This is a genomic window from Streptomyces sp. D2-8, from assembly GCF_023184515.1.
Lineage (GTDB): Bacteria > Actinomycetota > Actinomycetes > Streptomycetales > Streptomycetaceae > Streptomyces.
This window is the reverse complement of record NZ_JAAHBP010000010.1, coordinates 55,966-112,074: the sequence shown is the minus strand read 5'-3', so window position 1 is coordinate 112,074 and position 56,109 is coordinate 55,966. Positions and strand designations below refer to the sequence as shown.

The 56,109-nt window shown below is 72.3% G+C and carries 43 protein-coding genes, 2 pseudogenes and 1 riboswitch (1 of these 46 only partly in view); of the genes and pseudogenes, 17 read left to right on the top strand and 28 right to left on the bottom strand.

Annotation, left to right across the window (positions count from 1 at the left end; genetic code table 11):
• Positions 1-168, top strand: a pseudogene (locus G3I77_RS20395) (hypothetical protein); the annotation flags it as partial.
• Positions 169-214: 46 nt separating this feature from the next.
• On the opposite strand, the gene purH reads toward G3I77_RS20395, so the two are convergent.
• A complete protein-coding gene (gene purH, locus G3I77_RS20390; RefSeq protein WP_248505776.1) occupies positions 215-1,777 on the bottom strand; it encodes a bifunctional phosphoribosylaminoimidazolecarboxamide formyltransferase/IMP cyclohydrolase in 1,563 nt (520 codons plus the stop codon).
• Complete coding sequence (purN, locus tag G3I77_RS20385) at positions 1,774-2,412, bottom strand: phosphoribosylglycinamide formyltransferase (protein WP_248505774.1); 639 nt, start codon at positions 2,410-2,412, stop codon at positions 1,774-1,776. The genes purH and purN overlap by 4 nt, the downstream gene beginning before the upstream one ends.
• A 305-nt stretch (positions 2,413-2,717) precedes the next feature.
• Between purN and G3I77_RS20380 the strand changes: the two genes are divergently transcribed.
• Positions 2,718-3,527, top strand: coding sequence for a hypothetical protein (locus tag G3I77_RS20380; RefSeq protein WP_248505772.1), 810 nt, complete (start codon positions 2,718-2,720; stop codon positions 3,525-3,527).
• A gap of 4 nt (positions 3,528-3,531) precedes the next feature.
• On the opposite strand, the gene G3I77_RS20375 is transcribed toward G3I77_RS20380, so the two are convergent.
• Positions 3,532-5,364: a DUF6350 family protein gene (locus G3I77_RS20375; RefSeq protein WP_248505770.1), complete on the bottom strand. Its 1,833-nt coding sequence runs from the start codon at positions 5,362-5,364 to the stop codon at positions 3,532-3,534.
• Between the two features lie 96 nt (positions 5,365-5,460).
• Here G3I77_RS20375 and G3I77_RS20370 point away from each other — a divergent pair, with 96 nt between their 5' ends.
• Positions 5,461-6,726 carry a helix-turn-helix domain-containing protein gene (locus tag G3I77_RS20370; RefSeq protein WP_248505768.1) on the top strand — a complete coding sequence of 422 codons (1,266 nt, stop codon included), beginning with the start codon at positions 5,461-5,463 and terminating at the stop codon, positions 6,724-6,726.
• Positions 6,727-6,822: 96 nt separating this feature from the next.
• Here G3I77_RS20370 and sucD read toward each other — a convergent pair whose 3' ends face one another.
• From sucD to G3I77_RS20340, 6 genes are all read right to left on the bottom strand, one after another.
• On the bottom strand, positions 6,823-7,707 hold the full coding sequence (gene sucD / locus G3I77_RS20365; protein WP_248505766.1) for a succinate--CoA ligase subunit alpha: 885 nt from the start codon (positions 7,705-7,707) through the stop codon (positions 6,823-6,825).
• Between the two features lie 21 nt (positions 7,708-7,728).
• On the bottom strand, positions 7,729-8,907 hold the full coding sequence (gene sucC, locus G3I77_RS20360; protein ID WP_248505765.1) for an ADP-forming succinate--CoA ligase subunit beta: 1,179 nt from the start codon (positions 8,905-8,907) through the stop codon (positions 7,729-7,731).
• A gap of 542 nt (positions 8,908-9,449) precedes the next feature.
• Entirely contained in the window at positions 9,450-10,628 is a 1,179-nt protein-coding gene (locus G3I77_RS20355; RefSeq protein ID WP_248505763.1) for a hypothetical protein, read from the bottom strand.
• A gap of 202 nt (positions 10,629-10,830) precedes the next feature.
• Positions 10,831-11,997 carry a VWA domain-containing protein gene (locus G3I77_RS20350; protein ID WP_248505761.1) on the bottom strand — a complete coding sequence of 389 codons (1,167 nt, stop codon included), beginning with the start codon at positions 11,995-11,997 and terminating at the stop codon, positions 10,831-10,833.
• Between the two features lie 139 nt (positions 11,998-12,136).
• Entirely contained in the window at positions 12,137-14,533 is a 2,397-nt protein-coding gene (locus G3I77_RS20345) for a DUF5682 family protein (RefSeq protein WP_248505759.1), read from the bottom strand.
• An 85-nt stretch (positions 14,534-14,618) separates the two neighbouring features.
• A complete protein-coding gene (locus tag G3I77_RS20340; protein ID WP_248505758.1) occupies positions 14,619-15,749 on the bottom strand; it encodes an AAA family ATPase in 1,131 nt (376 codons plus the stop codon).
• Between the two features lie 145 nt (positions 15,750-15,894).
• On the opposite strand from G3I77_RS20340, the gene G3I77_RS20335 reads away from it, so the two are divergent.
• Both G3I77_RS20335 and G3I77_RS20330 read left to right on the top strand, forming a co-directional pair.
• A complete protein-coding gene (locus G3I77_RS20335) occupies positions 15,895-17,250 on the top strand; it encodes an SWIM zinc finger family protein (RefSeq protein WP_248505756.1) in 1,356 nt (451 codons plus the stop codon).
• A gap of 130 nt (positions 17,251-17,380) precedes the next feature.
• Positions 17,381-19,060, top strand: a complete 1,680-nt coding sequence (locus tag G3I77_RS20330) for a DUF5691 domain-containing protein (RefSeq protein ID WP_248505754.1) — start codon at positions 17,381-17,383, stop codon at positions 19,058-19,060.
• Between the two features lie 227 nt (positions 19,061-19,287).
• Here G3I77_RS20330 and G3I77_RS20325 read toward each other — a convergent pair whose 3' ends face one another.
• The gene (locus G3I77_RS20325) at positions 19,288-19,704 is read right to left on the bottom strand and encodes a cobalamin B12-binding domain-containing protein (RefSeq protein ID WP_234848750.1); all 417 of its coding nucleotides are present in this window, start codon (positions 19,702-19,704) and stop codon (positions 19,288-19,290) included.
• Positions 19,705-20,228: 524 nt separating this feature from the next.
• Between G3I77_RS20325 and G3I77_RS20320 the strand changes: the two genes are divergently transcribed.
• Entirely contained in the window at positions 20,229-21,092 is an 864-nt protein-coding gene (locus G3I77_RS20320; protein WP_248505752.1) for a triacylglycerol lipase, read from the top strand.
• Between the two features lie 219 nt (positions 21,093-21,311).
• Entirely contained in the window at positions 21,312-22,850 is a 1,539-nt protein-coding gene (locus tag G3I77_RS20315) for a M23 family metallopeptidase (protein WP_248505750.1), read from the top strand.
• A 58-nt stretch (positions 22,851-22,908) separates the two neighbouring features.
• Here the strand turns inward: G3I77_RS20315 and pcrA are convergent, their stop codons facing one another.
• Entirely contained in the window at positions 22,909-25,389 is a 2,481-nt protein-coding gene (gene pcrA, locus G3I77_RS20310; protein WP_248505748.1) for a DNA helicase PcrA, read from the bottom strand.
• Between the two features lie 290 nt (positions 25,390-25,679).
• Positions 25,680-25,853: riboswitch (cyclic di-AMP (ydaO/yuaA leader) on the top strand.
• Positions 25,854-25,860: 7 nt separating this feature from the next.
• Here pcrA and G3I77_RS20305 point away from each other — a divergent pair.
• Positions 25,861-27,039 carry a C40 family peptidase gene (locus tag G3I77_RS20305; protein WP_248505746.1) on the top strand — a complete coding sequence of 393 codons (1,179 nt, stop codon included), beginning with the start codon at positions 25,861-25,863 and terminating at the stop codon, positions 27,037-27,039.
• Between the two features lie 257 nt (positions 27,040-27,296).
• Here G3I77_RS20305 and G3I77_RS20300 read toward each other — a convergent pair whose 3' ends face one another.
• From G3I77_RS20300 to G3I77_RS20290, 3 genes are all read right to left on the bottom strand, one after another.
• On the bottom strand, positions 27,297-28,082 hold the full coding sequence (locus G3I77_RS20300; protein ID WP_248505744.1) for a hypothetical protein: 786 nt from the start codon (positions 28,080-28,082) through the stop codon (positions 27,297-27,299).
• Entirely contained in the window at positions 28,066-28,293 is a 228-nt protein-coding gene (locus G3I77_RS20295) for a hypothetical protein (RefSeq protein ID WP_248505742.1), read from the bottom strand. Before G3I77_RS20295 ends, G3I77_RS20300 begins: the two co-directional genes overlap by 17 nt.
• A 125-nt stretch (positions 28,294-28,418) precedes the next feature.
• The gene (locus G3I77_RS20290; RefSeq protein WP_248505740.1) at positions 28,419-28,763 is read right to left on the bottom strand and encodes a hypothetical protein; all 345 of its coding nucleotides are present in this window, start codon (positions 28,761-28,763) and stop codon (positions 28,419-28,421) included.
• 338 nt (positions 28,764-29,101) lie between these two features.
• Between G3I77_RS20290 and G3I77_RS20285 the strand changes: the two are divergent.
• Positions 29,102-29,302, top strand: a pseudogene (locus G3I77_RS20285) (ATP-binding cassette domain-containing protein); the annotation flags it as partial.
• 274 nt (positions 29,303-29,576) lie between these two features.
• Positions 29,577-30,506: a hypothetical protein gene (locus G3I77_RS20280; protein ID WP_248505738.1), complete on the top strand. Its 930-nt coding sequence runs from the start codon at positions 29,577-29,579 to the stop codon at positions 30,504-30,506.
• Here G3I77_RS20280 and G3I77_RS20275 read toward each other — a convergent pair.
• The gene (locus G3I77_RS20275) at positions 30,484-30,837 is read right to left on the bottom strand and encodes a hypothetical protein (RefSeq protein ID WP_248505737.1); all 354 of its coding nucleotides are present in this window, start codon (positions 30,835-30,837) and stop codon (positions 30,484-30,486) included. The two genes, G3I77_RS20280 and G3I77_RS20275, sit on opposite strands and share 23 nt — an antisense overlap.
• A 421-nt stretch (positions 30,838-31,258) precedes the next feature.
• On the opposite strand from G3I77_RS20275, the gene G3I77_RS20270 reads away from it, so the two are divergent.
• Complete coding sequence (locus G3I77_RS20270) at positions 31,259-32,317, top strand: C40 family peptidase (protein WP_248505735.1); 1,059 nt, start codon at positions 31,259-31,261, stop codon at positions 32,315-32,317.
• A 9-nt stretch (positions 32,318-32,326) separates the two neighbouring features.
• Here G3I77_RS20270 and G3I77_RS20265 read toward each other — a convergent pair whose 3' ends face one another.
• Positions 32,327-33,067, bottom strand: a complete 741-nt coding sequence (locus G3I77_RS20265) for a response regulator transcription factor (protein WP_248505733.1) — start codon at positions 33,065-33,067, stop codon at positions 32,327-32,329.
• Positions 33,064-34,356, bottom strand: coding sequence for an ATP-binding protein (locus tag G3I77_RS20260; RefSeq protein ID WP_248505731.1), 1,293 nt, complete (start codon positions 34,354-34,356; stop codon positions 33,064-33,066). The genes G3I77_RS20265 and G3I77_RS20260 overlap by 4 nt, the downstream gene beginning before the upstream one ends.
• A gap of 177 nt (positions 34,357-34,533) precedes the next feature.
• On the opposite strand from G3I77_RS20260, the gene G3I77_RS20255 reads away from it, so the two are divergent.
• Positions 34,534-35,919 carry a PspC domain-containing protein gene (locus G3I77_RS20255; protein ID WP_248505729.1) on the top strand — a complete coding sequence of 462 codons (1,386 nt, stop codon included), beginning with the start codon at positions 34,534-34,536 and terminating at the stop codon, positions 35,917-35,919.
• Positions 35,906-36,130, top strand: coding sequence for a hypothetical protein (locus G3I77_RS20250; protein ID WP_248505727.1), 225 nt, complete (start codon positions 35,906-35,908; stop codon positions 36,128-36,130). The genes G3I77_RS20255 and G3I77_RS20250 overlap by 14 nt, the downstream gene beginning before the upstream one ends.
• A 14-nt stretch (positions 36,131-36,144) precedes the next feature.
• Here the strand turns inward: G3I77_RS20250 and G3I77_RS20245 are convergent, their stop codons facing one another.
• A complete protein-coding gene (locus tag G3I77_RS20245; protein ID WP_248505725.1) occupies positions 36,145-36,675 on the bottom strand; it encodes a DoxX family membrane protein in 531 nt (176 codons plus the stop codon).
• A gap of 133 nt (positions 36,676-36,808) precedes the next feature.
• Complete coding sequence (locus tag G3I77_RS20240; protein ID WP_248505723.1) at positions 36,809-38,185, bottom strand: hypothetical protein; 1,377 nt, start codon at positions 38,183-38,185, stop codon at positions 36,809-36,811.
• A 184-nt stretch (positions 38,186-38,369) separates the two neighbouring features.
• Between G3I77_RS20240 and G3I77_RS20235 the strand changes: the two genes are divergently transcribed.
• Positions 38,370-39,257, top strand: coding sequence for a DUF4429 domain-containing protein (locus G3I77_RS20235; RefSeq protein WP_248505721.1), 888 nt, complete (start codon positions 38,370-38,372; stop codon positions 39,255-39,257).
• 8 nt (positions 39,258-39,265) lie between these two features.
• Here the strand turns inward: G3I77_RS20235 and G3I77_RS20230 are convergent, their stop codons facing one another.
• Entirely contained in the window at positions 39,266-40,060 is a 795-nt protein-coding gene (locus G3I77_RS20230) for a class II aldolase/adducin family protein (RefSeq protein WP_031108514.1), read from the bottom strand.
• A 189-nt stretch (positions 40,061-40,249) separates the two neighbouring features.
• On the opposite strand from G3I77_RS20230, the gene G3I77_RS20225 reads away from it, so the two are divergent.
• Positions 40,250-40,723 carry a pyridoxamine 5'-phosphate oxidase family protein gene (locus G3I77_RS20225; protein ID WP_248505719.1) on the top strand — a complete coding sequence of 158 codons (474 nt, stop codon included), beginning with the start codon at positions 40,250-40,252 and terminating at the stop codon, positions 40,721-40,723.
• Between the two features lie 9 nt (positions 40,724-40,732).
• Here G3I77_RS20225 and guaA read toward each other — a convergent pair whose 3' ends face one another.
• The gene (gene guaA, locus G3I77_RS20220; protein ID WP_248505717.1) at positions 40,733-42,313 is read right to left on the bottom strand and encodes a glutamine-hydrolyzing GMP synthase; all 1,581 of its coding nucleotides are present in this window, start codon (positions 42,311-42,313) and stop codon (positions 40,733-40,735) included.
• On the opposite strand from guaA, the gene G3I77_RS20215 reads away from it, so the two are divergent.
• Positions 42,307-42,924 carry a chorismate mutase gene (locus G3I77_RS20215; RefSeq protein ID WP_308311402.1) on the top strand — a complete coding sequence of 206 codons (618 nt, stop codon included), beginning with the start codon at positions 42,307-42,309 and terminating at the stop codon, positions 42,922-42,924. The genes guaA and G3I77_RS20215 overlap by 7 nt on opposite strands.
• 518 nt (positions 42,925-43,442) lie before the next feature.
• Here G3I77_RS20215 and G3I77_RS20210 read toward each other — a convergent pair.
• Positions 43,443-44,585 (bottom strand): hypothetical protein, encoded by a 1,143-nt coding sequence (locus tag G3I77_RS20210; protein ID WP_248505715.1) that lies wholly within the window; start codon positions 44,583-44,585, stop codon positions 43,443-43,445.
• A 213-nt stretch (positions 44,586-44,798) separates the two neighbouring features.
• Here G3I77_RS20210 and G3I77_RS20205 point away from each other — a divergent pair, with 213 nt between their 5' ends.
• Entirely contained in the window at positions 44,799-45,806 is a 1,008-nt protein-coding gene (locus G3I77_RS20205) for an LAETG motif-containing sortase-dependent surface protein (RefSeq protein ID WP_248505713.1), read from the top strand.
• A 111-nt stretch (positions 45,807-45,917) separates the two neighbouring features.
• Here G3I77_RS20205 and G3I77_RS20200 read toward each other — a convergent pair whose 3' ends face one another.
• The 6 genes from G3I77_RS20200 to G3I77_RS20175 form a co-directional block, all read right to left on the bottom strand.
• Positions 45,918-47,705: a GMC family oxidoreductase gene (locus tag G3I77_RS20200; RefSeq protein WP_248505711.1), complete on the bottom strand. Its 1,788-nt coding sequence runs from the start codon at positions 47,703-47,705 to the stop codon at positions 45,918-45,920.
• Between the two features lie 81 nt (positions 47,706-47,786).
• Entirely contained in the window at positions 47,787-49,424 is a 1,638-nt protein-coding gene (locus G3I77_RS20195) for a succinic semialdehyde dehydrogenase (RefSeq protein ID WP_248505709.1), read from the bottom strand.
• 137 nt (positions 49,425-49,561) lie between these two features.
• Positions 49,562-51,625, bottom strand: a complete 2,064-nt coding sequence (locus tag G3I77_RS20190) for a serine/threonine-protein kinase (RefSeq protein ID WP_248505707.1) — start codon at positions 51,623-51,625, stop codon at positions 49,562-49,564.
• Positions 51,626-51,696: 71 nt separating this feature from the next.
• Entirely contained in the window at positions 51,697-53,352 is a 1,656-nt protein-coding gene (locus tag G3I77_RS20185) for a serine/threonine-protein kinase (protein ID WP_248505704.1), read from the bottom strand.
• A gap of 119 nt (positions 53,353-53,471) precedes the next feature.
• On the bottom strand, positions 53,472-54,644 hold the full coding sequence (locus tag G3I77_RS20180) for a serine/threonine-protein kinase (protein WP_248505702.1): 1,173 nt from the start codon (positions 54,642-54,644) through the stop codon (positions 53,472-53,474).
• A gap of 100 nt (positions 54,645-54,744) precedes the next feature.
• Positions 54,745-56,109, bottom strand: partial view of a serine/threonine-protein kinase gene (locus G3I77_RS20175; RefSeq protein WP_248505786.1) — the 3' portion only. 366 nt of this gene lie beyond the right edge of the window; 1,365 of the gene's 1,731 nt are visible here — the last part of the coding sequence; its start codon lies beyond the right edge, outside the window; the stop codon is at positions 54,745-54,747.

Sequence of the window (56,109 nt, the reverse complement as noted above, 5' to 3'; positions counted from 1 at the left end):
GGCTACCGCCTCGCCCAGGCCGAGGACGACCGCGTCGCCATCGCCCGCATCCTCGCCGACCCGACCATCAGCGCGGCACTGCGCGCGGCCGCCGAGGACGCCATCGACGGCACTCCGGAAGAGCTGCGGTACTTCCTGGAGGTCGGGCGGTACGAGGTCGACGGCTGACGCGTCCGGAGCAGGCCGGCGGTGCTGCCGGCCCGCTCCGCCGGTCTCAGTGGAAGAAGTGCCGCGTCCCCGTGAAGTACATCGTGATGCCGGCCTTCTGCGCGGCCTCCACGACCAGTTCGTCACGGACGGAACCGCCGGGCTGGACCACGGCCTTCACCCCGGCCTCGGTGAGGATCTCCAGGCCGTCCGGGAAGGGGAAGAAGGCGTCGGACGCGGCGTACGCACCCGCGGCGCGCTCGGCACCCGCCCGTTCGACGGCCAGCTTCGCGGAGTCGACACGGTTGACCTGCCCCATGCCCACGCCCACCGAGGCACCGTCCTTGGCGAGCAGGATCGCGTTGGACTTCACCGCGCGGCAGGCCTTCCAGGCGAAGGCCAGCTCGGCCAGCTCGTCGGCACTCAGCGCCTCGCCGGTCGCCAGCGTCCAGTCGGCCGGGTCGTCGCCGTCGGCCTGAAGGCGGTCGGTCACCTGCAGCAGCGCGCCGCCGTCGATCGGCTTGACCTCGACGGGGGCGGTGGGCCCGTCGGCGCAGCGCAGCACGCGGATGTTCTTCTTCTTGGTGAGGGCCTCCAGGGCCCCGTCCTCGTAGCCGGGCGCCACGATGACCTCGGTGAAGATCTCCGCGACCTGCTCCGCCATCTCCTTGCTGACCGGGCGGTTGACCGCGATCACGCCGCCGAACGCCGACAGCGGGTCGCAGGCGTGCGCCTTGCGGTGCGCCTCGGCGACGTCCGCGCCGATGGCGATGCCGCACGGGTTGGCGTGCTTGATGATCGCGACACACGGCTCGGCGTGGTCGTACGCGGCACGGCGGGCGGCGTCCGTGTCCGTGTAGTTGTTGTACGACATCTCCTTGCCGTGCAGCTGCTCGGCCTGGGCGAGGCCGCCCGTGCCGGAGACGTACAGCGCGGCCGGCTGGTGCGGGTTCTCGCCGTAGCGCAGGGTGTGCTCGCGCTCCCAGGTGGCGCCGAGGAAGTCGGGGAACCGCGACTCGTCGACGGGCGCGTAGGAGGAGGCGAACCAGGAGGCGACGGCGACGTCGTAGGCGGCCGTGTGCTGGAAGGCCTCGGCGGCGAGCCGCTTGCGGGTGGCGAGGTCGAAGCCGCCGGTCTGGACGGCCTTGAGCACATCGGCGTACCGGGCCGGGCTGGTGACGACCGCGACCGACGGGTGGTTCTTGGCGGCGGCCCGGACCATCGACGGCCCGCCGATGTCGATCTGCTCCACGCACTCGTCGGGCGAGGCACCGGAGGCGACGGTCTCGCGGAACGGGTAGAGGTTGACGACGACGAGGTCGAACGGCTCGACACCCAGCTCGGCGAGCTGCTCGCGGTGGCTGTCCAGGCGCAGGTCGGCGAGGATTCCCGCGTGCACGCGCGGGTGCAGGGTCTTGACGCGGCCGTCCAGGCACTCGGGGAAGCCGGTGAGCTCCTCGACCTTGGTGACGGGGACGCCGGCAGCGGCGATCTTCGCGGCGGTGGAGCCGGTGGAGACGAGCTCGACCCCGGCCTCGTGGAGCCCGCGCGCGAGGTCCTCGAGCCCGGTCTTGTCGTAGACGCTGACGAGCGCCCGGCGAAGGGGCCGCTTGTTGCTCTCGGCGGTCACTGGATAACTACCTTTCGTCCCTCAATGCGATAGCCGTTGCGGGCGAGGCGCCCCACGACCTCGACGAGCAGCCTTCGCTCGACTTCCTTGATGCGCTCGTGCAGAGCGCCTTCGTCGTCCTCGTCCCGGATCTCCACCACGCCCTGCGCGATGATCGGCCCGGTGTCGACGCCGTCGTCGACGAAGTGGACGGTGCAGCCGGTGACCTTGGCGCCGTACGCGAGCGCGTCCCGCACGCCGTGGGCTCCCGGGAAACTGGGCAGCAAAGCAGGGTGGGTGTTGACGAACCGACCGCCGAACCGGGCCAGGAACTCCTTGCCGACGATCTTCATGAACCCGGCGGAGACGACGAGGTCGGGCTCGTGGGCGGCGACGGCCTCGGCGAGGGCGGCGTCCCACTCCTCGCGGCTGCCGTGGTCCTTGACCTTGCAGACGAAGACCGGCAGCCCGGCGCGCTCGGCGCGCGCCAGTCCCTCGATGCCCTCGCGGTCCGCGCCGACGGCCACGACCTCGGCCCCGTACGCCTGCGCGCCGACGGCGGCGATCTCGTCGAGCAGCGCCTGCAGGTTGGTGCCGGATCCGGAGACCAGCACGACGAGGCGCTGGGCGCGCGGGGCCACGGGCTTGGCGGCCACGGTGGGGGCCTTTCTCGGGGGAGCGTCTGTCCAAGGTGACCGGCGCTTAACGTTTTGTACATTCATACGAATGCTTTGCGTCCCCGGATACGGGGAAGCCTACGAACCGGCCGACCGTCAGCAACGATACCGGCACACCGGGCGGCCCCCACGGGACGGGGGCGTGGCCGGAAGGTAGCGTCTGGGCGGAGCCGGTTCGGGAACGACGTCCGGACGTGGTGCGTTCAGAAGGTGACGGACCCGGGTCCGACGCCGTTCAGTTCAGTCCACTCATTCCTCCTCACCAACGGGAAGACGCTCACTTGATGCCGGACCGCAGCCTGCGCCTCCTCACGTTCCCCCAGCTGTCTTCGCAGGGAGGGGAGCGCGGCGCCGTGCTGCTGCGGGAGCGCCCCAGCTCACCGCCCGACGCGCCGTCGGGCGGCGACGGCGGGGAGAAGCAGGGGCGCGGATCCCAGGAGGACAACCCCTTCGCCCCGCCGCCCGAGGGCACGCCGGACCGGCCCTGGCAGCCGCGGCGCCCGTCGGGCGACGACTCCGAGGACTCCCGCAACGGCGACGGGGGTGACCGCTCTTCCTGGGGCAGCCAGTGGAGCGACCAGCAGCCCGGCCGCTCCCCCGGCGGCTTCGGCGAACGCCCCCGCGGCGGTCCCGAGGGCCAGGGCGGCCCCCAGGGCGGCGGCCCGAACGTGCGCTGGGACCCGAAGGATCCCGTGCAGCGCCGGGCACGCTACGCCCTGCTGTCGGGCATGTGGGCCTTCTTCTTCGCGCTCTTCAGCTGGCCGTACGTGGCACTGCTGCTGGGCGCGCTCGCCCTCTACTGGGCCATCAGCTCCCTGCGCGCGGGGCCCCGCAGGACCGACCCGGACTCCCCTGCCCCCGCCCCCGCCCCCGAGCAGCGGGGCGGCGGCGGCCGCCCCCAGACGACGGCGGCGGTGAGCGGCCTGGTCACGGCGTCCCTGGCGATCGCCCTGGTCGCCGCGTCCTTCACGGCACAGCTGGTCTACCGCGACTACTACACCTGCACCAACGACGCCCTCACCAACCAGGCGAAGCAATCCTGCTCCCAGCTTCTGCCCGAGGAGCTCCGGGGGTTCCTGGGGACGGACGACTGACGCTTCAGGCGTTGTCCGGCGGCGAGGACCGGTCGGGCGGGGCCGGGGCGTCGTACGGCTCGGCGGCCGGGTCGGACGGCAGGAAGTCGTAGAGCTCGAGGTCCGCGTCGTGGTCCTGGTCCCGCAGGCCGTACAGGGCGTCGTGCTCGAAGGGCGCGTAGGGGTCGTGGGGCGCGTTCGGTACGGAGTCCGAGGTGTGGGGCGACGGCGCCCCGTTCGCCGGTGAGGCGTCGCGCCCGGAGCGTTCGCCGTCCTCGGCGCCCCAGGCGACGCCGGGAGCTCCGACACCCCAGAGACCTCCGGCGTCCTCGTCTCCCCCGGCCCGTCCGGCTCCCCGGGCTCCCCCTGCGGCTCCGGTGCCCCCGGCCACCCCCGCGATCCCCGCGACTCCGGTCCGCGTGAACCAACCGCGGCCGCCCTTCCGGGCACCGTCGGCCGCTTCCTCCCGCTGCTTGCCGGCCTTCGACTCCTCGGCGCGGGGCGTCCGGCATCGCCAGGCCCGCACTCCCACCGCCGTCGGGATCGCCAGCAGCCCCAGCCAGGCCAGCGTCGCGGCGGCGACCTGCCACCACACCGGCCCGAAGCGGGACAGCGCGGCAGAACCGAGCGGGCCGCCCGACAGCGCGGCCAGCCCCGCGAGTACGGCCGCGCACAGGACCGACGCCAGTGCGGCGGCCCGGGCGGTGCGGCCGGTCGACCAGACCGCGGCCCGCGTGCCGCCCGGTCGCGTCCCGCCGCGCTCCGCGGCTGCCGCGCCCCTGGCCACCGTCCAGCCCACGACCCCTCCGGCGACCACCGGCACCACCGCGGCCGCCCAGTGCACCAGCGTCCCCTCCCCCGCCTCCGGCACCGCCGCCAGCAGCGGAAACGGCGGCAGGAACGGGGCCGGCGCCGAGACCAGCGGGCCGACCGCGTGGCCGGCGCCGAGGACGAAGCCGGGGCCGAGGGCGTAGGCGGCGCCCCACACCGCCGCGTTCGGGACCAGGGCCGCGCACAGCAGCACCACGGCGAACCGCCCCGACCACCCCTCGGTCAGCCGGAGCAGCGACGCCTGGGTTGCCGCGCCGTGCCACACCAGCGACGCCACCACCAGCAGCGCACCACCCCCGAGGAGCACCGCCACCCCGGCCGCCGTGGCCCGGGCGGCGACGCCGGGGCGCCCGTCCGGGCCGAGCACCAGCGGGCGCAGCCCCACCGGCAGCACGCCCAGCAGCCGCCGCAGCGGCCGGCCCGGACGGCCGTACGCCGACCACACACCCGCCCCCGCCGCCACGACGGCGACCAGCGGGACGCACACCCCCGTCCAGACCCACGACGGACGCAGCACACCGCCTGCGGCGTACAGGGCGGCGGGCGTGGCGACGGCGAGGTAGCCGAGGACGACACCCGCCCACGCGGTACGAGGGGAGACCAGGGGCGGGCTCGCGACCACCTCGATGCCCTCCCCGAAGTCGTCGTCCTCCTCGCCGCCCCCGCCGTCCGTGGCGTCCCGCGCCGCCCGGTGCAGCAGCCATACCGGCAGCGTGAGCAGCAGCAGGGGCGGGATGCCGAGGGGGGCGGGGACGCCGGAGAGCGTGTCGGTGCGGACCAGCTCGGCACCGTGCGCCAGCAGCCACAGCGCCGCCGCCACATGCATGGCGCCACCGGGCCCGCTGTCCGGGTACGGCGAGCTGATCCACAGCAGCATCACGAGCACGGCGAACGACGCGAGCCCCAGACCCGCCGCCAACGCACCACCGGTGAGGCCGCCGACCAGTCCTGACGAACGGTCCCGCATCCGAGTGCGCAGGGGCGACGGCGAACGACGGCGAGCGGTCATCTCGATCACGACCGCCATGCTCCCAACGACACGCGCTTTCCCGGCGTAACAGGCGAACCATCGCTGTGTCGCTCAATATATGTTTATGTACTTTTCCGGACGGAGGGGCGTCCTGTGACACAGAGCCCTGTCATCCCCCTCCCACCGCCCAAGGAACGCCGACGCCTGCGCGAGGCCGCCTCGCTGACGCGGGCTCAGCTGGCCTCCCGGGTGGGCGTCACCAGCGAGACGGTGCGCGGGTGGGAGACCGGCCGGTCCACGCCGCGCGGCCGCAAAGGGGAGAAGTACGCGAAGCTGCTCAACTCGCTGGGTGACGAGCCGGAGGTGACGCCTTCTCAGGACGGCGCCGCCGATCCCGACGACCCGGAACCGGCGTCCGGGGCGGCGCCCTCACGGCGAGGCTCCCGGGCCGGGCGCAGGGCCGCCGCCGCCGACCGGAAGCGACCCGCCGCGAAGGACCGGGGCCGCGGGCCCGTCACCGTCCCGGACCGGAGCCGCGGCCCCGTCCCGCACGGACACCGCGTCATCCTCACCGAGCGCCCGCGCACCACGCCCCCACGCCGGCCGGACGACGCCATCTCCGCCCTGACCCCCGATCAGGCCTTCGACGCGCTGTACGCCTTCTGCGCCCCCGCGCTCGTCCGGCAGACCTATCTGCTGACCGGCCGCCGTGAACGGGCCCGGGAGTCGGTGGAGCGGGCCTTCCAGATCGCCTGGCAGCGCTGGCCCGAGGTGGCCCGCGACCGCGACCCGGCGGGCTGGGTGCGCGCGATGGCGTACGAGTGCGCGCTCTCCCCGTGGCACCGGCTCCGCCCGCGCTACCGGCACCCCGAACCGCCGCCGCCCGACGCGTTCGACCGGGCGCTGATGGACACCCTGCTGAAGCTTCCGCCGTGCTACCGCCGCACGCTGGTGCTCTACGACGGGGTCGGGCTCGGCCTGCCGGAGACGGCGGCGGAGACGGAGGCGAGCACCCGCGCGGCCGTGAACCGGCTGGCGCACGCGCGCGAGGCGGTCGCCGAGCGGCTGCCGGAGCTGGCGGACCCGGAAACGCTGCACTGGCGGCTGGTCGAGCTGGCCTCCACCGAGCGGCTGCGGGCCGCCAAACCGCCCGTCGTACGGAAGGGCGGGGAACGCCGGGCCCGCTTCTGGACCCGGGCCGCCATCGCCTTCACGGTGGCCCTGATCGGCGCCACGGCCCTCACCGCCCGCACGGCCCCCACCCACTACGAGCCACCGGTACCGGCGGGAGAGACGGTTCAGGGCGTGCCGCCGCCGGTCGCCCCCGGACCGCTGTCGGAGTCGGAGCGGGAACTGCGCGCGAAGCTGCGCAAGGAGGAGCAGAAGGGGCCGGAGCGGTTGATGCCGCAGCCCCGGTGACAGCCTCCCCCAGGGCAAAGGGGTGGGCCCGCTCCCCGTACGGGGAGCGGGCCCACCCTTGCGCGCTACGGCGGTGTTCAGCCGGCGAGGCTGTACTCAGTAGCCGAGAATGGCGCGCGCCAGCTTGGCCGTCTCGGTCGGGGTCTTGCCGACCTTGACGCCGGCGGCCTCGAGGGCCTCCTTCTTCGCGGCGGCCGTGCCGGAGGAGCCGGAGACGATGGCGCCTGCGTGGCCCATGGTCTTGCCCTCGGGCGCGGTGAAGCCCGCGACGTAGCCGACGACCGGCTTGGTCACGTTCTCCTTGATGAAGGCCGCGGCCCGCTCCTCGGCGTCGCCGCCGATCTCACCGATCATGACGATCAGGTCGGTGTCGGGGTCGGCCTCGAACGCGGCGAGGGCGTCGATGTGGGTCGTCCCGATGACCGGGTCGCCACCGATGCCGACGGCGGAGGAGAAGCCGATGTCCCGCAGCTCGTACATCATCTGGTACGTCAGCGTGCCCGACTTCGAGACCAGACCGATGCGGCCCGGCTTGGTGATGTCGCCCGGGATGATGCCGGCGTTGGACTGGCCCGGCGTGATGAGACCGGGGCAGTTCGGGCCGATGATCCGGGTCTTGTTGCCCTGGGACACGGCGTACGCGTAGAACGCGGCCGAGTCGTGGACCGCGATGCCCTCGGTGATGACGACCGCGAGGGGGATCTCGGCGTCGATGGCCTCGACGACGGCGGCCTTGGCGAAGGCCGGCGGGACGAAGAGGACGGATACGTTCGCGCCCGTCTTCTCCATCGCCTCGGCGACCGTGCCGAAGACCGGGATCTCGTTGCCGTCGATGTCGACGGACGTGCCCGCCTTGCGGGGGTTCACGCCACCGACGACGTTCGTGCCGTCGGCCAGCATGAGCTTGGTGTGCTTCATGCCCGTGGCACCGGTCATGCCCTGGACGATGACCTTGCTGTCCTTGTTGAGGAAGATAGCCATGGCTGTTTAGTCCCTCGTCCCTTACTTCGCAGCCGCGAGCTCGGCGGCCTTGTCGGCCGCTCCGTCCATGGTGTCCACGCGCTGCACCAGCGGGTGGTTGGCGTCGGAGAGGATCTTGCGACCCAGCTCGGCGTTGTTGCCGTCCAGACGGACGACCAGCGGCTTGGTGACTTCCTCACCGCGGTCCGCGAGCAGCTGCAGCGCCTGGACGATGCCGTTGGCGACCTCGTCACAGGCGGTGATGCCACCGAAGACGTTGACGAAGACGGACTTGACGTCCGGGTCGCCGAGGATGATCTCCAGGCCGTTCGCCATGACGGCGGCGGAGGCGCCACCACCGATGTCGAGGAAGTTGGCCGGCTTCACGCCGCCGTGCGCCTCACCGGCGTACGCGACGACGTCCAGGGTGCTCATGACGAGACCCGCGCCGTTGCCGATGATGCCGACCTCACCGTCGAGCTTGACGTAGTTGAGGTTCTTCTCCTTGGCGGCGGCCTCGAGCGGGTTGGCCGCGGCCTTGTCCTGAAGGGCCTCGTGCTCCGGCTGACGGAACTCGGCGTTCTCGTCCAGGGAGACCTTGCCGTCCAGGGCGATGACGTCACCGGAGGCGACCTTGGCCAGCGGGTTGACCTCGACCAGGAGGGCGTCCTCCTTGATGAAGGTGTCCCACAGCTTGACGAGGACGTTCACGACCTTGTCGGCGACCTCGGCCGGGAACTTCGCGGCCGCGACGATCTCGCGGGCCTTGTCCTCGGTGACACCCTCGTTGGCGTCGATCGGCGTCTTGGCGACGGCGTCGGGGCGGGTGGCCGCCACCTCCTCGATCTCCACGCCGCCCTCGACGGAGGCGATGGAGAGGAAGGTGCGGTTGGCACGGTCGAGGAGGAAGGAGACGTAGTACTCCTCCAGGATCTCCGGAGCCGTCTCGGCGATCATCACCTTGTGGACCGTGTGGCCCTTGATGTCCATGCCGAGGATGTTGGTCGCATGCTCCACGGCCTCGTCGGCGGTGCCGGCCAGCTTCACGCCGCCGGCCTTGCCACGGCCGCCGACCTTCACCTGGGCCTTGACGACGGACTTGCCACCGAGGCGCTCGGTGGCTGCGCGGGCCGCCTCAGGCGTGTCGATGACTTCACCGGCCAGCACCGGTACATCGTGCTTGGCGAAGAGGTCCCTCGCCTGGTACTCGAACAGGTCCACGCGCTTCCGTCCCTATCAGTGATCTCGCGGTTCGTTGTCTGCGTGGGCGTGCCGCGAGGGCAACGTGACGTCCGCTGTCTGTCACAAGGGAGGCGCACACGGTGTCCGAGCGCGCGGCATGTCCGTCTCGCAGGTTATCGCTGCTTCCCGGAGGCCTCTAAATCGAGGGTCACACCTGAGCGGTGATACCTGTCACATGATGCCGTGCTCTCTGGCACGGCGTGCCGGGGGTGAGGGGCCTCACCGGGCTGGGGTTGACCCGGTGAGGCCCGCCGGACACCCCCGAAGGAGCACGAAGGCCCTGATCAGGGCCCGGCTCCCCGGGGCGCGGGGCGAGTGATCCCCACCCCAATGGGGACCACCCGTCCCATCCACGAGGGCTCGGCCTCGGACAGCCGACGGCTTTCGGCCGTCCGGACGTGACGCCTCGTGAAGCACTGGGAGGGGAGGGGTACCGCGGGCACCCCGGGCGGGGTCGGCCGGCGAGGCTCTCCGCCCCTGGGGGCGGGCCTGTGGCGGGGGGCCTCGGCGGTCCGTTCCTGCTAGCCGGGGAAGAGGTGGATGTCCCGGTGGCCGCCCCGGGTGCCGACAACGTGGGCGCGGGCCGCCGCACCGGGCACGAGCGTGAGCGGCGCCCGGAGGCTCGCGGTGACGGCGTGGACGTCGCCGTGACGCGACGAGCCGCTGTCGGCCAGGGACCGGTTGCCCAGCGCACCGCCGGGACGACCGCCGGGCGCGTGGGCGGCGGGGGTGCGTGCGGTGTGCGTGGACGGGTCGGGGTGACCGAGGTGAGCGGGGTGACCCGGGTGGCCGAAGTGGCTGAGGTGGCCGAGGTGGTCTGCGTGTCTGACGTGGTGCGTGTGGGAGTCGGGGAGTATCGGGCCCGTGTGAGCGGCGTGGGGCTTGTTGCCGTGGACCAGGAGGTCCGGCGTCCCGGCCTGCCGCGGGGAGCCGGTCCCGTCCGTCGGCGCCGTCGTCCCGTCCGGCCGCGGGTCAGCCGTGACCGGGGTGGGGAGGGGGCGGCTGGGGAGCGCCGGGGGGCTGGGGAGCCCGGGGAGAGTGGGGAGAGCGGGCGCTCCCGGGAGCGCGATGTCACTGCCGGGGGGAGCGGGCAGGTCCGGCAGGCCCGGCAGCGCGGGAGGGTCGGGGAGTCCTGGCAGGGTGGGCAGCGCGGGTGCCTCGGGCAGGCCAGGCAACGAGGGCAGTGTCGGCAAGTCGGCCGGTACGGGGAGGTCCGGCAGAGTCGGGAGGCCGGGCAGCACCGGGTGCGACGAGGGTTTGGACAGCTCTCGCAGCTCTGGCTGCTTCGGCAGATCCGGCTGCTTCGGCAGCTTCGGTAGATCCGGCTGCTTCGGCAGCTTCGGTAGATCCGGCTGCTCTGGCTGCTTCGGCTGCTCGACGTGCGACGGCCGCTCGGGCGACTGCGACCTCGAGGACGACAAGGGCGGCGCGGGCGACGACACCTTCACCCGGGACTCCGCCAGCCCCTCGCTCACCGCCTCCCCGGCACCACCGGCACCCCGAACGAGCCGGTCAACGCCCTGCCCGGCCCGGCTCTCCGGCAGCGCCCCTACGCCGTTCTCCGCATGGGCCCGCTCCCCCCACAGCAGCCCGATGACCAGCAACCCGCCCAGCAGCAGGGCCACTTGGAGCGCACGCCGCCCGGCCGCTGTGCGCAGCGTGCGCAACGCGGCATCGGGCAGGGCTGCTGACCAGGTCAAGAGGGGGAGCTTCCTCCCGTGCGACGGAAGCGGTACTGCCCGGCCGGCGCCACACACGGCCAAGCAGGCGCCGATCCTCGCACGGGAGTGCGGAGGTTGCGCAAGCCCTTGCTTACCGAAGGGCCGTCATGTCCGTTTTACTGCTCCACGCCGGACGACGATGCATCGACAAGTCGTCATCCGCCCCCTCACGCCGGGCCCTTCACGCCGCATCCGGTATCGGCAACGGCCGCTTCTCGATCGCCGCCGCCATCACCTCCGGAAACAGATCGGGCGTGCACGCGAACGCCGGTGCCCCCAGCGCCGCGAGCGCGGCCGCGTGCTCCCGGTCGTACGCCGGTGCCCCCTCGTCCGAGAGCGCCAGCAGCGTCACGAACTGCACGCCCGACGCCTTCATCGCGGAGACCCGCTTGAGCATCTCGTTGCGAATGCCGCCTTCGTAGAGGTCGCTGATCAGCACGACCACCGTCTCCGCGGGCCGGGTGATCTGCGACTGGCAGTACGCGAGCGCCCGGTTGATGTCCGTGCCACCGCCGAGCTGCGTGCCGAACAGCACGTCGACCGGGTCGTCCAGCTGGTCCGTGAGGTCGACGACCGCCGTGTCGAAGACGACGAGTCGCGTGGAGATCGTCCGCATCGAGGCGAGCACCGCCCCGAACACCGATGCGTACACAACCGATGCCGCCATGGATCCCGACTGGTCGATACAGAGGATGACCTCCTTCTTCGTGGACTGGGTCGCCCGCCCGAACCCGATGAGCCGCTCCGGCACGATCGTTCGGTACTCGGGCAGGTAGTGCTTGAGGTTGGCCGCGATGGTGCGGTTCCAGTCGATGTCGTGGTGGCGGGGCCGGCTGATCCGGGCGCTGCGGTCGAGCGCGCCGGTGAGGGTGGCCCGGGTGCGGGTGGCGAGCCGCTTCTCCAGGTCCTCGACGACCTTGCGCACCACGGCCCGGGCCGTCTCCTTCGTGGTCTCCGGCATCGCCTTGTTGAGCGACAGCAGCGTGCCGACGAGGTGCACGTCGGCCTCGACCGCCTCCAGCATCTCCGGCTCCAGCAGCAGCGTGGCGAGACCGAGCCGGTCGATGGCGTCGCGCTGCATGACCTGCACGACGGAGGAGGGGAAGTACGTCCGGATGTCACCGAGCCAGCGCGCCACGGACGGCGCCGACGCCCCGAGCCCCGCCGAACGGTCCCGGCCCCCCTGTGACCTGCCGTCCTTCCTGCCGTAGAGCGCGGTGAGCGCTCCGTCCATCGCCGCGTCCCGCCCCGACAGCGCGCAGCCGGTGCCGTCCGCCGCGTCGCCCCCGAGCACGAGCCGCCACCGCCGCAGCCGCTCCTGCGCCGGGTCCGTGTTCTCGGACGTCATCCCCGTCCTCCCTTGCGAGGCCGTTCCCACAGTGGGATCACCGGCACGGTCGTCTCCGGTCGCCTGTCCTCCCGGAGGCCGCCCGTCCCGGTGTCCCCCGCTTCCGGCGTCCTCGTCCGGCCCCTCAGTGCCTCGGTCGTCATCCCGTCACCCCCGCCAGGTCGTTGTCGGTGTTCTCGTCCACTTCGTCCAGCCCGAGCAGCAGCCGCACGACCGGCAGCACGGCGTCGGCGCGCACCGTGTCGAGGTCGGCCGCGAAGCCGGGTATCCCGGAGCCGGCGGCTGTCGCGCCACCCCCGGCTCCCGGTCCGCGTCGGACCAGCTCGCCGAGGGTCCGGCGCACTCCGGGTTCGTACGCCGAGAACGTCCGCCGCAGCAGGGGCAGTACGTCGGCGAAGGCCTCGGCCGGGACACCGGTCAGCCATGCGTCGACCAGTCCGAGCAGCCGCTCGTCGTGCACCAGGAGCATCCCGCCCCCGGAGCCCCCTCCGACGAAGCCCTCGATCCACGCGGCCGCGTCCGCCGGCGGTGTGCCCGGCGACAGGACGAGTCCCATCAGCAGGGCCGCCTCGTCCTGGGCCAGCTCCCCGTCGTCGAGCAGGAGCCGCACGGCCCGGCCCCGGATGACCCCGGGCACGGTGTCCCGCCCGGACAGCACCCGCAGCACCGACTGCCAGCGGCCTCTCAGCCGGCCGTGTCCCGCCGCGGAGGCGTCGCCCAGGAGGCCCACGGCCCCGTGCACCGCGTCCACATGGCGCCGCATCTCCTCGGCGGCGTCCGTGTCGAGCGCGGCGCAGGCCGGGGGAAGGCCCACGAAGACCCGCTCGGCCAGTCCCGCGGCGACCTCCGCCAGGGCGCCGGTGTCCGTGCCGCGCACGTCGCCGTAGCGCAGGGAGCGGGCCAGGGCCGGGAGCGCCTGGGCGAGATGGCCGACGTCCGTGTCGAGGGCCGCCCGGTCGGCGAGGATCCGCATCACCGCCGGCAGCGCGTCGGGCAGTTCGGCCAGCAGGCAGCGCTCGGCGAGCGCGGTGACGTCGGCGAGCGCCTGCGTGGTGACGGCGTCCGCCTCGGCCTTGGCGGTCACGGCGGACAGGACGGTCGTCCCCCACACCCCGGCCTCGGCGACCCGCACGGACAGCTCGGGCTCCCAGCGCAGCCGCCACGTCTCCCGGAACGTGCCGGTGCTGCCCCTCGAGGCGGCCGGTTCGCCCCACGCGATGCCGAGCAGCCGCAGCCGGTGCAGCAGCCTGCTGCGGGCGGCGTCGTTCTCCTTGCGCAGGTCGAGTTCCACCTCCCGCTCCTGCGCCTCCGGCTTCAGCCGCAGCCGGCGCTGCAACCGGGCGAGGTCCCGCTGCAACGGCACCGCCGGCGCCGACGGCGGCACCTCCCCCAGCACGTCCCCCACGACCAGCCGGTCCCGCACCAGCGCCAGCGGCACGTCCGAGCCCTCGCACATCACCGCCCGCACCGCGTCGGTCGTCTCGCTGAGGCCGGGCAGCGGACGGCCGCGCATCGCGGCGAGCGTTTCGGCCAGCCGCACCGCCTCGATGACGTGCGCGGAGGACACGATCCGGTCCTCGGCGCGCAGCAGCCCCGCCACCTTGGTCAGCCAGCGCTCCACCGGCCGGTCCGGAGCACTGAACAAGTGCCCGTACCAGCCCGGCGAGTCGATGCCGGCCCCGTACCCGCTGCTCCGGGACAGCCGGCGGTGGGTCCACGGCACCCAGGTCATATCCGTCTTGACCTTGGGCAGCCCTTTCACCATCGCCTTGTCGGCGGCGACGGTGGTCCTCTGCCGCAGCGCGGGCACGTGCCAGGCCCCGCAGACGACGGCCACGCCGTCCTCGAACTCCCGCTGCGCGGCCCGCACCTGGAGCCGCATGTACGCCTCCCGCACCAGGTCCCGGTCCTGTCCCCCGCTGCCGTAGGTCTCCCGCAGCGCGCCCATGGCCTCCTCGAGCGCGGTGAACGGGGCGAGTGCGTCGCTCTCCCCCGCGCCCCGGTGCTCCACGACGTCCTCCCACCACCGCTCCGGGTCCTCGTAACCGGCCGCTTCGGCGAGCACTCCGAGCGGATCGATCCGCAGGTCGGCGGAGCCGGGACCGGTATCGCCGTCCGCCGCCGTCTCGGCGTCCAGAGGGCGTTCGCCCTCGGCCCCCGCCTCGTCCCCCTGCCTCCCCCAGGCCAGCGTGTGCGCGGCCGGCAGGTCGATGAAGCGGGCCGGGACGTCGTGCTCCAGGGCCCAGCGGATGGCGACCCACTCCGGGGAGAACCCGGCCAGCGGCCAGAACGCCGAGCGGCCGGGCTCGTCCACGGCGTGAGCGAGCAGGGCGACCGGCGGCCGCATCTCCTCGTCGGCGGCGAGCGGGATCAGGGCGTCGGCCTCGGGCGGCCCTTCGATCAGCACGACCCGCGGCCGGACCTCCTCCAGCGCCGCCCGCACCGCCCGCGCCGACCCCGGCCCGTGATGCCGCACCCCGAGCAGCACCGGTCCCGCCCCGGCCCGCTGGCCCACGGCCCTTTCCACACCGGTCACTTCATCCCCCTCCCGTCCCGCACGTCCCGACCCCCGCCTGCGGGCGATCGCCGCCCCACCACCCGGGGCCCCCGCCCCGCGTCCCTCACACGCTCACCTCGCGGCAGGCCCGGTAGAAGTCCTTCCAGCCGTCGCGCTCGCGGACCACCGTCTCCAGGTACTCCTGCCAGATGACCCGGTCCGCCGCCGGGTCGCGGACCACCGCGCCGAGAATGCCCGCGGCGACATCGCCCGGCCGCAGCACGCCGTCGCCGAAGTGGGCCGCCAGGGCGAGCCCGTTGGTGACGACGGAGATCGCCTCGGCCGTGGACAGCGTGCCGCTGGGCGACTTCAGCTTCGTCCTGCCGTCGGCCGTCACCCCGTCGCGCAGCTCGCGGAAGACCGTGACGACCCGGCGGATCTCGACCAGCCCGTCGGGCGCGGCCGGCAGGTCGAGGGAGCGGCCGAGCTGGTCGACGCGCCGCGAGACGATGTCGACCTCGGCCTCGGGGCTCTCCGGCAGCGGCAGCACCACGGTGTTGAAGCGGCGGCGCAGGGCGCTGGACAGGTCGTTGACCCCGCGGTCGCGGTCGTTGGCCGTGGCGATCAGGTTGAAGCCGCGGACCGCCTGCACCTCCTGGCCCAGTTCCGGTATCGGCAGCGTCTTCTCCGACAGGATCGTGATCAGCGTGTCCTGTACGTCGGCCGGGATACGGGTCAGCTCCTCGACGCGGGCCGTCATGCCCTCCGCCATGGCCCGCATGACCGGGCTGGGCACGAGGGCGTCGCGGCTCGGGCCGTGGGCGAGCAGCTGCGCGTAGTTCCAGCCGTAGCGGATGGCCTCCTCCGGGGTGCCGGCGGTGCCCTGCACCAGCAGCGTGGAGTCGCCGCTGACCGCCGCGGCCAGGTGCTCGGACACCCAGGTCTTCGCCGTGCCCGGCACGCCGAGCAGGAGCAGGGCGCGGTCGGTGGCGAGCGTGGTGACGGCGACCTCGACGATGCGGCGCGGGCCGACGTACTTGGGGCTGATCACCGTGCCGTCGGGCAGGGTGCCGCCGAGCAGGTACGTCGCGACGGCCCACGGCGACAGCCTCCAGCGGGCCGGGCGCGGACGGTCGTCCTGAGCGGCCAGCGCGGCGAGTTCCTGGGCGAAGGCGTCCTCGGCGTGCGGTCGCAACGCCTGGGCCGCTTCCGTCTCCCCCGCTTCGACGGACGTCGGCTCTACGGACACAGTCATGGCAAAGTCCCCCTCCAGCTGGGCCGGTTCGGATCTGGCACCAACGTTGCACCACACCACTGACAATGCGCCCTGACCTGCGAAAACGCCCTGCCGGAGCCGCTCGCGGACCCGATTGTCAGTGGGGGGATCTACCTTCGGTGGCATGACTCAGCAGGGGGTGCGCTGGACCGCGGACCAGGTGCTGGCACTGGCGCCTGACGCCGCATCACGCAAAGCGGGAAGCAAACTCGGCGCGGCAGGGCCGTGGTCCGAGGCGGGGAGTTCCGACGAGGGGACGGTGTGGGGGCTGTGCAAGGGCAGCGGAAGCAAGCCGTATCAGACGGTCGTGGACATCGCGGACGCCGCCGGGCCCGCGTACAAGTGCAGTTGTCCGAGCCGCAAGTTCCCGTGCAAGCACGCGCTCGGACTGCTGCTGCTCTGGGCCGCCGACGACGCGGCGGTGCCGCCGGGGCAGGCGCCGGAGTGGGCCGGGCAGTGGATAGCGGGGCGGCGCAGGCGCACCGAGGAGAAGAAGGCCGGCGACGGCTCCGGTGCGCCGTCCGGGTCCGCTGATCCGGAGGCGGCGCGGCGCCGGGCGGAGCGCCGGTCCGAGCGGGTCTCTGCGGGTGCGGTGGAGCTGGAGCAGCGCCTGGTCGATCTGCTGCGCGGCGGACTGGCGTCCGCGGAGCAGTCGGGGTACGGCCTCTGGGAGGAGACGGCGGCCCGCATGGTCGACGCCCAGGCCCGGGGCCTGGCGGGCCGGGTGCGGGAGTTGGGGGCGATCCCGTCCACGGGTCCGGGCTGGCCGGTGCGGCTGCTGGAGGAGTGCGCGCTGCTGCATCTCCTCGGCCAGGGCTGGCTGCGCCGCGAGCGGCTCCCGGACGGCCTCGCCGCCACGGTCCGCTCCCGCATGGGCCTCCCGGCCTCGGCGGACGGCCCGCCGCTGCGGGACCGCTGGCTGGTGCTCGCCCAGTACGACACGACGGACCCGCGCCTGACGACCCGCCGAATCTGGCTGCACGGCGCCGACTCGCACCGCACCGTGCTGCTCCTCTCCTACGGCGCCGCCGGCCGCGCCCCGGAGCTGGCGCTCCCGGTGGGGCTGGCCCTGGACGCCGAGGTGTCCGCGTACCCGGGCGCCGGGCAGCTGCGGGTGGCCCTGGGCGAGCAGTTCGCCCCGCCCGCGCCCGCGGCGATACGCCCGCCGGGGGTGACCACGTCCCGGGCGGCGGCCCGTTACGGCGACGCCCTGCGCGACGACCCGTGGCTGGAGTCCGTGCCGGTGACGCTGGACCGGGTCGTTCCGGTCCCGGACGGCGACTCCTGGCAACTGGCGGACGCCGACGAGGACGCGGCGTTGCCGCTCACTCCCGCCGCGCGGTCCCGGCCGGGCCTGTGGCGGCTCGTCGCCCTGTCGGGCGGGGCCCCGGTCAGGGTCTTCGGCGAATGCGGCCACCAGGGCTTCACGCCGCTGACGGCCTGGCCCGAGGGACCGGGTGACGCGGTCGCGCTGTGCTGAACCGGGGGGCTGCCCACGGCGCTTCGGCACGGCCCCACCCCTCCCCCAGATCCACGAATCTTTCAGGCATCACGGGACAACCGGTAAGGGCGAGCCTTCAACTACCGGGCGCCCCGCGGAAAGGAAGCTCATGACCATGTCCTCCGCTTCTGTGGACGCGCCGGGCGCGGACGCCTGGGAGGGGCTCGTCACCACCGCGCTGCTGGGCACCGACCGGCGCACCCCGCCGGGCACCGCGCCGGGCCCGGACGCACCCGTGGCACTGCTGGACGCGGCGGCGGTGGAGACCGTACGGCGGCGGGCCGGTCTGCGCCCGGCGCGGGCGGCCGAGCGTCCGCAGCCGGCTCCGCGGGACGTGCGTCCGGCGCTGCCGGCGGCGGCCGCCCGCAGGCTCGCGATGCTGCTGGCCGACCGCCCCGGCCCGTCCGGCGGCGGCCGGCGGGGCGCCGCGCCCGACCTGACGGAGCTGCTGCCGCAGTGGCTCGCGACGGCGAACGCCCGTGGTTTCGCACCGCCTCCGCAGGTGCTTCCGGCGTTGCTGGACGCGGCCCGGGGGCGTACCGACCTGCGTCCGGCGGCGCTGGAGTTCGCGGGGCCGCGGGCCCTGTGGCTGGCCCGGCTGAACCCGGACTGGCGGTTCGCCCTGCGCGCGACCCCGGGCGGCGGAGCGGCCCTGCCGCACCTCGAGGACGACGAGAGAATCCAGCAGCTCTGGCAGGAGGGCCTGTTCGCCGAACGCGTCGCCCTGCTGTCCGCCCTGCGTTCTCGTGAACCGGCCGCCGCACGCGACCTGCTCGCGACGACCTGGGCGACGGAACGGGCCGAGGACCGGCTGATGTTCCTCGACTCCCTGCGCGCGGGCCTCGGCCCGGACGACGAGCCGTTCCTGGAACAGGCCCTGTCCGACCGCAGCCGCAACGTCCGGGCGACGGCGGCGGAACTGCTGTCGGCCCTGCCCGGTTCGGCGCTCGCCGCGCGGATGGCGGTCAGGGCGGGGGCATGTGTGGCCATCGACCACCTGCGGACCGTGCGGCCCGGAGGAACCGGTGTCGAGGGCCTGGGACCCGGGGGGACCACGGGGGCCGCCCGGGCGATCGCCGTCGAGGCGCCGCACGAGTGCGATGCGGGCATGGAACGCGACGGCGTCGTGGCGAAGGCCCCCGCAGGTCGCGGCGAACGGTCCTGGTGGCTCGGTCAGCTGGTGGAGGCGGCGCCCCTCGCGACCTGGTCGCGGCGGCTCGGCGGGCGCACGCCCCGGGAGATCGTGGCGCTGCCGGTGGCGGACGACTGGCAGGGCGAACTGCACGCGGCGTGGTGCCGGGCGGCGGTGCGCCAGCGGGACGCCGAGTGGTCACGTGCACTGCTCGGGGAGCCGTCGGCGCCGGAGGCGGGCGGACCGGGTGCGGTGTCCCTTGCCGAACGGGCCAAGCTGCTCGGCACGCTGGGCGCCGCCGAACGGGCCGAGTGGGTGGCCGGCTTCATCGCCGCGCACGGCCTGTCCGAGGCCTTCCAGCTGCTCGGGGTGTGCGGGGTGCCCTGGGCGGCGCCGCTCGGCCGGGCCGTGGTGGACGCGCTCAACATCGCTCGGGACGCGGGGAGTTATCCATGGAGTTTCAGCGGAGTCATGGGCCTGGCCGAGCGCTGCCTCGACCCGTCCGAGGCCTCCCGGCTCGACGCGCTGCTGGCCGTCCCCGACGAACCGGAGAACGCGTCTCCGGGAGCCGGTGGCTACTGGGCGGAGGCCTTCCAGCGCCTGGTCACGACCCTGCGTCTGCGCGCGGCGATGGCCGAGGAGCTGGGAGCGGCCTGACCCCTGTCCGCACATCCGGCGACGCGCGCCACGACACGCTCGACGACGGACGACAGGCGGCAGCCGGCGACGGGTGCCCTCCATCGACCAGCCGCTGCCGGGCATGCCGACGACCGGGACGGCCGGCACAGACAGCCACGACCGGCCGCCCACGGAACCTGCCCCACCCGGCCCGAGGCGCACCGGCCCCTGCCGGACAAGGGAGCCCGGGGCAGCTCGCCGGAGGCCTACGCCTGCGCAGGCTGGCGCGCGTTCGTCCGGACCCAGTCCACGATCGACGCCGTCGTCGCGCCCGGGGTGAAGATCTCCGCGACGCCCTTCTCCTTCAGCAGGGGAATGTCCGCCTCGGGGATGATCCCGCCGCCGAAGACCAGGATGTCCTCCGCGTCCCGCTCCCTGAGCAGGTCGATCACCGCCGCGAAGAGCGTGTTGTGCGCTCCGGAGAGGATGGACAGTCCGATCGCGTCGGCGTCCTCCTGGATCGCCGTGTCGACGATCTGCTCGGGAGTCTGGTGGAGCCCGGTGTAGATGACCTCCATACCGGCGTCGCGCAGGGCCCGCGCGATCACCTTGGCCCCGCGATCGTGGCCGTCGAGCCCCGGCTTGGCCACCACCACGCGGATCGGACCGGCTGCCACACCCATCACTGCCTCCATGAAGCGACTACATCCATCCGTACCGACAAGTACCGCACACATCGGGCAAGCCGTACACGCCGCACCGCACGGACACCTCACCCCGAACCGTCCGGGCAAGTGAACGAACGTTATCTCCAGCATCCCGCAACCGGCAGTTTCACGGTGGAGAGCGAGGGGGAAATCACACGATGGGACAAGCGCAAGGGGAGTCGCATCGAGGTTGCCGTACCGCCGCACCATCCAGCACACACCGCGGCCACACGGCACTTCGGCGAAGGCACGCAAGGCAAGCACCGCACGTACAGCACGCGGGGCAGACACGGCGCACCAGCGGGGAACCTCGTCACCCCACCGATCGGGGACCTCCGTCGCACCACCGGCGTCACACACGCCACACGCCGCGCTCTGCCCCCGCAGCTCACGCGGCTCACGCCGCTCTTGCGGTCATCGTCGGCCGTCTTCGCAGCTGCTTTCCACGAGAGCACACGGGGGGCGAAGCCGTCCTCCCGCGTGCCGACAGGAGGTCGGCCATGAAGGTCACCAGGGCTGCTCTGCCCTTTCTTCCGTTCTGCGAGCGCCTGCTGCCGGGCAGACTGGCGGGACTCTCCCTGGCTCTCCTGAAGGCCACCGCCCTGGAGATCGCGATCCTGGCCGGGCACCTCCTCCTCTACCCCTCGGGCATCACCCAGGAGCGGCGCACCCCCGTGCCGGCACTGCCCGCGGACGGCGCCGCCCAACTGCCCACGGAGGCCAAGCCCCCGGTCGTCCTGCTGCACGGCTTCATCGACAACCGCTCGGTCTTCGTGCTGCTGCGCCGCAGCCTCGCCCAGCACGGCAGGCAGCGGATCGAGTCCCTCAACTACTCGCCGCTGACCTGGGACATACGCGCCGCCGCCGAGCTGCTCGGCCGGCACATCGAGGAGGTCTGCGAGCGCACGGGTGCCAGGCAGGTCGACGTCGTCGGGCACAGCCTCGGCGGCCTGATAGCGCGTTACTACGTGCAGCGGCTCGGCGGCGACACGCGCGTGCGGACCCTTGTCACGCTCGGCACGCCGCACTCGGGAACCCGAGTGGCGCCCGTGGCGAACGCGCACCCCATCGTGCGCCAGATGCGCCCCGGCTCACCGGTGCTCGAAGAGCTCACTCTGCCCGCCCCTGACTGCCGAACGCACTTCGTCAGCTTCTGGAGCGACCTTGACCATGTGATGGACCCGCCGGAGGCGGCCTGCATCGACCATCCCGATCTGAGGGCGCAGAACGTACGCGTGACCGGCATCGGCCACCTCGCCCTGCCCGTCCACCCCGCCGTCGCCAACGGCATACGGCAGGTCCTCGACACGGCTCACCCGGGTGAGCCGTCCGCCGAACAGACCGACGGTCTGACGGTCGCCTGAGACTCGTCATACAGCGGTCACTCAACACCGCAGCACCGATCAACATCGAACAAACTTCGAACACAGGGCCAAACCCGTGCCCGCAGTCCGCCAAAACACGGCCGAATGCCCGTTTCCTGCGCGCGCGAAACCTGCGGAAGATTGTCGTGCCCGCGTACCGCCGGGTACAGTCGCCGCACTGCTCTGGCAGCCCCTGTTGTCGAGGCGAAAGAGAAGTTGGTGAACGACCGTCACCCGTCGGGGACCATGACCCCGGCTCCGGCTTCCGACGCCGCCTCCGCGCACTACGCGTCGTACGGCACCCAGGAAGCCCAGTACGGCGACTTCACCACGTACGGCGACCACGCCGCCACTGGATTTGACGCCACCGGCACCAACGGCACCGGCTTCGACGCCACCGGGCACGCCACCACGAGCTTCGCGTCCGACCCCCTCTTCGGCGACATGCCGGGCAGCGGCCACGACACCGGTACGTACGACACCGGCCACTGGCCCACCGGCACGCACGAGAACGTGCATTACGACGCGTACGCGGCCCAGCACCACGCCGCCTATGACACCGGCGTCTACGACACGACCTCCTGGACGGCCGAGCAGCAGCCGATGTCGGCCATCCCGTCCCAGGCGCCGTCTCCCGACGCCACCGGGCAGTGGGACGCCGGCGCGTGGCTCCAGCCCGACCAGTCGGGCAACCCCGCCGACCACACCCAGCAGTGGGATTGGGGCACGCAGACCTTCGACACGGGCGCCTACGACGCCACGCAGTGGAACTCCGACGGCACCGCCGCACCGGCTCCCGACGCGTACGAGCACCCTGCCGAAACCTTCGACCAGCACGAGACCGCGACGTTCGACCAGGTCACGTACGACGAATCCGCCGGGGCCGGCTACCACGACGACGCCGCGGACGACGGCGAGCCGGCCGCCACCGGTGAACTGCCCGTCGTCGCACCGCTCCTGGACGGCCAGGAGGACGTCACCCCGGCCCCGTCCTCGCGGGCGGCCTCGCGTGCCGGTTCCCGTTCCCGCCGCCGTACGCCGCCCAAGCGCTCGGCGCTGATGACCATCGCGGTGCCCTCGGCGTGTGTGATGGGTGTCGCGGGGATCGCCGCGGCCTCCGTCGGCAGCTTCACCGACGACAGTGCCGCGGAGGCGCAGACGATGGCGGCGGACGCGCCGCCGGTCAAGCCGGCCGCCGCCAACAACAAGCTGGACACACAGCTGCAGAGCCTCTCCGCCGGCGCCGACGACTTCGCCGACCGGGCCAGCCGTACGCAGGAGCGCATCGATCTCAAGGCCCAGCAGGCGGCCGAGAAGAAGCGGGCGGCGGAGGAGGCGGCCCGCAAGGAGCGGCTGCGCCCCAAGTTCGCCCTGCCGGTCGCGCGGCACGGACTCAGCGCCACCTACGGCCAGTCCGGCATCAACTGGATGTCCCTGCACACCGGCATCGACTTCCCCGTCTCGTACGGCACGACCGTGATGGCCGCGACGGACGGCACCGTGCGCACGCAGTGGAACAGCGCGTACGGCAACATGCTGATCCTGACCGCGAAGGACGGGACGGAGACGTGGTACTGCCACCTCTCCACCTACACGGTCGCCTCGGGCACGACCGTGAAGGCCGGCGACCCGATCGCGCGCTCCGGCAACTCCGGCAACTCCACCGGCCCGCACCTGCACTTCGAGGTGCGCCCGGGCGGCGGCTCGGCGATCGACCCGCTCCCGTGGCTGCGCAGCCACGGCATCGACCCGATGTAACGTCACGGCAGCCCCCGCCCGTCGGACGAGCGGGGGCCCACCGGCTCACCTCACTGCGCTACAGCTTCTCCACCGGCGCGTACCGCAGCAGCAGCCGCTTCGGCTTGGTGTCGCCGAAGTCGATCGTCGCCTCGGCGTTGCCCCCCGTGCCCTTGACCCCGACGACGGTGCCGAGCCCGAACTGGTCGTGCGTGACCCGGTCCCCGACCGCCAGTGACACCACCGGCTTCTCGGAGGTGCGGCGCGTGGCGAAGCCGGAGGCGCCCGACGCCGAGGAGCGAGAGCGGGACGAGGACAGCGAGGCCGCCACCGCCGAGACCGGCCCGGAGGACGCGGGTGCGGTCGCTCCCGTCCGCTTCCACTCCACGTGGGTCGGCGGGATCTCCTCCAGGAACCGGGAGGGCGGGTTGTACGACGGCTGGCCCCAGGCGCTGCGCAGGGTGGACCGCGTCAGATACAGCCGCTCCCGCGCACGCGTGATGCCGACGTAGGCCAGGCGCCGCTCCTCCTCCAGCTCCTTGGTCTGGCCGAGGGCGCGCATGTGCGGGAAGACACCGTCCTCCATGCCGGTCAGGAACACGACCGGGAACTCCAGGCCCTTGGCGGTGTGGAGGGTCATCAGCGTGATGACGCCGTCGCCGTCCTCCTCGTCGGGGATCTGGTCGGAGTCGGCGACCAGCGCGACCTGTTCGAGGAAGTCGGACAGGGTGCTCTGCTGTTCCTCGCCGCGCTCCTGCTCGAACTCCATGGCGACGGCGGCGAGTTCCTGGAGGTTCTCGATGCGGGTCTCGTCCTGGGGGTCGGTGGAGGCCTGGAGCTCGGCGAGGTACCCGGTGCGCTCCAGGACGGCCTCCAGCACCGTGGCCGGTCCGGCGCCGGACTCGACGATGGTACGGAGGTCCTCCATCAGCATGTTGAACCGCTTGACGGCGTTGGTGGAGCGCGCGGCCATGCCGTACGCCTCGTCGACGCGCTTGAGCGCCTGCGGGAAGCTGATCTTCTCCCGCTGCGACAGGGCGTCGATCATCGCCTCGGCGCGGTCGCCGATGCCCCGCTTGGGGACGTTGAGGATCCGGCGCAGCGGCACCGAGTCCTCCGGGTTGGCCAGCACGCGCAGGTAGGCCAGGACGTCCCGGACCTCCTTGCGCTCGTAGAAGCGGACGCCGCCGACGACCTTGTAGGGCAGGCCGACGCGGATGAAGACCTCTTCGAAGACACGGGACTGGGCGTTGGTGCGGTAGAAGACGGCGACGTCTCCGGCCTTCGCCTCGCCCGCGTCGGTGAGGCGGTCTATCTCGTCGGCGACGAACTGCGCCTCGTCGTGCTCGGTGTCCGCGACGTAGCCGGTGATCGTGGCGCCCGCGCCCGCGTTGGTCCACAGGTTCTTGGGGCGGCGGGACTCGTTGCGCTCGATGACCGCGTTGGCGGCGCTGAGGATCGTCTGCGTGGAGCGGTAGTTCTGCTCGAGCAGGATCGTCGTCGCGTCCGGGTAGTCCTCCTCGAACTGGAGGATGTTGCGGATGGTGGCGCCGCGGAAGGCGTAGATCGACTGGTCGGCGTCACCCACCACGCACAGCTCGGCGGGCGGGACGTCGTCCGGGCCGGGCGGGACGTCGACGGGGTGCTCGGATGTGCCGACCAGCTCGCGGACGAGGGCGTACTGGGCGTGGTTGGTGTCCTGGTACTCGTCGACCAGCACGTGCCGGAAGCGGCGGCGGTAGTGCTCGGCGACGTCCGGGAAGGCGCGCAGCAGGTTGACCGTCGTCATGATCAGGTCGTCGAAGTCGAGGGCGTTCGCCTCGCGCAGCCGCGACTGGTACATGGCGTAGGCCTGGGCGAGGGTCTTCTCGAAGCCGTCGGTGGCCTGGGCGGCGAAGTCCTCCTCGTCGATCAGCTCGTTCTTCAGGTTGCTGATCTTGGCGCTGAAGGACTTCGGCGGGAAGCGCTTGGGGTCGAGGTCCAGGTCACGGCAGACCAGGGCCATCAGGCGCTTGGAGTCGGCGGCGTCGTAGATCGAGAAGGAGGAGGTGAAGCCGAGCTTCTTGCTCTCCCGCCGCAGGATGCGCACGCACGCGCTGTGGAACGTCATGACCCACATGGCGTTCGCGCGCGGGCCGACGAGCTGCTCGACGCGCTCCTTCATTTCGCCGGCGGCCTTGTTGGTGAAGGTGATCGCGAGGATCTGGCCCGGGTGCACGTCCCGCTCGGCGAGCAGGTGGGCGATGCGGTGCGTGAGCACACGGGTCTTGCCGGAGCCGGCCCCGGCCACGATGAGCAGCGGGGAGCCGGAGTGGACGACGGCGGCGCGCTGGTTGTCGTTCAGCCCCGCCAGGAGCGTGGCGGTGTCCACCACCGGGCGCGGGGCGCCGTCCCGGTAGTAGGCGTCCCGGTCCGGCGGCACGTCGAACTTCCCGCCGAACAGATCGTCCGGAATCGGCTCCGGAACGTGATCGCCCTCGGGTGGCGGCGGGGGCTCGTCCGCGGGGCCCCGCTGGGCCTGGAGGTTCGCCAGGAAGCTGTCGTCAAAGAGGCTGCTCATCGCTCTCCGAGTCTAGGGCGCCCCACTGACAGCCCGCCGCCGCCCTGAGAACATCGCCGAAAGGAGCCCCTCGTCACCCTGCATCCACGCATGATCACAGCCCGCTACGGCCGTCACAATTATGACGAACTCATGACCAACACCCCTCCACCGATGACTCTCGGCGACGCTTTCAGGTAAGGTCACGAAAATGTATCGGGCATATCGCCCATCAACCTTCACAAGGGCCACACGAGTTGGCTACGGTGCGACCAGGCCGCACGACCCCCACCGGCGAACGTCGCCGGGCCGCGCGGCCTCCGCCGAGTCCGGTGTGCCGCAGCGGCAGCCGGAGCCGGGGACCCAACCGTGAACCTGGGGTGAATCGGCCCGACTCCCTGTACGGAGACGGCCGTAGGGCAAACCTTCCGAACCACCCGCCCGAACCCGACAGCTAACCCGGTAGGCGGAACGTGGAAGGAGTCGCCTCCCTTGGCGTCGCACCGCAAGTCGCGTCCTACGGGTACGCGCGTGGCAGGCATACGGACCCCCGCCCTCGCAACGGCGGCCCTCACCTCCGTGGCTCTGCTGTCCCAGTCGGCCAACGCCGCCCCCGAGGCCGACGACAAACCCAGCCTGGAAGAAGTCGAGAAGAAGGTCGACGACCTCTACCGCCAAGCGGGGTCGGCGACCGAGAAGTACAACGCGGCCAAGGAGAAGACGGCGAAGCAGCGCAAGCGCGCCGACGCCCTCATCGACGACGTCGCGAAGCGCACCCAGAAGCTCAACGAGGCGCGCGAGGAGCTGGGGTCCTTCGCCTCCGCCCAGTACCGCACCGGCGCCGCCGCCCCGGACACGGCGACGTTCCTGCTCGCGGACACCCCGCAGGACTACTTCGACCAGACCCAGCTGATGGACCGGATGACGGGCCGTCAGAAGGTCGCGGTCGACGACTACGTCACGCAGCAGTCCGAGACGATGAAGAAGCGCCAGGAGGCCACCGAGAGCCTCGAGACGCTCACCGAGTCGCAGGGCGATCTGAAGACGGCCAAGGCGACCGTCCAGCGCAAGCTCGCCGACGCGCGCGAGCTGATGTCGAAGCTGACCGCCGAGGAGAAGGCCCGGCTCGCGGCGATCGAGAAGGAGAAGCAGGAGGAGGCCGCCCGCAAGGCCGACGAGCTGGCCCGGCAGCAGGCCGCCCAGCAGCAGGCGCGGGAGGAGGCCGCTCAGCAGCAGGACAGCGGATCCTCGTCGTCGGGTTCGGCGGGCTCCGGCTCGTCCACCTCGACGGCCCCGGCCGACTCCTCGTACGCCACCAAGGCCGACAAGGCGCTCGCCTTCGCCCGCGCCCAGATCGGCAAGCCGTACGTGTGGGGTGCCGTCGGACCCGGCTCCTACGACTGCTCCGGCCTCACCCAGGCCGCCTGGAAGGCCGCGGGCGTCACCCTGCCGCGCACGACCTACGACCAGGTGAACGCCGGCACCACGGTCCCGCTCTCCCAGGCCCAGCCCGGTGACCTGGTCTTCTTCTACGACGACCTCACCCACGTCGGGATCTACATCGGCAACGGCATGATGATCCACGCCCCGAAGCCCGGCACGTACGTGCGCGAGGAGTCGATCTACTACGACGGCGAGTCGTCGATCCACAGCGTGGTGCGCCCGGCCTGAGAAGTTGTAGGGCCGCTTTAGATCTGCCGGATTCTCAGCGATCTGTCGTCAACCTGTCGTCTGCGACAGATCGCTGAGAATCGCTCCGTAGAGCCACTCACAGCGTTCTTGCCCTCCCGGGCGCATGGGACGGAGCGGTCCATGGGCAGCCACCGACGCCCAGCACGCCCTGGCCTGGAAGAGCCCAAGCGACCGCACCCGCTACGTCGCCACGGCAGAAGGATATGGCAGCTGATCGGCTGGCCCTTGGCCAAGGCTCATGGTCGAGCATGCCGTCCGGTACTCCGCTGTTGCTGCCGTTGCACGACCCACCGGACCAGCGGCAGCAGCCCCAGCCACACCACCAGCATGACCGGCACGTTCGTGAAGTCGCCCACGACCAGGGCCGGAAGCGCGCAAAGCGCCGCTCCGGCCGCTTCCTTGCCCCGCGTCACGAGTATGGCGGGCAGGCCCCTCACGGCGTGGCGCCGGGACCGGGACACGGCCGTGCCTCCCGCGTACAGGCCGTACGCGCCGCCGCAGATCACCGCCAGGGCGAGCGCGCACACGAAGACCGGCTCACCCTCCGGGGTATCGGCGGTCTCCTGGGAGACCTTGCCCTGGCGTACCGCGGTCGCGTAGTCCCGCCACATGGTGACCGTCACACCGTCACCGGGACGCAGGCGCTTGAGCAGCGGCTCCGAATCGCCCATGTCGATGCTGCGGGGCACACGGGTCGGGCCGTTCAGGTACAGCGTGTACTCCGATGTCTTGACCTGCTCCCTGATCACCGTACGGGTCACGGTCGCATCGAACGAGCGCAGGCAGTCGTCATGGGAAGAGGGGGAGGCGGTGCACGCAGTAGCGGTGACGAACGCCTTCTCGTCCTCGATCAGGCCCGGCACGATGGACAGCCCCGCGGCACCGAGGAGGAGCATCGCGATACCGGTCAGAGCCGCGCACAGCCCCCACACGCGACGCCAGGCGGTGCGCCGCCGGACGGCCCCCGGCTCGGGTTGCAGCCTGATGCGCCGTCCCGCCGGCGGGTCACCGTGCGGCGGCACGACGGCGTCCTCTCACGCGCCCCACCAGGGTGAGCACGGCTACGGAGGCGGTCGCCGCGGCCCCCGTGGCCAGCGCGTCCGCGACGTACCGGCTCAGCTCCAGCCGCAGAACGTCAACGAGCCCGAACAGCACGACAGCCCCTGCGAGGCCGGCTGCGACCGCTGCCGACCAGAAGCGGTGACGCGCCCAGAGCCACTGGACGAGCCCCATTCCGATGAATGGCGCAACGGACAGGTGAGGCTCTTCGAGGGCGGCGAGCACACCGTATCCCAGGCCGCTGACCGCCCAGCAAGCCGCGGCCACAAGCGTCGCCTCGCTCCAGGAAGCGGACCGGTTCACTGCGGCCGCCGCTCATGAACGGCCCGGTCCCGACGGCGCTCCCGCCGCCGGGCGACGAAGGCAGCCAGGATCGAGCCGACTACGAGCGGCCCGGCGACCCAGCGGGTCATGTCCGCCACCCGGCCCGGCTCCCCGCCAGCCATCAGGGTCACCGTCTCAACGGCGATGGAGATTCCCAGCAGGACAAAGCCGAGCCCCCAGGCGCGAACCCCCCACACAGGCCCCTGGATCGGCTCCGGTGGCCGACGCGGCCGGAGCACGGCCCAGCATCCCAGCCCCACGCACCCCAGCCCCACGGCCACCATGAACACGTCCACGGCCCTGTCGAACACATCGGTCACTGTTCCCCGCCTCGCTATCTCATCTCCCGCGGCCCATCATGACCGTCCGAGGGCGCCCCCTCATCTGCCGGGCACGGCAGACGGCCTGCGCGCTGCTTTCCGGCACCCGGCAATGTGGGGGACTTGACCTCACTTCTCTTGAACATCCACGAGTCTCGAGATCGCCGACTGCTGCCCAAACGGGCAGACACTCGCTGCTGCTTGAAGTGAACGGAGCCAGGCAGAGCGGTGTCGCAGTTCGGGGCCGGCTTGACCTTGACGCTGGGTCAACCCTCCATCCTCCCTGCAGGAGCTTCCTCACAGCCGACTGGAAAGCTCCGCGAAGGAGGAAAATGACCATGGTGACCCAATCGATCGCCGGTCCGGCGATTCGCGTGCAGGGTCTGGAGAAGTCGTACGGGAAGTTCGAAGTGCTGCGCGGCCTGGACTTCGAGGTGGCGCGGGGCAACATCTTCGCCCTGCTCGGCTCCAACGGGGCGGGCAAGACCACGACCGTGAGGATCCTCGCCACGCTCCTGAAGTCCGACGCGGGGACAGCAGGTCAGGGTCCTGGTGTGACGTCGTTCGGGGTGCTCGTGCCGGCTGTCCTGTCGCCTCTTGGGCCACCCCAACGGCCTGACCACCGCCAGGGACCGGACACGGCAATGAGAAAACCGCGCGGACAAATCGATGAGAAGTGATGACGAACGCCCAGCCCACGAGAACTCGACCGGACAAGAGTGCTGAGAACCTACAGAAGTCCCGTCACGTTTTTGAGGGGCACGCGCGCGTGCCCCTCTCGTAACGCGCGCGGCGCTCTCTAGCATCGGCGCTATGTCCGGTCCCTCCCCGTTTGCCACCTGGTGGGCGACGTATGCGCTGGCGACCGGCATCGTGTCGGTCGGTCTCGACTCGGCGGGCTACGAGGTCCTCTCCCGCATCGCCCTCGCCCTGGCCTGCGCGGCCTGGGTGGTGGCCGCCGCGGGCCTCGCCCAGCGGACGCACGGCGGGTGGCGGGCGGAGACGCCGGCCGCGCTCACCGCCGTGGCGGCGACCGCCGTCCTCGGCACCGGCTTCTCCGCGGCCGGCCCGCAGACCCTGGCCGGGGCGCTGCTGGCGCTCGGCATGCTGCTCTGGGCGGTGCTGCTCGCCGCGGAGGCCGAGGGGCGGCGGGGAACGGTGTTCCTGCGCTGCGTGGCCACCCAGGGGCTCGCCGTGCTCGGCGCCACGCTCGCCGCGGCCGATGCGGCGGCCTGGCTCGCCCACGCGGCCCTGGTGCTGTTCTGGCTGGGACTCGCCCTCTACTGCTTCGCCCTGTTCCGCTTCCAGCCCCGGCAGGTGGAGGAGGGGCGCGGGGACCACTGGCTCGCGGCCGGCGCCCTGGCCGTCTCCGCACTGGCCGGGGCGAAGCTCCTCGACGCCGACAGCGCGCGCCTGTACCTGTGGAACGAGGAGAACTTCGCCACCCTGCGCACGACGACCGTCACGCTGCTCGTGCTCGCGCTGATCGCCTGCGTCGCCCTGCTCCTCGCCGAGTTGTTCTGGCCCCGGCACGGCTACGACGCGCGGCGGTGGGCGACCGTGTTCGCCGCCGCCGTGACAGCGGCGGCCGCCCTGGCGGTCGCCGCCGCCCTCGACGTCCCCTGGCTCGATGTCGCCGGAGAGGTGCTGCTGTGGATCGCGGTGGCCGCGTGGCTCGGATGCACCGCCTGGGCCCTCGCCTCCACCCGGCATGCCCGGGTCAGGCCCAGAGCACGGCGATGAAGATGTTCGCCGTGGTCAGCAGGCCGACCAGGCCGAAGAGGCCCTTGTCCACCTTCTCGTCATCCCGCTTCACATAGACCAGGCCGAGGATCATGATCAGCAGGGCCAGCTTCACGCCGATCTTGATGTTGTTCACGGACTGGTCGTCGGCCTGGTTGAGACCGACCAGGACCACACCGGTGACCAGCATCGTGAGCGCGCCGTGCAGCATCGCGGGGGTGAAGCGGGCGGTACCCTCGCCCATCGCCTTCATCTGAGTGAGGAAGCCGCCCAGGAGCGAGGCGATGCCGATGATGTGGAGGCCGACGAAGAGGTGGATGAGTACGTCCATGAGGCCGGAGCCTAATCAGGGGCCCCGAGGCCACCCGACACCGGCCCGGTGATGCATATATGCGCCCCATAGCACCCGATCACGGTCACTCGCTCACGATTCGGCGCATCGGTCATCACGCTGAGTGAAGTCGACGGCTCCAAGGCGGGACCACGGTCGCATACGGTCACCGCCGGTCCTCTCGAAACACTTCCGCACACCTGCCACCGGCCCGCCACGGCGACCTTTAGCGTCCTCCACCAGGTGCCCGGCTCCCCACCGCCGCCCGGGCCAGGGGCGGCAGTCGGACACCACCGCCGAAAAGTCCGGCGGCGATCCGCTCCCCCTGTGCGGGCCGTCGCCGGACGCGCAGGCCGCCCGTCCGCTCCCCCCGGCGGCCGCACGCACCCGTCGGCGGTCGAGGAAAGGACGTGGCCTCCAGTTGGCAGCGCACCGCAAGCCCCGACAGCGCTCGATGGGTGGCGGCAAGGCCCGTACGGCCGCCACGATCGCCCTCGCGGGCGCGGCGACGGCGACGGGCTTCGACGGAACCGGACACGCCGAGCCCCGGCTCACCCCCGGCCAGGTCAAGGCCAAGGTGGACAAGCTGTACCAGGAGGCGGAGGTCGCCACCGAGAAGTACAACGGCGCGAAGGAGAAGGCCGACGCGGCCGGGCAGCGGCTGAAGAACCTCCAGGACCAGGCGGCGCGCACGGAGGAGCGGCTCAACTCCGCCCGCGACGACCTGGGTTCGGTCGCCGCCGCGCAGTACCGCGCCGGCGGCCTCGACCCCGCGGTGCAGCTCGCGCTGTCCGACGATCCCGACCGGTACCTCGAGAACGCCGAGTTCGTCGAGCGGGCCGGCAACCGGCAGAACGCCGCCGTCGCGCGTGTACGCAAGCAGCTCCGGGAGATCGAGCAGCTGCGCGGGGCCGCCCATGTCGAGCTGACCTCGCTGAAGTCGCGGCGGACGGAGCTCAAGCAGCACAAGGAAACGATCACGGGCAAGCTGGGCTCGGCACGGCAGCTGCTGTCCCGGCTCGGCGTGCAGGAACGTTCCCGGCCGGGCGCATCGCAGGACCGCGCCTCCCGCTCGACGGGCGCCCGGGACACCCTCGCGGCCCCCGGCTCCGTCTCGTCCCAGGCGCCCAACTCCCGCGCGGCCGCGGCCGTCTCCTACGCCTACCAGAAGCTCGGCAGCCCCTACGTCTGGGGCGCCACCGGTCCGAACGCCTTCGACTGCTCGGGCCTCGTCCAGGCCGCGTACCGCGCCGCGGGCGTCGCCCTGCCCCGCACGACGTACTCCCAGATCGCCGCCGGCCGCCGCGTCTCCCGCTCCGAACTCCTCCCCGGCGACCTGGTCTTCTTCTACGCCGGCATCAGCCATGTCGGCATCTACGTGGGCAACGGCCGCATGATCCACGCGCCGAACTCCTCAGCGCCGGTACGCGTCGCGCCGCTGGACGAGATGCCGTACGCGGGGGCGACTCGGGTCGTGTGAGCGCCGGTGTCAGACGAGGCGGCGAGCCGTCGCCCAGCGCGTCAGCTCGTGCCGGTTGGAGAGCTGGAGCTTGCGCAGGACCGCCGAGACATGCGACTCGACCGTCTTCACGGAGATGAACAGCTGCTTGGCGATCTCCTTGTACGCGTAGCCCCGCGCGATGAGCCGCAGCACCTCGCGCTCGCGCTGGGTGAGGCGGTCCATGTCCTCGTCGACGGGCGGGGCGTCCGTGGAGGCGAAGGCGTCCAGGACGAACCCGGCCAGCCGCGGGGAGAAGACCGCGTCGCCCTCCTGGACGCGGAAGACGGAGTCCACGAGGTCCGTGCCGGTGATCGTCTTGGTGACGTACCCGCGGGCCCCGCCGCGGATCACGCCGATCACGTCCTCCGCCGCGTCCGACACGGACAGCGCGAGGAAGCGGACCGGCTGTTCGGTGTCGCCCATCAACGGGGCGCAGCGGCGCAGCACTTCGACGCCGCCCCCACCCGGCAGGTGCACGTCGAGGAGGACCACCTCGGGCCGGGTCGCGGTGATCACCGTGACCGCCTGGTCGACGTCCGCGGCCTCGCCGACGACCTCGACTCCGGTCTGCTCGGTCTGCCCGATCTCGGCCTGGACCCCCGTGCGGAACATGCGGTGGTCGTCCACGAGGACCACGCGCACGCGACGCCCGGGGCCACCGCCCGACTCCGCGGGCCCGGGCGCCTCCGCCGATCCCGCCGTACCGTTCGCCTCGGTCGGGTCGCTCATGACGTCTTCTCCGCCCTCTCCATCTCCAGCTCGACCTCCGTGCCGCCGTCCGGCACCGCGCGCAGCCGCGCCGTGCCGCCGTTGCGCTCCATGCGGCCGATGATCGATTCTCTGACACCCATCCGGTCGGCGGGTATCGAGTCGAGGTCGAAGCCGGGGCCGCGGTCCCGGACGGACACGAAGACCGTCTTCCCCTCGACCTCGGCGAAGACCTGTACGGCGCCGCCCTCGCCACCGTACTTGGCGGCGTTCACCATTGCTTCCCGCGCGGCCTGCATCTGTGCGGCGATCCTCTCGTCGAGCGGGCAGTCGCCCACGACCACGACCTCGATGGGCACGCCGTGCTTGTCCTCCACCTCGGCCGCGTCGCGCCGCACGGCGTCGGCGAGCGTGGTGGGTTCGTCGGCCTCGTCCTTGCCGGTGCCCTCGGGCTTGTAGAGCCAGGTGCGCAGGTCGCGTTCCTGGGCACGGGCCAGGCGCCGCACCTCGTTCGCGTTCTCCGCGTTGCGCTGGATCAGGGTGAGGGTGTGCAGCACCGAGTCGTGCACATGAGCGGCGACCTCGGCACGCTCCTGGGCCCGGATACGCATCAGGCGCTCCTCGGAGAGGTCCTGCGTCATCCGCACCAGATACGGCCCGGCGAGAAGCGTTATGCCGACGAGGACGGCGAGGGCCGCCTGCAGGACGGAGCCGAGGTGGGCCGCGGAACCCTGCAGGACGAAGATGCCGGAGACGCCGGCCGTCACCAGCAGGACACCGCCCACCGAGCGCAGCAGCGTGACCGTGCGCCGGCGGCGGCCGACCTCGACCCAGCGGGCCCGGCGGGCGTTGTCCGCCTGCCGCCAGACCAGGGCGACACCCGCGCCGACCAGCACCATCGGCCAGAGGTACGCCCTCGCTCCGCCGCTGAGGTTCACATTGCCCACGAAGACCATGGCCACCACGACCATGAGGAGCAGGGCCACGATCTGGCCCTTGTCGGGCCTGCGCGCGACGCGTCTGCGGCGGCCGTCGGGCGATGTCTCCGCGACCACCGGCGTCGGCGGCTTCTGCGCCTCGACACCGCCGACGCCGAGCGGGACGAAGAACCAGAACGCGGCGTACAGCAGCGCGCCGAGACCGTCGGCCATGAACAGGCCGACGAAGACCAGCCGTACCCAGATCACGGGCAGCCCGAGGTGCCCGGCGAGGCCCCGCGCCACGCCCCCGAGCCAGCGTCCGTCACTGCTGCGGTAGAGCTTGCGCGGCGGCCGCGGTTCGGGGAGGGGCGCGCTTGCGGCTTCCGACATGCCATTGATGGTCACACGTGCGGGAGGCCGGAGCATCAGGGTCGGCCCCTGAGGCTCCCCTGATCTGAGCGGACCGCCCCTCGAACGCTTCCCGAGCCGCCTCTCAGGGCCGATATCAGGGTCCGGCCAGGGTCGTTCCGACTCCCGCCGGGGCGCCGCGCCCGTCACCATGGACCCATGACCGATCACGAGCACGCCGCGACGGGTCCGGGACCCGGGCGCGCGGACCCGGGAGGACAGGGAGGAGCACCCGGTACGGCCGCCCCCGCCGAGGAAGCCGTCCCGGCCGGGCCGCCGCACGCGTTCCGCCGCGACCGCCGCCACAAGACCCTGGCCGGTGTCTGCGCCGGACTCGGGCGGCAGTGCGACATGGACCCGGTGATCTTCCGCATCACCCTCGCCGTGCTCTCCGCCACCGGCGGCATCGGCCTTCTCTTCTACGGCTTCGCCTGGCTCTTCGTCCCGTACGACGACGAGGACGAGAACGAGGTCCGCAAACTGCTCACCGGCCGCGTCGACGGCCAGGCCCTGGCGGCCGTGCTGTTCGCGCTGGTCGGCTGCGGGGTATTCCTGACGATGCTGAACAACGGCGGGGTGCTGACCTTCGCCGTCATTCTCTCCCTCATCCTCGCGGGCGCCGGTTACTGGTCGCGCCAGCGCGGCGCTCCCAGCCCCGATCCCATCGCCGCCCAGGCCGCCGCCGACGCACCGCCGGAGCCCCAGGCGCCACCGGCGCTCCGCACCTCCCCGTCCTGGTGGCGCGACCCGATCGTCAAGGACGGCACCCACATCGGCGGCACGGGCTACCTGTGGGGCCCCCGCGACACCCACGACCTGGATGTCGCCGCAGCCGTCGACATCAGCCTCGGCACCCAGCCCGGCACCCACGAGGACATCCCCGCCCAGCGCCCCCGGCCGCCCCGGCCGCGCGGCCCCCGCTGGATCGGCGGCTGGGTCTTCCTCCTGGCCCTGCTCGCGGGAGCCCTGGGCACGAGCCGCACATGGGACGGGCATCCGCTCGGCACCAGCCTGCAGACGGGCCTGGCCTGTGCGCTCGCCGTCCTGGGCCTCGGCATAGCCGTCAGCGCCTTCCTGGGCCGGACCGGCGCCGGCTCGATCTTCCTGGCGATCATCACGGCCGGCCTGCTCGCCGGGGCGGCGGCCGTGCCCAAGGACATCGACACCCACTGGGCGCGCACGACATGGCAGCCCGCCACGGTGGCGGACGTACGCCGGCAGTACGACCTGGGTACCGGCGTCGGCACCCTGGACCTGAGCGGGCTGGACGTGTCGGGGAAGCAGACGGTCACCACGCGGGCCGAGGTCGGCATGGGCCGGATCAAGGTGCTCGTGCCCGAGGACGTGACCGTGCGGCTGAACATCGAGGTGGGCGTCGGCGACCTCCAGCTGCCGGGCGACGACCCGAAGGACGTGGACGTGCAGCCGGGACAGCACAAGGAGATCACCCTCTCCCCGGCCGAGGGCGTCAAGAAGTCCGGCACCGTCGACCTGGACCTCCGGGTCGGCATGGGACAGGCGGAGGTGACCCGTGCTACGTCATGAGTTCCAGCCCGGAAAGCTGGTCGCCGGCACCGTCCTCGTGCTCGCGGGCGTCCTCTACGCCGGTGACGCGGGCGGCGCCTGGGAGACCCCGTGGTTCGTGGCGATCCCCCTCGTCACGGGCGGGCTGTGCCTGGCGGGCGCGGTGGCGTTCCTGACGGGCCGCGTACGGCGACGCCGCCAGGGCGGGCGTACGGGCGCGGACCCGGCGTGACGGTGGGCGGCCTGCTACCGGTAGCCGCCGCTTCGGTGCCGTCGTCGCGATCGCAGCGCGGCATCGAGGGACAGCACCGGCGCGCCCGCCAGGATCAGGGGGATCCAGGCCATGAGGTAGGCGAGGTCGTTGCCGTAGTAGTACGGGTCGGAGGCCCAGCTCACGGTCAGCCACAGGCTGAGGGAGATCAGCGCGCCGCCGAGTGCGGCCAGCCGGGCGAGCAGACCGAGCAGGGTGCCGATGCCGACGGCCAGTTCTCCGAAGGCGATGGCGTAGCCGAAACCGACGGGGCTCTTGAGCGAGAGGTCGACCAGGGCGGGAATGGCGGAGGAGTCGCGTACGGCACGCATCATGTCGCCGATCGACCCGGCACCGGAGTCCTTCATGAAGGCGTTGTCGGTGAGTTTGTCCAGGCCGGCGTAGATGAAGGTGACGCCGAGGAAGACGCGCAGCGGCAGGAGGGCGTAGCGGGTGGCGGAGTCCCGCCAGCCTCCTCCGTCGCCGAAGTGGGGGGTGTGCGTGTCCGTGCGCATACCGTGAGTCATCGCTGCTAGCCGCCTCTCGCCGCCGAGACCCCCTCAACAGACCATACGTACGACGAACGGACCGCGCTCAATCCTGCGCGAACGGTATTTCTCGACGCGCACGTGCCGCGGGGTGTCTCAGAGGCGGGGTCACTCACTCCGTCACGTCGACCGCATACCGGTTCGTCTCCACCCCGGCCGCGGTGACCACCTGCACCTCCACCCGCCCCGGTTCCACATCGGCCGGCACGGGCACCGTCAGCAGCGTGTCCGTGGGGTTGCGGAACCCGCCGGGCACCGGCACCAACGGCACGTGGACATGCACCGCTCCCACGCGTACGACCATCCGGGCCAGCCGGTCGGCGCCCTGCGCCCCCGGCGGCACGAAGCCGGCGCCCCGGATCTCGATGTCGTCCCCGGTGCGGATCGGCCCGTCCAGGTCACCCGCCTCCCGGGCCCGGACCACGGAGAGGATGACCGGCCGGCCGCCCTCCGCGTACTTGCCGGCCAGATACGTCGCCGCCGACACCAGCACCACCACGGCCAGTCCCCACGGCAGGTCCGGCAACTGCTCCGGCCGCCTGGCCAGCCGTACCGCCGCGAAGACCAGGGCGACAGCGCTGATCACGACGTACTGGATGTCGGCGAAGGTGCCCCGCCCCGCGTCGTCGGTGAGCAGGTCGGCGGCCCGTGGCCGGTCGGCACGCACCTTCTGCAGCCGTTGCCCCAGCACCCGCAGTCCGACCACCCGCCGCACGAGCACGGCGATCCCGCACACCACGGCGAGCACGGTCACGACCCCGGCGCCCCGGGCGAGTTCCAGCCCGGAGAGCAGCGCGTCCCGGTCCCGGTGCCGGGAGGCGGCGGCCAGCCGCCCCGCGAGGACGAGCACCGCGTAGGCCACGAAGACCACCCATGCCGCGGCGACCGTACGGGACGTGGACAGCCGGTTGTCCTCACCGATCACCGGCGCCAGCACCCCGCCCTTCGCCCGGTGGAACCACGACGCGGCGGTCAGTGACAGCGCCATCACCAGCGCCGCGGCCAGCCCGGCCGTACGCGCCGCCGTCCAGCCCGCACCGACCGCGGTGAGGGCCTGCCCGAGCAGCAACAGCACCACGGCGGCCCACACGACACCCGCCGTGCGCCGCCACAGGCCCGTCAGCCAGGCCTGCCCCTCGGCCCGCCCCCGCTCGGCGACCTGCTCGGCGGACTGGGCCAGTTCCTCGGAGACCCACTGGCGGGAGGCCGAAGCGGAGTGGGCCACCGAGGCCGGCAGCCCCTGCCCGGCCGCGAACTCGTCACGCCGGAGCAGGAACGCGGCGACGGCCCGCCGGTGCCCCTCACGCGCCCCGTGCGGGCAGTCCCCGCAGGCGCACCCACCCCCGTGCGCGCCGCCGGATCCGCCCGGGTGACCACCGGTGTAACCACCGGCACAGCCACCCGAGTACCCCTCGGCATAGGCACCCGCATGCGCACCCGCGTACCCGCCCGCGTCCGCGCCGCCCTGTCCCGCCTCCCGCACCGCCACGCCCGACGCCCGCCTTCCCGCGACCCAACCACCGCCGGCCTTCCGGACCCCGGAAACACCGCTGCACAACTCCCCTGCGACGACAGCGAATTGTGCCCTACACCAGCCGGTTCGCGTCCGCCCGGCTTGGTCAACACGAGTGAAGTTCGGCGTGCCTTGTTGACCCGGCTGGGAGAATTCCCCTATGGCCGAGATCATCCAGCGTGACGGGACCTGGGCCTTCGACGGCGACACGGTCCGGATCACGCCCGGTCTGCGCCGCTCCGTGCCGCTGTTCCGGCAGACGTACGGAGAGATCGCCGTGCCGCTCGCGGCGGTCTCCGGCATCGTCCTGGAACCCGAACGCAGGCGCGGGCGGCTGCGGTTGCGGCTGCGCGAGGGCGCCGACCCCCTGCTCCAGGCGACCGGCGGGCGGCTGCCGGACGCGGCCGATCCCTACCGGCTGACGGTGGACGCCGACCGGACGGGGGTCGCCGAGTACGTCGCCGAGGAGATCCGGCGCGCCCTGCTTCTCGACCGGATCCCGAAGGGCCCGGCGAAGGCCTACCTGCTGCCCGGCCCGCCGGTTCCGGTCTCGGTGCGTACCTCGGACGGGACGGTCTCCTTCGACGGCACCCGGGTACGGATCGACTGGGCCGACACCTCCGAGCGGGTCAAGCGCGCCACCGGTCCGCGGATCATCACCATGGGCGACCTCGTACAGGTCGAGTGGTTGCCGCCCACCGGTCACGAGGACGGTTCCCTGCGCTTCGTGACCCGCGAGACGGTGTCGTCGAGACTGCCGCCGGGGAAGGACCCGTACGCCCTGGACCTGTGGGGCAGCGCCCGCCGGGACCTGCTCACCGCGCTCGTCGCCGCGGCGGTCACCGCCCGGCTGCCGCACCCGTCCACGCGCACTGCAACTGCAACTGCCACTGCCACTGCCACTGCCACCGACGGCGAGCACCCCTCCCCCGCCCACCACGACGTACTCCTGCGCCGGCTGCGCGAGCTGGGCCGGCTCCACCGCGACGGCGTCCTCACGGACGAGGAGTTCGCGCGGACGAAGGCGCTGGTGCTGCGGGGCTTCTGAAGGCCCGCCTAGCTCAGCAGGCCCGGCTCACTCCGGCTGACGTCCTCCCACATCGGCTGGTAGTTGATCCACGCCACCAGGTCGCCGCCCAACTGCTCCCGCGTCGCCACGGCCATCCGGTGATCGATCCGCACCGGCCGCCCGGCCGCCTGGGCCGTCAGCTGCACCTGGCAGGAGCGCTCCATCGACACGAACCACCAGGCCGCCGCGTCCACCGAGTCGCCGACGGTCAGCAGCCCGTGGTTGCGCAGGACGAGCGCCTTGCGGGAGCCGAGCACGGCCGCGATGCGCCGCCCCTCCTCGGCGTCGACGGAGACGCCGGTGTACGTGTCGTAGAGGGCGTGATCCTCGTAGAAGGCGCAGCTCTCCTGGGTGATCGGCTCCAGCAGCTCGCCGAGCGCCGCCAGCGCCCTGCCGTGCACCGAGTGGCAGTGGGCGACGGCGACCACGTCGGGCCGGGCGGCGTGGACCTGGGCGTGCACGGTGAAGGCCGCCTGGTTGACGTGGTAGCCGCCCTCGACGACCTGGCCGTCCTGGTTGGCGAGCACGAGGTCGCTCACGGTGACGTGCCGGAAGGGCATCCCGAACGGGTTGACCCAGAAGCAGTCGGTGAATTCGGGGTCGCGGGCGGTGATGTGCCCGGACACGCCGTCCTCGAAGCCGAGCCGTCCGAAGATCCTCAGGGCGCCCGCGAGCCGCTCCTTGCGGTGCCGGCGCTCGTCCTCGACCGACTCGTGCATCGGCGGCATGGCGAACCGCAGCCGGTCGGTGGGCAACGGCAGGGGCGGGGTGGGCCCGCTCATAGGTCCTCCAGCACTGGTTCTGCGTACGGGCGGAAGTTACCGTCCGTGAGGCCGGGAAGAACAGAAGGGTGTCGTGAAGATGACCCGAGCGCCCCTGTGAGCACCCTGTGCCCACTCGTGTGCCCCCTGGCTCCCCAACCCCACGGATAGCCGACAGAAGATGTCGGATTTCGGCGCGACACTCTCCTCATGACAGCGAACTGGGCGGCTTTCGCCACCGCCGAACCGGATCTGGCCGGCACCGTCGAGAAGCGCTTCGGCGCCTACACCCACCACATCCTCGCCACCCTCCGTAAGGACGGTTCGCCCCGCACCAGCGGCCTGGAGGTGCGCTTCCTGAACGGCGAACTGTGGCTCGGCATGATGCCGGACTCGCTCAAAGCCCTCGACCTGCGCCGCGATCCGCGCTTCGCGCTCCAGGCGAACCCCGGGGAGGGCACGGGCATGGGCGGCGGCGACGTCCGGATCAGCGGCCGGGCGATCGAGGTCGACGATGTGGAGACCAAAGCCGGATACGTCGAAGAGGTGGAACCGCCGGAGCCGTTCCACCTCTTCCGCACCGAGCTGACGGAGGTCGTGCGGACCTACGTCGAGGACGACACGTACCTCGTCGTCCAGGTCTGGACGCCCGGCGCACCCTTGCGCACGATCAAGCGCACGTAGGGCTCGGGGTCACTCCCACTCGATGGTGCCCGGCGGCTTCGAGGTCACGTCGAGGACGACGCGGTTGACGTCCTTGACCTCGTTCGTGATCCGCGTGGAGATCCGGGCGAGGACCTCGTACGGCAGACGCGACCAGTCGGCCGTCATGGCGTCCTCGGAAGAGACGGGGCGCAGGACGATGGGGTGGCCGTAGGTGCGGCCGTCGCCCTGGACGCCGACGCTGCGGACGTCGGCGAGCAGGACCACCGGGCACTGCCAGATGTCACGGTCGAGGCCGGCCGTCGTCAGCTCCTCGCGGGCGATGGCGTCGGCCTCGCGCAGCAGGTCAAGGCGCTCCTTGGTGACCTCGCCGACGATCCGGATGCCCAGGCCCGGGCCGGGGAACGGCTGCCGCTGGACGATCTCCTCCGGCAGGCCGAGCTCCTGGCCGACCATGCGGACCTCGTCCTTGAAGAGCTTGCGCAGCGGCTCGATCAGCTGGAACTCGAGGTCCTCGGGAAGGCCGCCCACGTTGTGGTGGGACTTGATGTTGGCCGTGCCGGTGCCGCCGCCGGACTCGACGACGTCCGGGTAGAGGGTGCCCTGCACGAGGAACTCCACGGCCGGGCCCTGGTCGGCGATGATCTCGGCCTGGGCCTGCTCGAAGACCCGGATGAACTCGCGGCCGATGATCTTCCGCTTCTCCTCGGGGTCGGAGACCCCGGCCAGCGCCTTGAGGAACCGCTCCTCGGCGTCCACGACCTTCAGCTGCACGCCGGTGGCGGCGACGAAGTCCTTCTCGACCTGCTCGGTCTCGCCCTTGCGCATGAGGCCGTGGTCGACGTACACGCAGGTCAGCTGGGAGCCGATGGCCTTCTGGACGAGGGCCGCGGCGACCGCGGAGTCCACGCCGCCGGACAGGCCGCAGATGGCGCGACGGTCGCCGACCTGCTCACGGATGGCGGCGACCTGCTCCTCGATCACGCTGCCCGTGGTCCAGGACGGGGTCAGGCCCGCGCCCCGGTAGAGGAAGTGCTCCAGCACCTGCTGCCCGTGCGTGGAGTGCATCACCTCGGGGTGGTACTGGACGCCGTAGAGCTTCTTCTCGTCGTTCTCGAAGGCGGCGACCGGTACGACGTCCGTGGAGGCCGTGACGGAGAAGCCCTCGGGGGCGGCGGAGCAGGCGTCGCCGTGGGACATCCAGACGGCCTGCTCGGCGGGGGTGCCCTCGAAGAGGGTGGAGGAGACCTTGGAGACGTGCAGGTCGGTGCGGCCGTATTCGCGGGCGCCGGTGTTGTCGACGGTGCCGCCGAGGGCCCGCGCCATCAGCTGGAAGCCGTAGCACATGCCGAAGACGGGGACGCCGGCCTCGAAGAGCGCGCGGTCCAGGCTGGGCGCGCCCTCCTCGTAGACCGACGAGGGACCGCCGGAGAGGATGATCGCCGCGGGGTTCTTGGCGAGCATCTCCTCGACCGGCATGGTGCTCGGCACGATCTCGCTGTAGACCCGCGCCTCGCGGACACGACGGGCGATGAGCTGGGCGTACTGCGCGCCGAAGTCGACGACCAGGACGGTGTCGGCGGCGGCGGCAGCGGGAGTCGCTGATGACACGGGGTGCCTTCCGGCGGTGGGGCGGGGGTCTTGTGCCACCCGATTCTACCGGGGGGCCGCCGGGCTCCTTCCGTGTGCCGGACGGCAGCCCCGTCTCAGGATGCGAACCGGCTTGGACGGCCCCGGAACGCGGTGCATACTTGCCCCCATGTTCAAGCACCAGACGTTCGTCTTTACCTATGGCATCCGGCCCGCCGGACGCCATGGTCGTGCTGCTTGAGCTACTGACAAGCGACTTCCCAGGCGCCCCGGGCCGACAAGGCCCGGGGCGCCTGTCGTCGTCCGGGCCGTGCCGCCCCGGGGCAGCCCCTGACGACGAGGAGCCCCCCATGACCGCCATCGACGTGACCGGCGCCCGCACCCCCGAGGCCGCCGACGTGATCACCGGCGCGCGCGAACGGATCGACGCGCTCGACGACCGGATCATCGGCCTGATCCAGGAACGGGTGGCCGTGTCCGCCGTCATCCAGGAGGCGCGGATCGCCTCCGGCGGCCGGCGCGTGAACCTCTCCCGCGAGATGGACGTCCTCGGCCACTACAGGGAGGCACTGGGCAAGCCGGGCACCGCGCTCGCGATGACCCTGCTGGAGCTGTGCCGCGGCAAGATCTGAAGCCGCCCCGCGAGTTTGGGATCCGCGTTCCCGGGACAGACGTACGCATCCCTCTCACCCGTACGGCGCGTGACCGCCCCCGGGCCGCCTCGTTGGTCCCGGTATCCGCGCCAGCCAGGCGCGGGCCCGAGAGAACCACGCGTGGCTCACTGGGGCGATGAGGCGCACGGATCGTGCCGTGCGTCGTGGGACCTCGCTCCAGGGAAGTGACCGGACGGCAGGGGACAGCAGCCCGGTCACCCAAGAGAACGGTCGGCTCCGGGGACGCCCGGGGCCGACCGGCGGACCTTGCATAAATGCACAAGTCTGGGTCAAACGGTTGCGGGCTCCGCGTTCATCCAGCACGATGCGTACACAGCCCAAGTCCCCCCGCGGGCACCCGCATTGCCGCACTTCCAGAGGTACAGACCAGTGGCGCTACCCCCCGGCGCCGCTTCCAGGCACCGGCGCTGCCCTGACGTCGGTGCTGACGAGAAGAAGGACCCCGCGGCTCCACCCCGCGGGGTCCTTCGCTCTGCTCAGGTGCGGGTCACCGTCCCGCAGTCGCCGCCGTCGCCGCGTTGGAGCTCCCTGCTCCGGTCGTACGGGTCCGTCGCCGGGCCGCTCGGGTCCGGGCCCGCGGACCTGCTCGACGAGAACTCCGGATGCAGGTAGCCGTCGTTGACGAAGCAGGAGGAGTTGCCTATCTCCTGGTCGTAGTTCATGAGGAGCAGGCGGCCGGGGGTGACCTGGTAGCGGCCGGGGTCGGCGAGTTCGACGTCGAGGACTCGGCGCACGATGGTGCGGGTGACCTCGGTGGGGCCGTCCGCCCGGACGACGGGGTAGACGAAGGTGTAGTCGGCGCGCACAGCCACGCCCCCCTGCGTGCCCTTCTTGAACGTCATGTGCCCCCGGGTCTTGATCACGTCGCCGGCCGGCCGCACCTCGTCGGGGTCGAAGCGGCTGAACAGCGTCACCGGGTCGTGCTTCTCGCTCGGGGAGCGCAGGCCGGCGTCGAGGTCGTCGAGCAGTTCGGGCTGCTTGGGGTCGAGCACGGAGAGCGCGGCCCCGGGGCGTGCGCCGCGCAGGGTCTTCGGGTCGAGGTTGGCCCCCACCAGCAGCTTCTTCGTCAGCTTCAGCGCCTGTTCCACCCGGTCCGCGGAGACCGCGCCGACGGCTTTCGCCTTCGGCGGGACGATGCCGGCCTCGCCGTCGGCCCAGCGCTCGGCCGGAGAGCCGGCGAAGGGCCTGTCCAGGGTGGGGATTTCGGGGTCCGACGCTTCGGGCGCGGCGGTGGGCGGCGCCGTCTCGTCGGGCAGCGGTGAGGCCTCGGCGGCCCGCGACCCCCCGGTGTCGAAAGGGTCACCCGGCAGCAGCGACGGCTTCAGGGCCACCAGCGCGACGGCCGCGGTGACGAGCACGCCGAGGATCGCCCACAGCTTGCGGCGCCGCGCCGCCCGGCCGTTCATCTCCTGCCACGCGGGTCCGGTGCGCCACCCGGGCGGCGACTCGCCCCGGGCGTCCTGCTCGCGCAGCCGCTCGGTCACCATACGGGCCCGCGCGGACGGCTCCTTCGGGGCGGAGGAACGGATGTCCCGTTCGGTGTCGCGGGTGAACTGTTCCCACACGTCGTCGGGGATCTGCGAGGCCGACGGCTGATCGTCGGACGGCTTTTCTGACACGAAGTCAAGATCTAAGCGGGTGGAAAGCGCCTTCACAAGAAGGTCATGGATGTGACTCAGCCCACATAAGGATTCTGTGAATGCCAGTACAACCATTCACAGGTTTCACGGATCAAACATGCGAACCAAGGGCCACTCCCGCGCCCCACACGCGGAGGCCTCCCCCAACGTTCGTACCGCAGCCCGCGGTACGCCGGACTCTCCGAGGTCTTCATGAAGCTTCGCCGCGCCATGGCAGCAGCGGCCGCTACGGCGGTCATAGCCCCGGTGGCACTGCTCGCGGCACCGGCCGCGTACGCGACCGACGAAACCACGCCTACGCCGAGCACGTCCGTGAGCGAGTCCGCTCCCGAGACGTCGGCCTCGCCTTCGGCGACCGAGTCCACGCCCGCCGAGACGACGCCGGCTCCGAGCACGTCCGTGAGCGAGTCCGCTCCCGAGGCGACCGCGTCCGCGTCGGCCAGCGCGTCGACGTCGGCCAGTCCTTCGGCGTCTGCCTCCGCCACTCCGAGCGGGCCCGCAGACGGTGACGACGAGGAGTTCCCGGACTGCGAAGAGGCAAGCATTTCCGTGGGCCTCTCCGGCTTCCCGGAGAAGATCGTCGCGGGCAGCGGCTGGAAGACGTTCGAGTTCAACGTCAAGAACACCGGCCAGACGGACATCGAGAGCCTGCAGGTCATGGCCACCGCGCTTTCCGCATCTGACCTGGACTCCGGGGAGAGCCAGCTCTTCGACAAGTACGCGCACTTCGAGTACCGCAACCCGAGCACGGGCAAGTGGACCAACGACTTCGCGGACACCGGCATCAACAACGGCTTCTTCTACGGTGAGTTCCCGCTCGACGCCGGCCAGAAGGTCACGATCGACCTGCGGCTGAAGATCGACGCCGGTGCACCCGCAGGTGAGAGCCTGGCTATTGCTCTCGGCGGTTACGAAGCCGAAGGCGACTGCTTCGAGAACGGCGACGTCTACCCGTTCCAGATCCTCAAGCCGGGCTCCAACCCGGGCGATGTGGACGACTCCAAGCCGTCTGGTCAGAAGCCGCCGAAGGACATCAAGCCCCAGGGTGAGGCCAAGCCGATCGAGGTCGAGGGCAACCTCGCCGAGACCGGCTCCAGCTCCGCCCTGCCGATGATCAGCCTGGTCGGCGGTGCCGCGGTCGTCGCCGGTGCCGGTGCGATCTTCGTGGTCCGTCGCCGCAAGGCCGGCGTGCAGGCGTAAGCCGTAGCGGCCGACAGGCCGCGGCACCGAACAGAAGAGGGACCTGCGCTCGGAGGGGGGCGCAGGTCCCTTTTCTGTATCCCGCTGTCGCTTTCTGTATCCCGCTGTCGCTCAGTTCTTCGGCGGCACCGCCGGCATCCCGAGGAACGGCAGCCGCAGCGCGCCGAAGGCGTCCGCCGGGACCGCCGGGGACTTCGGCTCGACCGGCTGGAGACGCTCGTAGGCCGTGCCCTGCTGCGGACGCGGGTCGGGCTCGCCCCTGTTGGGCCAGTACGACATCGCCCGCTCGGCCTGGGCGGTGATGGTGAGGGACGGGTTGACGCCCAGGTTGGCGGAGACCGCGGCGCCGTCGACGACCGAGATGCCGGGGTGGCCGTAGAGGCGGTGGTACGGGTCGATCACGCCGGACTCACGGGAGTCGCCGATGGGGCAGCCGCCCAGGAAGTGGGCGGTGAGCGGGGTGCCCATCAGCTCGCCGACGTTGGAGCCCGCGAAGCCGTTGATCTCGGCGGCGAGTGCCGACGCGCTCTCCGTCGCGGCCTTGATCTGCTTGGGGTTGGGGGCACCGTGGCCCTGGCGGGCGGTGAGCAGGCCGCGGCCGACACCCGACGGTTTCACGTACGTCGTCAGGGAGTTGTCCAGCGACTGCATCACCAGGCCGATGATGGTCCGCTCCGACCAGCGGCGGTTGGACAGGGAGCGCAGCACCAGCAAGGGGTGTTTCGCCGCGTGGGCGAGGAAGCCCAGGACCCGTGACGTGCCCGAGTTCGTCCCGGCGTAGGGGACCTGGAGGATGGACAGGCCGCCCATCGAGTTGGAGCCCTTGCCGTAGCGGACCGGCTCGATGTGGGTGTTGGCGTCGGGGTGGATCGAGGACGTGATGGCCACGCCCCGCGTGAAGTCGGCCTTCGGCACGCCGTGCGCCTTGCGGTAGCGCCGGTCGTCGGTCTGGGCGCCGACCAGGGCCTCGGAGTTGGTGCGGGTCAGCTCACCCAGCTTGTCCGAGAGGTGCGGCAGCCGGCCGCCCGCCTTCATGCGGTGCAGCAGGGTCTGGGTGCCGTAGGTGCCGGCGGCGAGGACGACCCGGCGGGCCGTGTAGGTGCGGCCCTTCTTCTTGCCGCGGTCGTCGGTGGGCAGGGTGGCGACGGCGTAGCCGCCGCGCGAGTCGTCGGTGACCGAGACGACCGTCGTCATGGGGTGGACGACCGCGCCGGCCTTCTCGGCGAGGTGCAGGTAGTTCTCGTTGAGGGTGTTCTTCGCGCCGTGGCGGCAGCCGGTCATGCACTCGCCGCACTCCGCGCAGGCCCTGCGGGACGGGCCCGCGCCGCCGAAGTACGGGTCGGGCACCTCCTGGCCCGGCTTCGCCTTCGCCGTGCCGTCGGCGTCCTCACCGTCGCCGAAGAAGACGCCGACCGGGGCCATGTGGAAGGAGTCGCCACAGCCCATCCGCTCCGCCGCGGCCTTCAGGTGGACGTCGGAAGGGGTCATGGTCGGGTTGAGCCGTACGCCGAGCATGCGCCGGGCCTGGTCGTAGTACGGCTTCAGCTCGTCCTGCCAGTCGGTGATGTCACGCCACTGGGGGTCCTCGAAGAACGGCTTCGGCGGGACGTAGAGGGTGTTGGCGTAGTTGAGGGAACCGCCGCCGACGCCCGCGCCCGCCAGGACCATGACGTTGCCCAGCAGATGGATGCGCTGGATGCCGTACATGCCGAGTTTCGGGGCCCACAGGTAGTTCTTGAGGTCCCAGGAGTTCTTGGGGAGGGTCTCGCGGGTGAAACGGCGGCCGGCTTCCAGGACGCCTACCGTGTAGCCCTTTTCTGTGAGGCGCAGGGCGGTCACCGAGCCGCCGAAGCCGGAACCCACGACGATGACGTCGTAGTCGTAAGCATCCTTGGGCACGTGCCGTCTCCCCTTTGAGTGTCCGTGCGGGCCGTCGGTGGTGGAGCGCGCGGTTCCCCGCGCCCCTGAGAAGCGGGTCGTCTACTGGAACCTGAACGCCTTCATCAGGCGGAGACTGCGGCTCATGAACTGGGCGTACTTCTCGTCGTCCATGCCCAGCGAGGGGGCCATCGGGAGCACGCGCTGGTGGGCGACCGTCTGGGCCTCGGTGTACTTGAGGATGCCCTCGGAGCCGTGGCGGCGGCCGAGGCCGGAGTCCTTCATGCCGCCCATGGGGGACTGGACGCTGCCGTAGGCGGGGGCGTAGCCCTCGTTGATGTTGACCGTGCCGGTGCGCAGCCGGGCGGCGACCTCCTGGCCGCGGCGGCCGCTCCTCGTCCAGACCGAGGAGTTCAGGCCGTACGCCGTCGCGTTGGCGCGCTCGATCACCTCGTCCTCGTCCTTGAAGCGGTAGACGGAGACGACCGGGCCGAAGGTCTCCTCCCCGCAGACGGACATGCCCGTGGCGACGCCGTCGAGGATCGTGGGCTCGAAGAAGTACGGGCCGATGTCGGGGCGGGCCACACCGCCCGCGACGACCTTCGCGCCCTTGGCGACGGCCTCCTCCACGTGCCGCGTGACCGTCTCGAGCTGACGCTCGCCGACCAGGGAGCCCATGTCGGCGCCGTACGCCAGGGACGTGCCGAGGCGCATCGCCTTCGTCCGGGCGGCGAAGCGCTCCAGGAAGGCGTCCGCGATCGACTCGTGGACGTAGAGCCGCTCGATGGAGATGCAGAGCTGGCCGGCGGAGGAGAAGCAGGCGCGGACGGCGCCGGCCGCGGCCTTCTCGATGTCGGCGTCCTCCAGCACCAGCATGGCGTTCTTGCCGCCGAGTTCGAGGGAGACGCCCACCAGCCGGGCGGCGGCACCCTGCGCGACCTCGCGGCCGGTGCGGGTGGAGCCGGTGAAGGAGACGTAGTCGGCGTGCCGGACGACCTCCGGGCCGACGACCGGGCCGTCGCCGAGGACGACCTGGAAGACGTCGGCGGGCAGGCCGGCCTCGACGAGTAGGTCACGGGCCCACAGGGCGGTCAGGCAGGTCTCGGTGTCCGGCTTCATGACGACCGCGTTGCCCGCGACGAAGGCCGGGAGCGCGTCACCGACCGACAGCTCCAAGGGGTAGTTCCAGGGGGCTATCTGGCCGACGACGCCACGCGGGTGGCGCAGTTCGGTGACCTTGGTGAGGGTCGGCATGGCGCCGGCGTGCCGCTTCGGCCGGAGGTAGGCGGGGGCCTTGCGGCCGTAGTGCCGGGCGGCGACCGCGACGGCCTGGACCTCCTCGTGGGCGTGCAGCCGTGCCTTGCCGGTCTCCAGCTGGATCAGGTCGAGCACCTCGGCCTGGCGTTCCAGCACCAGGTCGTGGAACCGGAGCAGGACGGCGGCGCGCTGCCGTACGGGAGTCTGCGCCCACACGGCCTGGGCGGCGCGGGCCAGTTCGAACGCCGCGGCCACCTCCTCGGGCGTCGCTTCGGGGAGGTCGGCCAGCTTCTCGCCGGTGAACGGCGTGTGGTTGGCGGTTCGGCCGGAGCCGACGACGCCCTTGGTGAGCTGGGCGACCAGCTCGGGCGTGACCACGTCCGCGGCGGTGCGGGCGCCCTCCGGGGCGGGGGCGAGGGGGTTCGTACCGGTCTGTGCCGGGCCGGTCTCTGCCGTCTTCTCGGCGGCCTGCGCGTCCGTCATGAGGCGCAGGGTATGCCGCGACGGAGGCTTTGGGTACCCGTCGGTAATACGGCTTCACCGAGTGCACACACGACGCCAGTGACTGCTGGCAACAAACACGCTGATCAGGAGGTTGTGCGGCGACCGGTGAGTGTTATTCAGACTTTCACGATCCCGAGCCGGTCCCGGGCCCCCTCGAACACCGAGGCGCCCGCTTCCTCCTCCGGCGTGCCCTTGGGCATGTCGACGCGCAGTTCGTACATGCGGTCGTCGTCGGTGCGGACGACCACCCGCATGACCCGCCTGGGGGTCTCGCCCCGGTGGTAGGCGGTGTCGGCGAGGGCGGCTTCGTGGCCCTGGACGCGGGTGCGGGTGTACCGCGTTTCTCCCCCGGCGTCGTGCGCCTTCCTGGCCTGGTCCATCGGGGAGGCGGCCGGGGCCTTGTCCCAGGCGAGGAGGCGGACCTCGATCGTGCCGGTCCGCTCGTCGCCGTAGAGCGCCGTGCGGGGCTGGTCGCTCGCGCTGCCGGTCCGGCCGAGTGGGCGGTACTGACGCGGGAGGTGGAGAACGGCCGCCATGTCCGGCTCGGGGTGAGCAATCCAGGCGTCGGTCACGTCGGCGGCCTGACCGGCGCTCTCCGCGCTGCTGGGGTCGACGAGTTGGGTGACGGCCCCTATGCCACCGGCGAGCAGCGCGGAGAGGAGGGCGAGGGGGCCGGGGCGGAGGAGGCTCTGGCGTTTGGGGGGTACGGGGTCTTGCTGCGGGAGGGGGGTGGGTGGGGTGGTGAGGGTGGGGTGTGCGGTGGGCACGGGAGCGGCCTCGGGGGCGGACACCGGGCCGGGGTGTGCGGTGGGCACGGCAGCGGCCTCGGGGGCGGACACCGGGCCGGGGTGTGCGGTGGGCACGGCAGCGGCCTCGGGGGCGGACACCGGGCCGGGGTGTGCGGTGGGCACGGGAGCGGACTCGGGGGCGGGCACCGGGCCGGGGTGTGCGGTGGGCACGGCAGCGGCCTCGGGGGCGGACACCGGGCCCGACTGTCCGGCAGGGACGGGAGCGGACTCTGCGGCAGACACAGGGGTGGACTCCGCGGCAGACGCGGGAGTTGGCGGGGCGGCGGGCACCAGGCCGGGCTGTGCGGCAGACACGAGGCCGGACCCAGTACTGGACACAGGGCCCCACTGCCCGGCAGACACAGGGGCGGAGCCGGCGTCAGGCACCGGGCCGGACTGCCCCGCCGGCACCGGGCCGAGTCGTCGTGCGGTCTGGTCGTCCGGCTTCCCTACGGGTTCCGCCTCCTGCGGTGGCTCGGGCCGTGTCGGGACCGCCGCCGCCTCCAGTTCCTTCGCGACCTCCTCCGCGTCCGGCCGCTGTTCGGGGTCCGGCACCAGCAGCCGTTCGATCAGGGGCCCGAGGGGGCCGGCCCGCGTCGGTTCGAGCGGCTCGGCGGCGAGGACCGCGGCGAGTGTCGCCTCCGGCGTGGTCCGCACGAACGGGGACGAGCCCTCGACGGCCGCGTACAGCAGGACACCCAGCGACCACAGGTCGGAGGCGGGCCCGGCGATACGGCCGGACATCCGCTCGGGGGCGACGAACTCCGGCGAGCCGGCGGCGGACTCCCCGCTCGCGGCGAGGGAGCCCTCGCCCTGCACATGGGCGATGCCGAAGTCGGTGACGACGACGCGCCCGTGCGGGCCGAGCAGCACGTTGGCGGGCTTCACGCCCCGGTGCACGATGCCGACGGAGTGGGCGGCGCGCAGGGCACCGAGCACGGCGAGGCCGATCCGGGCGGCTTCGGGCACGTCGACGGGGCCGCGTCGGAGCGTCTCGTCCAGGGACTCGCCGGGCACCAACTCCATGACGATCCACGGGAGTCCGTCCAGCGCCTCGGCCGCGTCGAGCTCGTCGGGCCCCTTGGGCCCCGGGCGTTCGTCCCGCCGCTCCGCCTCGACGACCACGTCGTGGATGGTGACGGCGGCACGATGGTCGACGCGGGCGGCGGCCCGGGCCTCCCGGTGGAGCCGGTGGGCGGCCCGCCGGTGGCTGTCGTCGTCCGGCCCGCCCGGCAACCGGGGTTGCCTGACGGCGACTTCACGCTGCACGAGTTCGTCGTGGGCCCGCCAGACGGTGCCCGTGCCGCCGGAGCCGATGCGCTCGGTCAGCCGGTACCGCCCACCGACCAGCCGGCCCCGGGCGTCGTCCGTCCCGCCCCCGTCGTTGCTCATGCCCCATCAGTACCCCGCGGGGCGGCCGCTTGTCGACGCGGGTCGTTTCCAGGGGCGTTGAACCAGCGGGATCAGGTCTTGTCGATGTCCAGGTTCGCGATCGCCGTGCTCGCCACCTCGCGTCCGCGGTCGGTGAAGTCGCTCTTGCCCGGGTAGCTGACGGTGAGTTTGTACATGTCGCCGCCGGGGGTCCGGTAGTAGAAGATCTGGAGCTCCCGAGGGCGGGGGTTCTTGCTGTCGGTGGTCTCGAAGGGGACGGTGTTCCGGGCGGCCTTCTTGCCTCTGTACGTGGTCTCCTCGGGGCCCGTCTTCTTGGGCCCCTCCGACATGTCCAGCTCGTAACTGCCTCTCTCCTTGAACCGGGTGTCGTCGTCGTACATCTCGGCGGCCGCGGAGCCCGCGATGTTGCCGCCGGTGTCCTCGGCCTTCTTCTCCAGGGTCAGACCGATCCAGATGCTGCCGCTCCAGTCGGTGTACGTGACCCAGTGCTTCTCGTCCGACTTCCGGTCGGGCACGGTCCGCTGGTATTCCGCGGGGATGGCGAGCGACGCGGCGAGGTCCTTCTCCTGCCGGATCTTCCAGCCCTCGGGCAGTGGCCCGGCGAACGGGTCCGCGATCACCAGGTACGCCGCCACAGCCGCCGCGACGACCGCCGCGCCCAGTCCGATCCACGCCCTGCGGCCGAGCCGGACACCCCGGTCGCCACCGCCCTGGCCCGTGCCCCGCACGACCTGTGTGGGCTGCGCGACCGGCGGGTTCGCGGCCGACTCCAGCAGGGCCCGGACCTGTGCGGCGTTCGGGCGGCGGGCCGGGTCCTTGTCCAGCAGGCCGTTGATGGCCTCGGCGAGCGGGCCCTGGGCGGAGGCGGGCGGCGCGGGCGTGGCGTTGAGGACGGACTGGAGCGTGGCGGGGGTGTTGCTGCGGCGGAACGGCGAGACGCCCTCGGTCGCCGCGTACAGCACCACGCCGAGGGACCACAGGTCGCTGGCCGGGCCGGGGCGCTGCCCCAGCACGCGCTCGGGCGCGATGTACTCGGGCGAGCCGACGAAGCCGCCGGTGTCGGTCAGGTTGGTCTCGCCCTCGATCTGGGCGATCCCGAAGTCCGTGAGGACGACCCGGTCGTACCGGCCGAGCAGCACGTTGTCCGGTTTCACATCACGGTGCAGGATGCCCGCCGCGTGCGCGGCCTCCAGCGCGCCGAGCACCTCCAGGCCGATCCGGGCGGCCTCGCGCGCGGACAGGGTGCCCTCCTGCAGCGCGTCACCCAGCGAGCGGCCCCGCACCAGCTCCATCACGATCCACGGCTGGTCCTCCACGACCGCGACGTCGTGCACGTCGACGACGGCCGGATGGTCGAGCCGGGCCGCCGCACGGGCCTCGCGGCGCATCCGCTCGAAGGCGTTGGCACGTTCGCGTTCGGGAAGATGATCCGGGACACGGGGCTCCTTGACGGCGACCTCCCGGTCCACCGTCTCGTCCTTGGCCCGCCACACCGTGCCCATGCCGCCGTGCCCGAGCTTGGCCAGCAGCCGGTAGCGCCCGGCGATGAGCCGCCCGGCGCCCGGGCTCTCGGTTGCCCGGGCCGGCTGGGACGGCACGACCTGGGTGGGTGACGCGACCGGCGCCGCATAGGGATTGCCCGGCACCGGCGCTTGCCGATTCGGCGGTTGCAGTACAAAACTCGTCGGCTCGTCGGCCCCGGATCGGGCTCCCCCGTTGTCGCTCATGGGTTCATCCATATCGCGCCAACCGCTCGTGGATCCACAAAGGACGCGAGCCGGTCACAGACCCGTGACTTCGCAGGGGGGACGTTCTCCCCTTTTGTGGCGATACGGGGCTCGCGGAGTCACGGGGTGGGCGCGGGCGTGGTCGGGGAGGCCTGCCGGGTCGCCGGCGTCTTCGGCGCCGTCGGTGCCGAACTCTTCGGCGTGGGTCCGCCGTCCCCGGTGCTCTCCTCCCTGAGCAGCGCAGCCGCGGACACCCCCGCTCCCGCCATCGCGGCGACCAGCAGCGCCGCGATGAGCACGCGCCGCGTGGGCTGCCGGAGGAAGGGTTCCTCCCGCTGCTCCGGACCGGGCAGGTCCACCGGCGGCACGGTCGGTTGCCGGCCGGGGAGATCCTGCGGCCGCCGGCGCGGTACGGCCCCCACCGTCGGCGCGTACGCGGGCGGCGGCGACGGCGGTGTGCGGCCGGTGTCGCGGAAGGCCCGGAGCATCCGCTCCGCCCGGCCCGCGTCCAGCCGCCGGTCCGGATCGCGCTCCAGCAGGCCGCGCACGACGGGCAGGAGCGGCCCGGCCTGCTCGGGCGGCTGGATATCGCCCACGACGACCGCGTGCAGGACGCCGCCCAGCGAGTCGCGATGGAACGGCGACTCCCCGCTGAGGGCCGCGCACAGCAGCGCGCCCAGCGACCACAGGTCGGACTCGGGCCCGGTCCTGACCCCGGACATCCGCTCGGGCGCGGTGTACTCGGGCGAGCCGACGAAGGCCCCGTTCTCGGTGAGCGTGGGGGCGCCCGCGACCTGGGCGATGCCGAAGTCGGTGAGGACGACCCGGTCGGTGCCGGCCTCCAGCAGCACGTTGTCCGGCTTGAGGTCGCGGTGCAGCACCCCGGCCGCGTGCGCGGCGCCCAGCGCGCCGAGCAGGGCGATGCCGATACGGGCCGCTTCGGCGGCGTCGACCGGGCCCCGGTGGGCGAGCCGGTCGGCGAGCGAGCCGCCCTCGATCAACTCCATGACGATGTAGGGGCGTTCGTCGTTCTCGATGACATCGTGGACGACGATGACGTGCGGGTGGCTCAACTGGGCGACGGCCCGGGCCTCGCGCAAGGTACGGTCCCGCTGCCGGCGCGCCTCCGCTGCGGACAGTGTCTCGTCATAGGGGAGCTCCTTGACGGCCACACTCCGGCCGAGCAGCTGGTCGGTCGCCCGCCAGACCACGCCCATGCCGCCGCGACCGAGCCTCGCCTCCAGGCGGTAGCGCCCCGCGACCACACGGAAGTTGGCCCCCTCGGTCCCCATGCGTCCCATCATGCCGCAGCCGTCGTCCGCGCCCTCGAAATCCGGTCGCCGCCCGACGCCCGCCCTTCGACCCCCCAGGTCAGGACGATGATCTTCGTTCTTACCGCGGTTGCTGCCAGCCTTGCAGAACCCACTTGAACTGCTGGCTCGACGTCGCCCAGTCCTTCTCCGGTGAGGACATGTAGATCGCGTACTCGACGCCGTCCCGCGAGAAGTACGTCTCCTCGATGGCGTGGCGCGGCCCGGCGACGTAGGGCGGATCCTTGGCGAGCGCGGTCCAGGTGTACTCCCACAGCGAGCCCTTGCGGTCCCGGTAGGTGTTCTCCTCCATGGTCACCCGCTTGTAGTCGACCAGCCCCTGGAGCTGCTGCTCGAGATCCTCCTGGTGGGACTTGGCGTCGGCGAAGTCCGGTGACTCGTCGATGGCGATGCGGACGAAGTGCCGTCCGCCGTCCGGCGTGTAGTCGATCTGCTTGAGCTCGCCCTGCGGGCCGAAGGGCTTGCGCTTCCAGCCTTTGGGCAGGTAGAGGCTGAATCCGACGGGATCGTCGTAGCGGGTCCAGCTGACCGGAACCGATCCCCCGCGCGCCTCCGTGCTCGTGGAGGTCGGCGCGCCGGATCCGCCCTGCGACGCCTGACCGCCCTTCCACTGCTGGAGCACCACGGCCGTGCCCCCGCCGATGATGGCCGCGAGCGCGACGACGAGGGCGAGGGTGCGCAGGCGGCGGCGCCTGCCCGGACCGGTCGGCTGCGGGCCCGTCGCCATCGGGCCGGCCCCGGTGGGGCCGTAGGGCGCGGTACCGGCCGTGGACGTCCCGGTGGCCGGGGCGCCCGCCAGCGGCGGGAGCGGTGTCCCGGTGTGCGACCCCGAGCCGGTGCCGGCCTGTCCGCTGCCGGCCTGTCCGCTGCCGGAGGTCCCCGTGGTCGCCGCCCCCGTGCCCGTACCGCTGTGGGCGTCCCGGTACGGCGTCGTCCCCCCGTACTGCGTCGGCACATACGCCTGCGCCCTGTTCGGCCGCCGCCCCTCCGCCGCCTCGGCGAGCATCTGCTCGGCCTCGGACGCGTCGGGCCGGGTGCCGGGATCCTTGCGCAGCAGGGCCGTGATGACGGGCGTGAGCGCACCGGCGTGCCGGAGCTCGGCGGCCTCCTCCTCGACCACGGCCTGCATGGTGGTCAGCGGGGTGGTGCGGCGGAACGGCGACCGGCCCTCCACCGCCGTGTAGAGCGTCGCACCGAGCGCCCACAGGTCGGAGGACGGGCCGGGGTCGTGGCCGCGCACCCGCTCGGGCGCCAGGTAGTCGACCGAGCCGACGACCTCTCCGGTGCGCGTGATGGTCGTGTCGCCCTCGATCTGGGCGATGCCGAAGTCCGTGAGCAGCACGCGTCCGTCGCGGCTGAGGAGGACGTTGCCCGGCTTGATGTCGCGGTGCAGGACGCCGGCGGTGTGCGCGGCGCGCAGGGCCCG

What these genes read in the sequence shown, in the direction of transcription:
- G3I77_RS20380 (WP_248505772.1), top strand. Translation starts at nt 2,718, where the DNA reads ATGCCGGACCGCAGCCTGCGCCTCCTCACGTTCCCCCAGCTGTCTTCG.
- G3I77_RS20375 (WP_248505770.1), bottom strand. Translation starts at nt 5,364, where the DNA reads ATGGCGGTCGTGATCGAGATGACCGCTCGCCGTCGTTCGCCGTCGCCC.
- sucD (WP_248505766.1), bottom strand. Translation starts at nt 7,707, where the DNA reads ATGGCTATCTTCCTCAACAAGGACAGCAAGGTCATCGTCCAGGGCATG.
- G3I77_RS20350 (WP_248505761.1), bottom strand. Translation starts at nt 11,997, where the DNA reads ATGACGTCCGAGAACACGGACCCGGCGCAGGAGCGGCTGCGGCGGTGG.
- G3I77_RS20340 (WP_248505758.1), bottom strand. Translation starts at nt 15,749, where the DNA reads ATGACTGTGTCCGTAGAGCCGACGTCCGTCGAAGCGGGGGAGACGGAA.
- G3I77_RS20335 (WP_248505756.1), top strand. Translation starts at nt 15,895, where the DNA reads ATGACTCAGCAGGGGGTGCGCTGGACCGCGGACCAGGTGCTGGCACTG.
- G3I77_RS20330 (WP_248505754.1), top strand. Translation starts at nt 17,381, where the DNA reads ATGACCATGTCCTCCGCTTCTGTGGACGCGCCGGGCGCGGACGCCTGG.
- G3I77_RS20325 (WP_234848750.1), bottom strand. Translation starts at nt 19,704, where the DNA reads ATGGGTGTGGCAGCCGGTCCGATCCGCGTGGTGGTGGCCAAGCCGGGG.
- G3I77_RS20320 (WP_248505752.1), top strand. Translation starts at nt 20,229, where the DNA reads ATGAAGGTCACCAGGGCTGCTCTGCCCTTTCTTCCGTTCTGCGAGCGC.
- pcrA (WP_248505748.1), bottom strand. Translation starts at nt 25,389, where the DNA reads ATGAGCAGCCTCTTTGACGACAGCTTCCTGGCGAACCTCCAGGCCCAG.
- G3I77_RS20295 (WP_248505742.1), bottom strand. Translation starts at nt 28,293, where the DNA reads ATGGGGCTCGTCCAGTGGCTCTGGGCGCGTCACCGCTTCTGGTCGGCA.
- G3I77_RS20280 (WP_248505738.1), top strand. Translation starts at nt 29,577, where the DNA reads ATGTCCGGTCCCTCCCCGTTTGCCACCTGGTGGGCGACGTATGCGCTG.
- G3I77_RS20275 (WP_248505737.1), bottom strand. Translation starts at nt 30,837, where the DNA reads ATGGACGTACTCATCCACCTCTTCGTCGGCCTCCACATCATCGGCATC.
- G3I77_RS20265 (WP_248505733.1), bottom strand. Translation starts at nt 33,067, where the DNA reads ATGAGCGACCCGACCGAGGCGAACGGTACGGCGGGATCGGCGGAGGCG.
- G3I77_RS20260 (WP_248505731.1), bottom strand. Translation starts at nt 34,356, where the DNA reads ATGTCGGAAGCCGCAAGCGCGCCCCTCCCCGAACCGCGGCCGCCGCGC.
- G3I77_RS20255 (WP_248505729.1), top strand. Translation starts at nt 34,534, where the DNA reads ATGACCGATCACGAGCACGCCGCGACGGGTCCGGGACCCGGGCGCGCG.
- G3I77_RS20245 (WP_248505725.1), bottom strand. Translation starts at nt 36,675, where the DNA reads ATGACTCACGGTATGCGCACGGACACGCACACCCCCCACTTCGGCGAC.
- G3I77_RS20235 (WP_248505721.1), top strand. Translation starts at nt 38,370, where the DNA reads ATGGCCGAGATCATCCAGCGTGACGGGACCTGGGCCTTCGACGGCGAC.
- G3I77_RS20230 (WP_031108514.1), bottom strand. Translation starts at nt 40,060, where the DNA reads ATGAGCGGGCCCACCCCGCCCCTGCCGTTGCCCACCGACCGGCTGCGG.
- G3I77_RS20225 (WP_248505719.1), top strand. Translation starts at nt 40,250, where the DNA reads ATGACAGCGAACTGGGCGGCTTTCGCCACCGCCGAACCGGATCTGGCC.
- G3I77_RS20215 (WP_308311402.1), top strand. Translation starts at nt 42,307, where the DNA reads ATGACACGGGGTGCCTTCCGGCGGTGGGGCGGGGGTCTTGTGCCACCC.
- G3I77_RS20205 (WP_248505713.1), top strand. Translation starts at nt 44,799, where the DNA reads ATGAAGCTTCGCCGCGCCATGGCAGCAGCGGCCGCTACGGCGGTCATA.
- G3I77_RS20195 (WP_248505709.1), bottom strand. Translation starts at nt 49,424, where the DNA reads ATGACGGACGCGCAGGCCGCCGAGAAGACGGCAGAGACCGGCCCGGCA.
- G3I77_RS20190 (WP_248505707.1), bottom strand. Translation starts at nt 51,625, where the DNA reads ATGAGCAACGACGGGGGCGGGACGGACGACGCCCGGGGCCGGCTGGTC.
- G3I77_RS20185 (WP_248505704.1), bottom strand. Translation starts at nt 53,352, where the DNA reads ATGAGCGACAACGGGGGAGCCCGATCCGGGGCCGACGAGCCGACGAGT.
- G3I77_RS20180 (WP_248505702.1), bottom strand. Translation starts at nt 54,644, where the DNA reads ATGGGGACCGAGGGGGCCAACTTCCGTGTGGTCGCGGGGCGCTACCGC.